Source organism: Pseudoxanthomonas sp. z9, from assembly GCF_006542425.1.
Classification (GTDB): Bacteria; Pseudomonadota; Gammaproteobacteria; order Xanthomonadales; family Xanthomonadaceae; genus Pseudoxanthomonas_A.
The window spans coordinates 56,972-114,642 of sequence record NZ_VFID01000004.1; the positions used below are offsets into that span (position 1 = coordinate 56,972).

The window sequence follows — 57,671 nt, forward strand, 5'->3', positions numbered from 1 at the left end:
GCCGGGGCGCTTCATCAGCTTGAGGATGCGCGGGCTGGCGTGCTGGAACGGAATGTCCAGATACGGCAGCAGCTTGCCCTCGGCCATCAGCGGGATGACGTCGTCGACATGCGGATACGGATAGACATAGTGCAGGCGCGCCCACGCGCCAAGTTCCGACAGTCCTTCGCACAGCGCCTTCATCCGGGTCGCATAGGTCTTGCCGCCCCATTCGCGCTCGACGTATTTCAGGTCGACGCCATAGGCGGAGGTGTCCTGCGATACCACCAGCAGTTCCTTCACTCCGCCGCGGACCAGGCGCTCGGCCTCGCGCAGCACCTCGTCGACCGGGCGCGAGACCAGATCGCCGCGCATCGACGGGATGATGCAGAAGCTGCAGCGGTGATTGCAGCCCTCTGAAATCTTCAGGTAGGCGTAATGGCGCGGGGTCAGCTTGAGGCCGTAATCCGGCACCAGATCCAGGAACGGATCGTGCTTGGGAGGCAACGCCGCATGTACCGCTTCCATCACGCTCTGGTAGTCCTGCGGACCGCTGATCGCCAGCACGTCCGGATGCGCTTCGCGGATCTGCTCCGGGCGCTTGCCCAGGCAGCCGGTGACGATGACCTTGCCGTTTTCCGCCAGCGCCTCGCCGATGGCATCCAGCGATTCGGTGACCGCCGCGTCGATGAAGCCGCAGGTGTTGACCACCACCACGTCGGCGTCGTCATAGGTGGGCACGATGTCGTAACCCTCCACGCGCAACTGGGTGAGGATGCGTTCGGAGTCGACCAGGGCTTTCGGGCAGCCGAGGCTGACGAAGCCCACCTTGGGGTTCTGCAGGGACATGGAGACGGAAACGGAGAAAACGGCGGCACGCCGACGGGGCGCGGATTATAGCGCCTCGCTCCGGCCGCCCCTTCCCGGCGCCTGAATCCGGCGATCCTCACCCGCCGGCCCGGACGGATGGGCGACAATGCGCGCCTCGCTGGCAACGCAGGACTCTCCCCATGGGCGAATGGATCACTCTCGAAACCGCACGCGGCCCGGTGGCGGCCTGGCAGGCCAAACCGGCGGGTGCGCCCCATGGCGGCCTGGTGATCATCCAGGAAATCTTCGGCGCCAACGCGCACATCCGCAGCGTCGCCGAGCGTTACGCCGAGGCCGGCTACGCGACCCTGGCGCCGGCATTCTTCGATCTGGTCGAGCCGGGTGTCGAACTGCCCTACGATCCGTCCGCCCATGATCGCGGCCGCGAGCTCATCGGCAAGCTGGGATTCGACGCCGCGCTCGACGTGGTATCCGCCGCCGCCGCCGCGCTGGCCTGGGCTGGAAAAGTCGGCACCGTCGGCTACTGCTGGGGCGGCACGGTCGCTTTCCTGTCCGCGCTTCGGCTGGGCCTGCCGGGCGTGAGCTATTACGGCTCCCGCAACCGCCTGTTCCTGGAGGAAATGCCATCCGGTTCGACGTTGCCTGCGCCGGTGATGTTCCATTTTGGTGAACAGGACGCGTCGATTCCACCGGAAGCCGTGCAACTTCATCGCGACCGCCTGCCCGGCCTGCCCGTCTTCACCTATCCGGCCGGCCATGCCTTCAATCGCGACGCCAGTCCCGACATCCACGACGCGCCAAGCGCGGACCTGGCACTTTCGCGCAGCCTGGCGTTCCTCGCGGAGCAGATCGGGTGAGCGGCTTCGAACTGGATTCCCGCCTGGCCCGCGACAGCGTGTTCGTCGCCGACGGCCCGCTGTCGCAGGTGCGACTGATGAACGACCGTCGCTATCCCTGGCTGGTGCTGGTGCCGCGGGTGGACAACGTGAGCGAATGGCTGGAGCTGGATGGCGGCCAGCAACGCCTGCTGCTGGCGGAGATCAATCAGGCAGGCGCGCTGATCCGCGCGTTGCCGGCGGTGCAGAAACTCAACATCGGCGCGCTCGGCAACATCGTGCGCCAGTTGCATATCCATCTGGTCGGTCGCCACGAGGGCGATGCGGCCTGGCCGGGTCCGGTATGGGGACGGGGCGCCGCTGAGCCTTATGCTGCCGACGCCCTGATCGAACAGACCGAGCACTGGCGCGTTCGGCTGCGCTGAACACCACCGCGGCTGCGGTCCGGAAATGCATGCCACGCGGAGGTGATCCGACCACGGCCAGGACATCCCGCCGGGAACTCGCGGCCTGCGCCGCTCCCGCCGGCTTACGTGCTCTCAGGTGCGCGGCAGCGTCACGCCGGTCTGGCCCTGGTACTTGCCGCCACGGTCCTTGTACGAGGTTTCGCAGACCTCGTCGGACTGGAAGAACAGCATCTGCGCCACGCCCTCGTTGGCGTAGATGCGCGCCGGCAGCGGCGTGGTGTTGCTGAACTCCAGGGTGACGTGCCCTTCCCACTCCGGTTCCAGCGGGGTCACGTTGACGATGATGCCGCAGCGCGCATACGTGCTCTTGCCCAGGCACACCACCAGGGTGTCGCGCGGGATGCGGAAGTACTCGACCGTGCGGGCCAGCGCGAACGAATTCGGCGGGATGATGCAGACGTCCGACTCGATGTCGACGAAGCTGCCGGGATCGAAGTGCTTCGGATCGACAATCGTCGAATTGATGTTGGTGAACACCTTGAACTCGCGCGAGCAGCGCACGTCGTAGCCGTAGCTGGAGGTGCCATAGCTGACGATGCGCTCGCCGTTGACCTGCTTCACCTGTCCCGGCTCGTACGGCTCGATCATGCCGTGCTGCTCGGACATGCGGCGGATCCAACGGTCACTCTTGATGCTCATGCAGGGTTCCTGTTGCGGGGATGGGGACGGACGGGGCGCCATTGTAAGGGCAGCCCGGCCCTTCCCCGGGTGGGCCGGAGGCCGGCCGGGATGGGGCCGGATCAGACCAGCGAGGACAGGATCGAAGGCTTGGCCCGCGGGCGGGTCTCCAACTGCGCCACCAGCGCGCGCGCCGCCTGCCGGTAGGCCCGGGCGGCGGCGGAATCCGGGGCCGCCACGACCACCGGCCGGCCGGCGTCGCCCTGCTCCCGGATGGCGATGTCCAGCGGCAGCGATCCCAGCAGCGGCACGCCGTACTGCGCCGCCATCCTCTGGCCGCCGCCTTCGCCGAACAGATGTTCGACGTGGCCACAGTTCGAACAGGTGTGTACCGCCATGTTCTCGACGATGCCCAGCACGGCCACTTCGACCTTCTCGAACATCTTCAGCGCCTTGCGCGCATCCAGGGTGGCGATGTCCTGCGGCGTGGTCACCACCACCGCGCCGGCCACCGGGATCTTCTGGGCCAGGGTCAACTGGATGTCGCCGGTGCCCGGCGGCAGATCGATCAACAGGTAGTCCAGGTCGCCCCACAGGGTATCCGTGAACAACTGCGTCAGCGCCGAAGTCGCCATCGGGCCGCGCCAGATCATCGGCGTGTCCTGGTCCACGAGCAGACCGATCGACATCGCTTCCACCCCGAACGCCCGCATCGGCTCGATCGACTTGTTGTCCGGGCTGTCGGGCCGCCCCGACAAACCGAGCATGGCCGGGATGCTGGGGCCGTAGACGTCGGCGTCGAGCAGTCCCACCCGGGCTCCGTCGGCGTGAAGCGCCAGCGCGAGGTTGACGGCGGTCGTGGACTTGCCCACCCCGCCCTTGCCGGAGCCGACGGCGATGACGTTCTTGACGCGGGGGGAAGGGCTCAGGGCGCCCTGGACGGCATGGGGGACGACGGTTTGGGGGGTCATGTTCTGCGTTGGATGAGCGATGCACGTCGCCCGGAAGGGCGTCTGGCGGCCTGAGCAGGGCGCCGGAGCAACTAAAGGAATGCGACACAGTTTAGGTGATCGGGGGGGCGGTCCGGCTACCGATCGGGCGCCGGCGGCAGTAGCCCTCGATCCACCGATATCAGTGTCGGCACGCGCCTCGGGACCTGGCCAAGATATTCTTGAAAATTTCAACAACTTATTGATTTAGAACATATTTTCTAAAATTCGCATGGTGCATCGCCTCAAAATAGCCCGAATATTTGTGACATACATCACAAAATCAAAAGAATTTTGATTTCACTGAGACGCAAATCACAAGGTTCGTTAATGTCATGTTAGTTTCGTAACACGGATTTCACATTGATGCGGCGGGCCAACGGAATGGCCATGGGGGCTGCATCTATTTCTCAAGGGGATTCACTACATGCCAGTTCGCAATACGCGCGCATTGAAGCGCAACCGCCTGTGCGCCGCCCTTTTCGCGGCCTTCGTGCTGCCGGCCACCGCCGCAGTCGCCCAGGAAACCCAGCAAGAACAGGAACAAACCTCGGCTCCCGCCAAGGCCCAGAATCTGGACAAGGTCGTCGTCACTGGCTCACGCATTTCCCGCGTGGACGTGGAAGGTCCTTCGCCGGTGACCGTGATCACTGCGGCCGACATCGAGAAGGAAGGTTTTTCGACCGTCTATGACGCACTCAACACGTTGAGCCAGTTCACCGGCTCCGTGCAGAACGAATTGAACCAGGACGGCTTCACCCCGAATGGCAGCTTCCTGAACCTGCGCGGCCTTGGCCCGGGCTATCAGCTGGTGCTGATCAACGGCCGACGCACGGCTGACTATCCGATGCCGTACAACAGCCAGTCGAATGCGGTGAATCTGGCCGCCATCCCGTCGGCGGCGATCGACCGTATCGAAGTTCTGTCGGGTGGTGCTTCCGCAATCTACGGTTCGGACGCGGTGGCCGGCGTGGTCAATGTGATTCTGAAGACGAATTACGAAGGCGACCTCGTGACCGTGCGCGCGGGCACCACGACTCGTGGTGGCGGCGACACCGGTCGTTTCCAGTGGGTCGGCGGCAAGACCGGCGACAAGTGGAGCCTGACCTACGCCACCGAGTATCTGGAGCGCGAAGCCATCTACGGCTTCCAGCGTGAATTCATGGATTCGTTCCGCGACGATCCCAGCCTCTCGGATCCGGCCAATGCGACGACCGCCTATGAAGGTGTGCGTTTCACTGTGCGTCGCGACGCCAATGGCAACCCGACCACCGGTCCGGGCAGCGCGGTGCGCGAGTACCCTGGCGGCGGCGCCCAGGCCGTCTGTGATCGCTTCAGCGAATTCGAAGCCTTCAAGTCCAATCCCGCCCTCGCCGCGCCCGACCGCTGCGGCTACTTCGGCTGGCCGGCCGGCCAGTCCATCCGCAACTCGGACAAGAACCTCTCCGCTTACCTCTATGGCACCTACGATTTCGACGGCAATACCCAGGCCTGGGCGCAGTTGAACATCGTCTCTTCGGAAGCGAAGGTAGCCAGTTCGTCCCGCTTCGTTCAGAGCGGCGGCGGGCTTGGCGTCGGCAACTTCTACGATCCGAACTACAACGCGGTGCTCGGCAACGTCCTGCGCTTCATCACTCCGAGCGAAATCGGTTCCGGCGGCGGCCAGCCCAGCACGTTCAAGGAAACCTCCATCGACATCGCGGCCGGTCTGCGCGGCACGCTGTTCGACAATAAGTTCGACTGGGATGCCACCATCTCGCACGCCCGCTACGACATGAAGGAGGAGTTCTCCTATCTCGTCGCCGGCAAAGTGCGCGACTATTTCTTCGGACCGAACCTGGGCACGCATGCCGCGACCGGCCTGCCGATCTATGCGCTCAACGTCGACCGCCTGATGAACCCGCTCAGCCCGGGCCAAGTCGCCGAGATGACCTCGCGCTACAAGAACGAAGCCGATTCGCAGGTCACGCAGGGCTCATTCGTGATCAGCGGCGACCTGTTCGAACTGCCCGCTGGCCCGCTGGCCATGGCCGCCGTAGTGGAAGGCGCTACCCAGAAGTACGACGTCAGCCCCGATGATCGCCTGCTGCTCAACTACACGGGCAACGACGCGCCCATGGGCCTGACCGCTACCGCCGGCGGCGGCAAGCGCGATCGTTACTCGTTCGGCTTGGAGTTCAGCATTCCGATCTTCGAGACGCTGAAGGCCAGCCTGGCCGGCCGCTATGACAAGTTCAACGACGCCAGCGACATCAACGGCGCGTTCACGTGGTCGACGGGCCTGGAATGGCGTCCGATCGACAGCCTGTTGCTGCGTGGCTCCTACGCGACCAGCTTCAAGGCCCCGGACATGCACTACATCTACGCCGGTGAGTCGGGCTTCTATCTGTACATCATGGACGAGTACGCCTGCCGCGAGGCCGGCCTGAACCCGACTGTGACCGCGGAATGCGGCGGTGGTACCGACTACAACTACCAGGTGTTTGGTACCCGCAAGGGCGACCCGCGCCTGGACGCGGAAGAAGGCAAGTCCTATACCGCGGGTGTGGTGTGGGATGTCCGCGACAACCTGTCGCTGTCGGTCGATTACTACAACATCGAGCTGGAAGGCGCGATCAACGATCTGACCGGCCTGTTGTTCCGCGAGGAAGCTGCCTGCCTCCTGGGCACCAATCGCGACGGCAGCGCGGTGGATCAGAACTCGCCGCGTTGCGCCGACTTCACCAGCCGCGTGGTCCGCGACCCGACAACCGGCGAAGTGCTCGAGTTCCATACCTATCCGCAGAACCAGGTGCTCACCAAGACCTCCGGTATCGATGCCCGCGCCACCTACAACTTCGATACTGATCGTTTCGGCGACTTCAATGCCGAGCTGTCCTGGACCCACGTGCTGAAGCTGGAAGCGCAGCAGTTCGCTGGCGAGCCGATGGAAGATCGTCGCGATCACCCGCAGTTCTTCAACTTCCGCAGCCGTCTCAACTGGCAGATGGGTTGGACCAAGAACGACTGGAATGCCACGGTGTACGGTTATCGCTGGGGTTCGCTGCCCAATTGGGCGGAAACCTCGCGCATCGCTCCCTACATCATGTGGAATGCCAGCCTGCGCAAGAAGATCACGGACAAGGCCACCGTCGGTGTCTACGTCAACAACGTGTTCAACAAGCTGCATCCACGTGACGACACGTTCAACTCCTACCCCTACTTCTGGCGTGCGTTCAGCCCGGTGGGTCGTGAGGTGTTCGTGCAGTTCGACTACAAGTTCAATTGATCGACTCGTATTCGCAGCTGAAAAAGCCCGGCTCACGCCGGGCTTTTTTTTTTGCCTTTCCTGCGGACACGGTTTGACCGTCCCGCTCACGGTTACTCTGAAATTGAAATTACTCTTTCAGAATCAATCGCTTGAGATCATAGAAATGTGAATTTCGTCGTGTTAACGTCGATTTAACGGACGAATCGGGGGTGCCACGGAATGGCCACTCGTCACGTTTCAACCAGATCTTGGGGGTAGTGCTATGCGTAGTGGCAATACACGCTCGTTCCAGCGCAGTCGGCTCGCGACCGCGATGTTCGCAGTCCTGATGACGCCCGTTCTGGCCTACGGCCAGGAGGCGCAACAACAGGAATCCTCCTCGCCGTCGGCGCAGGGCACGCAGACGCTGGACAAAGTCACGGTGACCGGTTCACGCATCAAGCGCGTGGATGTCGAAGGTCCCGCTCCTGTTGTCGTGGTGACCGCCGCGGACATCGAGAAGGAAGGTTTCTCCACTGTCTACGACGCCCTCAATACACTGACCCAGTTCACCGGCAGTGTGCAGAACGAACTGGTCCAGAACGGCTTCACGCCGAACGCCAGCTTCCTCAATCTGCGCGGCCTGGGGCCCGGCTACCAGCTGATCCTCATCAATGGCCGTCGCGCGGCCGACTATCCGCTGCCTTACAACAGCCAGTCCAATGCCGTGAACCTGGCCAACATCCCGGCAGCAGCTATCGAGCGAATTGAAATCCTGACGGGTGGCGCATCGGCGATCTACGGTTCCGACGCGGTCGCCGGCGTCGTCAACATCATCATGAAGACGAACTTCGAAGGTGATCAGCTCTCGGTGCGCGCCGGCGCCACCACCCGTGGCGGCGGCGATACCGGCCGGCTCCAATGGGTTGGCGGCAAGACCGGCGACAACTGGAGCCTCACCTACGCCTTCGAAGCACTCGAACGCGAGGAGATCTTCGCATCCCAGCGCAGCTTCATGGATTCCTTCTATGACGAGCCTGGCCGCTCGCGTGACGACATCAATCCCACCGAAGGCCTGCTGCTGTTCGACGGGTTCAACAGCTCGCGGATTTTCCCGGATGGCGCGCAGGCCACCTGCGACCGCTTCAAGGATTTCGAGGTCTACTTCTTCGAGACCTCGTCGGTCTACACGGGCCCGCGCTGCGGTTATCCCGGTTATCCGGCCACCCAGTCGATCCGGAACTCCGACAGCAATCAGTCCGCGTATCTGTACGGGACCTGGGACTTCGACGGCGGCATGCAGGGTTGGGCGCAGTTCAACTACACCCGGGCAAAGGCTCAATTCACCTCCGGCACCCAGTTCTGGACCACGCCGGACTACATCTTTGCGCCCAACGTCACCTCCGAGGAGATTCCCTTCGGCGCCTTCGTGCAGCCCCAGCGCATCTTCACGCCCTCGGAAACGGGCGGCAATCTCGTGACCACCAGCAAGGAGAAGTCGCTCGACTTCGCTGCCGGCCTGCGGGGCAGCTTCGCCAATGGCCGCTTCGACTGGGATGCCACGCTTTCGCGCTCCGAGTACAAGCTCGATACGTCCCAGCCGCGCTTCCTCGCCAACCCGCTGAACGACTACTTCCTGGGCGAGTCCCTGGGTCCGGATCCGTATTTTGGCGCCTACGATTCCTTCGAGCTCAACCTCGACCGCTTCTTCAACCCAATCGATCCGGCGACCTTCGCTTCACTCAACACCATGGTCAGGGACCGCGCGGAATCCAGCGTCACCCAGGCGAACTTCGTGCTTTCGGGCGATTTGTTCGAGCTGCCGGCCGGCGCGGTGGGCATGGCGGCGGTCCTGGAAGGCGCCAAGCAGAAGTACGAAGTCAAGCCCGATGCGCGCACCTCGCCTACCTATACCGGCCCGGAGCCCATCTACAACCTGACCAGTTCCGGTGGACATGGCGACCGCACGCGCTACGCGTTCGGCGTCGAGTTCAGCGTGCCCATCACCAGCAACTTCAAGGCCAACCTGGCGGGTCGCTACGACAAGTTCGACGACATCAGCGAGATCGACGGCGCCAGCACCTGGCAGGTCGGCCTCGAATGGCGGCCAGTGGAAAGCCTGCTGCTGCGTGCCAGCCATGCCACCAGCTTCCGTGCTCCGGACATGCACTACATCTTCGCCGAGGAGTCCGGGTTCTTCACCCAGATCTTCGATGAGTACAAGTGCCGTCGCGATGGTTTCGATCCACGCGTGAGTCCCAATCCCTGCGCAGGCGCGGACTACAACTACCAGGTGTTCGGCACCCGCCGTGGCGATCCGAACCTGGAGGCCGAAACCGGCAAATCGACCACCGTCGGCTTTGTCTGGGACATCACCGAGCAGATGTCGGTCTCCGTGGATTACTACAACATCGAGTTGAAGGATGCGGTGGGTGACATCTCCGGCCTGTTGTTCCGCAACGAAGCCGACTGCCTGCTGGGACAGACGCGCGACGGGCAGCCAGTGGATCCCAATTCCAGCACCTGCCAGTTCTACACCGCTCTGGTCGAACGTGCCGGTTCCGGTGGACTGGCTGACGAGCAGGTCGAGCAGTTCCGCTCGTTCCCCATCAACCAATCACTCAACAAGACCAGCGGCATCGATGCGGCGTGGCGCTACGATCTGGATACGGATCGCTGGGGCTCGTTCGGCTTCCAGCTGAACTGGACGCATGTGCTCAAGCTCGATTTCCAGGAGTTCGAAGGTGGCGACATGATCAATGTCCGCGACCATCCCCAGTACTTCAATTTCCGCAGCCGCATCAACGGCACGGTCAGCTGGGAGAAGAACGACTGGCGCGCCGCGGCGTACTACACCCGTTGGGGTTCGTTGCCGAACTGGGCCGAAACCGGACGCATCGCGCCTTACATCCTGTGGAACCTAAACGTGGCGAAGAAGATCACGGACAAGGCAACGGTGGGCGTCTACGTCAACAACGTGTTCGACAAGCTGCATCCGCGCGACGACACCTTCAACACCTATCCTTACTTCTGGCGCGCCTACAGCCCGATCGGTCGCGAAGTGTTCCTGCAGTTCGACTACAAGTTCAATTAGTCGAACCCGCGGTCCACGTACCATCGAAAGCCCGGCGCAAGCCGGGCTTTCTTTTTTCTGCGTGCTTAACCGAGCCTGTCCGCCCGCCTTCACAAAACGTAACAAACGTTACAGTCCCAGTTAAATGCGTGTTAAGTTCGCCGCCCCCCAGGAATGTCGGGGAACTCTGTGGTCTGGCTGAGGGAACAGCGCGAAGGGCCGCACCTTTTGCAATCTGTTCCAAGGAATAACAAGCAAATGCCAGTTCGCAACATCAAGCGGAGCCGCCTGACGGCGGCGATGGTCGCCGTCCTGTTGGCCCCGACCGCCGCTTTCGCTCAAGACGCCTCCCCCGCTCCCGCCGGCGACACCACCAACCTCGACAAGGTCACGGTCACCGGTTCGCTCATTCCCCAGACCCAACTGGAAAACTTCACCCCGGTCACCACGATTTCCGCCGAGGACATCAAGACCCGCGGTTTCACCAGCATCGCCGATGCCTTGCAGCAGTCCGCCTTCTCCACCGGCGGCGTCCAGGGTGGCCAGACCTCCGCCTCGTTCACCCAGGGCGCCGAGACGGTCAGCATGTTCGGCCTGGATCCGGGCTACACCAAATACCTGATCGACGGCCGCCCGATGGCCAACTATCCGGCGCTGTACAACGGCAGCGATACCTTCAACAACATCAGCGGCATTCCGATCGATCTGGTCGAGCGCATCGAAATCCTGCCGGGCGGCCAGTCGTCCCTGTACGGTTCGGATGCAATCGCCGGCGTGATCAACATCATCCTGAAGAAGAACATGGACGGCGGCGCGCTCAGCGTGCGCGGCGGCGCCTATGGCGACGGCGGTGGTGACAGCTTCCGCTTCAGCCTGGCCAAGGGCTTCACCGGTTACGACGGCCGCCTGAACGTGCTGGCCGGCATCCAGGCCGAGACCAAGGATCCGATCTGGGGCTACCAGCGCGATCTGACCAAGCAGTACAACGTCAACGGCTATACCGCGCCGCTGGCCAGCCGCGACTACCTGGTCGCCGGCTACCGCGACTACGCGGCCAGTGGCGGCATCCGCCCGGCCAACAATGGCTACCTGTTCCTGGATCCGAACAACTGCGCCAACGTGACTGGCCAGTTCGGCGGCACCGAGGGCCTGCAGAACCGTCCGGGCTTCGGCCAGTACTGCGGTTCGTTCAGCACGCCGGGCTACCGCACCATCACCAACGGCAAGGAATCGGCGCAGGCCTACGGCCACGCGACCTTCGACGTCAGCGACAGCCTGCAGCTGTACGGCGACCTGCTGTACAGCCATGAAGAAGTGAAGTACGCCACCGGTTCCGCCTACACCTGGTGGAGCACCAGCGCCAAGTACGGCTACTTCTACGATCCGGACCTCGATGCGCTGGTCAACCTGCAGCGCGCGTTCTCGCCCGAGGACATCGGCGGCGAAGGCTACCGCGACATCATGAACACCGATCGCAGCAGCTCGTACTCGGTGACCTTCGGCGCCAACGGCGTGCTCGGCAACTGGGATTGGGATTTGGGCCTGACCCGCACCGAGTACCGCCTGAAGCAGCGTCGCTTCGCCCGTTGGGCGGATCCGATCAACGACTACTTCGAGCAGAAGGTGCTGGGCCCGCAGCTGGGACTGGATCCGGTGCAGGGCCTGTACCCGGTGTTCCGTCCGGACTACGCGGCGTTCTATACCCCGATGTCGCCGGCCGACTTCGCCAGTTTCACCGGTTTCGCGACCTCGCGCAGCAAGACCTGGGACAACATGCTGCGCGCGCAGGTGACCAACAGCTCGCTGTTCTCGCTGCCGGGCGGCGACGCCGGCCTGGCCGTGGTCGTCGAGGGCGGCAACCAGGGTTGGGACTACACGCCCGACGCCCGCCTGATCGCCGATCCGGAAACCCTGGAATCGCAGGTGTGGGGCACCACCGCCGTCAGCGGCGCCGGTCACCGCACCCGCTACGCGGTCACCAGCGAACTGCGCCTGCCGGTGCTGGAACCGCTGACCGTGACCCTGTCGGGCCGCTATGACGCGTTCGACGCGTATGGCGAAACCGTCGACAAGCCGACCTACAGCATCGGCCTGGAGTACCGCCCGATCGAAAGCCTGCTGCTGCGCGGCAAGTACGGCACCGCGTTCCGCGCGCCGACCCTGTCCGACACCTTCCAGGGTGTCAGCGGCTACTACGACCAGGTGACCGACTACTACCGCTGCGCCCAGGAAGGCTACCTGCCAGGCAACACCGCCGACTGCGCCTACGACGACTCGCAGTTCTTCGGCCAGCAGGCGGGCAACCCGAAGCTGGAGCCGATCACCGCGGACGTGTGGAGCGCCGGCGTGGTCTGGGCGCCGAGCAGCAACCTGTCGATGTCGGTGGACTACTTCGCGTGGGACATCGAGAACGAAGTCGACCTGCAGAGCACCGATCAGCTGTCGCTGATGGAGTACTACTGCCGCACCGGCCAGATGGACACCGGTTCGCAGGGTTGCCAGAACGCGCTGGCCTGGATCTCGCGTGACGGCACCGGCGCCATCGAGACCGTGTTCACCCCGAAGGTCAACGTCGCCAAGCAGAAGCTGCGCGCGGTCAACGCCAGCGTCAACTACCTGCTGGACATCGGCCGCTTCGGCGCGCTGAAGTTCGCCGGCAACTACACCAACACGCTGAAGCACACGGTCACCCCGCTGCCGGGCGATCCCGCAATCGACCTGCTGCGTGATCCGTACTCGATGTGGGTGTACGACGCATACGCGAAGACCCGTGCCGACCTGTCGGTGGCCTGGAACAAGGACAAGTGGACCACCACGGTCTATGCGAACCGCATCGGCAAGACGCCGAACTGGGTCGCATACAACACCCGTGGCTTCACCGATCCGCGTGCCGGCTGGTGGGCGCCGTACATCACGTACAACATGAGCGTGAACTACGCGCCGATGGACAACCTGGAATTCTCGTTCATGGTCAACAACCTCCTGGACAAGACCCCGGAAGACCAGGCCCGCAGCTACCCCGGCAACGAGGCCACGCCGTACAACAACGCCCTGTACAACGTGTACGGCCGTTCGTTCTTCGTGGAAGCACGCTACAAGTTCGGCAAGTAATCGCCGGACACCAGCAGCACCCCAAGCCCCGCCGCAAGGCGGGGCTTTTCTTTTCGTGCCCGGCAGGCTTTCCGGGCCAGGCGTCGGGGCGACCGGCCACGGCCTGAACCGCCCGGCCCCGCCGCTTCCATACGCCAGCGGATGCGGTATAAAGGAGGCCATTCCGGCGGGTTCCGCCGGTTCGTCCAAGACTCCCTGGGAGGGGAACATGCGCAAGATCCTGACCGCCACCCTGCTGGCCCTGCCGCTGCTGGCGGCATCCCTGGCCGCTTCCGCCGCCGACGGCGCGGTGGGCCGCTGGAAGACCATCGACGACAAGACCGGCAAGGTGAAGTCGATCGTGGAGATCTACACCACCACCAATGGCTCGCTGGCCGGCAAGGTGGTCGACGTACTGCACTCGGATCGCGGCCCCAACCCGACCTGCGACAAGTGCACCGGCGATCGCAAGGACAAGCCGGTCAAGGGCATGGTGATCCTGTGGGGCCTGAAGGCCGATGGCGCCAACGAATGGAGCGGCGGCACCATCCTGGATCCGGCCAACGGCAAGACCTACAAGTCCAAGATGGAACTGCAGGCCGGCGGCCAGAAGCTGGACGTGTCCGGCTGCATCGCCTTCATCTGCCGTGCGCAGACCTGGCAGCGCGAATAGGCAAGGCGGGTCAACCGCTTGCACCAACCGCAGCCCGGCCCCGCCGGGCTGTCCTTTTTGGGCCATGCGATAATGGCCGACTCCCCGCAAGCCGTCCGCCATGAGCCGCACCGCCCTCGTCACTACCGCCCTGCCCTACGCCAATGGCCCGCTGCACCTGGGTCATCTGGTGGGCTACATCCAGGCCGACATCTGGGTCCGTGCCCGCCGCCTGGCCGGGAACACCACCCATTTCGTCTGCGCCGACGACACCCACGGCACGCCGATCATGCTGGCGGCGGAGAAGGCGGGCACGACGCCGGAAGCTTTCGTGGCGGACGTACAGGCTGGCCACGAGCGCGATTTCGCCGCCTTCGGCGTGGCGTTCGATCACTACGATTCCACCAACTCGGCGATCAACCGCGAGCTGACCGAAGCCTTCTACGCCAAGCTCGATGCCGGCGGCCACATCGCCCGTCGCAACGTCGCCCAGTTCTACGATCCGGCCAAGGGCATGTTCCTGCCGGATCGCTACATCAAGGGCATCTGCCCCAACTGCGGTTCGCCGGATCAGTACGGCGACAACTGCGAGGTCTGCGGCGCGACCTACGCGCCGACCGATCTGAAGGAACCGAAGTCGGTGCTGTCCGGGGCGACGCCGGAAATCCGCGACTCCGAACATTTCTTCTTCGAGGTCGGCCGTTTCGAAGGCTTCCTGCGCGAATGGCTGGCAGGAGACGTGGCGCTGCCGGGCGTGAAGGCCAAGCTGATGGAATGGCTGGATGCCGAAGGCGGCCTGCGCGCGTGGGACATCTCGCGCGACGCGCCCTACTTCGGCTTCGGTATTCCGGGCGCGCCGGGCAAGTACTTCTATGTCTGGCTGGATGCGCCGATCGGCTACCTGAGCAGCTTCAAGGTGCTGTGCGAACAGCAGGGCCTGGATTTCGACGCCCACCTGCGCGCCGGTACCGACGTCGAGCTCCACCACTTCATCGGCAAGGACATCGTCAATTTCCACGGCCTGTTCTGGCCGGCGGTACTGCACGGCACCGGCCATCGCGCGCCGACCCGCCTGCATGTGAACGGCTACCTGACCGTGGACGGCGCCAAGATGTCCAAATCGCGCGGCACCTTCGTGAAGGCGCGCACCTACCTGGATGTCGGCCTGGAAGCCGAGGCGCTGCGCTACTACTACGCCGCCAAATCCTCCGGCGGCGTCGACGATCTGGATCTGAACCTGGGCGACTTCACCGCGCGGGTGAATGCGGATCTGGTAGGCAAGTTCGTCAACCTGGCCAGCCGCTGCGCCGGCTTCATCGACAAGCGCTTCGGCGGCCGGCTGGCCGACACGCTGCCGGATGCCGCGATGTACGACCGCTTCGTGGCCGCGCTGGCACCGGTGCGTGAAGCCTACGAGCGCAACGATCCGGCGGCCGCGATCCGCGCCACCATGGCGCTGGCCGACGAAGCCAACCGCTACATCGACGACCGGAAGCCGTGGGTGATCGCCAAGCAGGAAGGCGCCGACGCCGAGTTGCAGGCGGTCTGCACCCAGGGCCTGAACCTGTTCCGCGTGCTGGCCGCCGCGCTCAAGCCGGTGCTGCCGCGCACCGCGGACCAGGCCGAAGCCTTCCTCGCCTCGCCCGTCACCGCCTGGCCGGATCTGGATGCGCCGCTCACCGGCCGGAGCATCCAGCCGTACACCGCACTGTTTACCCGCATTGACCCGAAACTGATCGACGCCATGACCGAAGCCTCCAAGGAAACCCTCGCCCCGACCGCGGCGCCGGCACCGGCCAAGGCCGCCGCGCCTGCCACGCCCGCCAAGGTGGAAATCGCCGGCGAGGCGCCCGCCACCATCGGCATCGACGATTTCGCCAAGCTCGATCTGCGCATCGGCAAGGTGCTGGCCTGCGAGTTCGTCGATGGTTCGGACAAGCTGCTGCGCTTCGAACTGGACGCGGGGGATCTGGGCAAGCGCCAGATCTTCTCGGGTATCCGCGCCAGCTACGGCGAGCCGGAGAAACTGGTTGGCCGCAACGTGGTGTTCATCGCCAACCTGGCGCCGCGCAAGATGCGCTTCGGCCTCAGCGAAGGCATGATCCTGTCGGCCGGCTTCGATGGCGGTGCGCTGGCGCTGCTGGACGCCGACAGCGGCGCGCAGCCGGGCATGCCGGTTCGCTGAGCCGGCTCCGCGATCAGACTGCCTCCGCAGGCCTCCTGCTTCGCCCCGCCCTCGCATGAACCACGCCACGCCCGCACTGGTCGAACGCCTGGACAGGCTGCTGCCTCAGACCCAGTGCGGCCAGTGCGGTTTCGACGGTTGCCGGCCTTATGCGGAGGCGATGGCGCGCGGCGAGGCCGACGTGGATCGCTGTCCGCCCGGCGGCGACGCCGGCGCGCATGCGCTGGCGCGGCTGCTCGACCGTCCCGCGCTTCCCTATGACCGCGCGCGTGGCGAACACAAGCCGCCGGCGGTCGCGGTCATCGTCGAGGCCGACTGCATCGGCTGCACCAAGTGCATCCAGGCCTGCCCGGTCGATGCCATCATCGGCGGCGCCAAGCACATGCACGTGGTCATCGATCCGCTGTGCACCGGCTGCGAACTCTGCGTGCCGGCCTGTCCGGTCGACTGCATCGTGATGACGCCGGCCGCTTAGCCGGCGTTTTCATCGTGCGCGGATATCCGCGCGTATCCAGATTACTTCTACCGTTACTTCTGCGGCGCCTTGCACGCCGAGCAGATGCGCTCGACCTGGTAGCCGCGCGCACGCAACTTCTCGACCACGCCGTCGCTGCCCAGCAGGTGCAGCGCTCCCACGATCACCAGCGTGTCATCGCTGGAGGACTCGGTGAGCCGCTTTTCGATCTTCGGCACCCAGTTGTCGTTGCGATCGACGTTGATGCGCTGGTACAGACGCGGATACTCGCGCTTCATTTCGGCGGCCATCTCCTCCCACAGCATCGCGGCGTCGCCGCGCCGCCAGGCCGCATGCAGTTTCTCGGTCTGGCCGGGCCCCTTCTCCGCCTGGTCCAGGACCTCCTTGAGGAATTGCCGCTGCTCCACCGCGTCCATGCCGTCCAGCAGGGTGATCTGATCCAGGGCCTGCTCCAGACCGCTGGCCGGCTTGCCGGCGGATTTGGCCTGTTCCATGAAGTGCGCGTCCAGGCCGATCTTGGGATCCAGCCCCTGCCGCATCATCTCGGTCACGCTGATGGTCAAGCCGACGAACCAGGGCTTGAACGCGGCGAGATTGGCCACCGGCATCCCGTTCTTGGCGGCATAGGCCTCCAGCTTCGTCCAGGTGGCCTCGTCCAGATCATCACGCAGGCTCTTGCCGTCGCTGCGCAGCGCAGCCTGCATCATCCGGGTGGACAGCGCCGGTCCCATTTCGTCCGGGGACAATTCGAACATCACCGACTCGGCGTCCGCGAAAGCGCCGTCCACGTCCCGCGCCAGCGGATAGTCCGCGGGTTTGAGCATGTGGAAGGAACCGAGCAGATACACGGCGTTGTCGCTGTCGGACACCTTCCACAGCAGGGGCACCGGCGCTTCGGCCTGCGATTTTGGCGCATCGGCGAATGCCGGGAATGCAACCGCCGCGAGCGCGGCCAGGCCAATGGCGCGCAGCCGGCGCATCTTCTTTCCGCGAGGTGTCTGATTCATTGCGTGGCCTTCTGTGAGGGGCGCGCGGTCGCCGCGGGCGCCAGCTTGTAGGTCTGTTCACCGGCGCTGATCGCCAGATCCAGGCGGTTTTCCGGAGGCGGCAGCGGACATGTCGCGAATGGCGTGAATGCGCAGGGCGGGTTGTAGGCCTGGTTGAAATCCAGCCAGACCTTGCCGTCGACGACCGGCGGCGCGTCCAGGAAGCGGCCGGCCGGATAGCTGCCATGGCCGCTGGTGCGGTCGGCCAGCACGAAGAACAGTTCCCCGCCGGGCTCGCCCAGCGCTTCGAGCCTATAACGGCGCCCATCCCGTTCGAACTCCACCGCACCGGGGTTCGGCGACGGCGTGGTGGTGCCGGTGATGTCGACGATCGGGATCGTCTTGCCCGGCGGATGCGGCACGAAGCGGGCCTGGATTTTCCAGTCCGCGGCCGCCGGCCAGTACTTCAGGCCCGCGAACCGCACCCGACTTTCCGCGTCGGCGTGCTTCACCCGCAGCGCGTGGCGGCCACCGCGTTCGATCACCGTCAACCATCCTTTGCCGTCGTCGAAGCCGATGACACCGGGCGACTCGTCGTGATCGCTCGGGACTTCCACCTTGGCGCTGATTGGCTGGCCGTTGAACGTCACCGCCACGCCCGGCTCGGGGGTGAAATGGATGCGCCCTTCCTCGTCGGACAGCATGCCCAACCTGGCCGGGCCGACCGCCAGGCGGATGCCGCTGTCCGGGCCGTTGCCAATGTAGTGCGCCTTCAGCTGGATCCAGTGCAGGCCGACCAGGCTGGTCCAGCCGTCAGGCTTCAGCAGTTCCTCGCGCCGCTGCGCGCGCCACTGATCCTCGGCTGCCATGAAAGCGGGATCCTGCACCTTAAGCGGCGCATTGCTCCCATTTTCATCCGTCGCATCGCGCTGGCATGCGGCCAGCAACAGCAGCCCAGCCACGCAGGCAAATTGTCGCCAAGTTCCCATCACGTCCCCCGACTGAATCCACGTTCGATTTCGGCAAGCCCGAACCGACGCCAGAGCGCACCCGCCTCGCCGTCGCCGGCGTCGATGCGTTCGACCTCGCGCAGCAGGGCATTCATTTCCGCCAGCGTCATGCCGCGCGGCGCGGGCACGCCGTGGCCGGCCATCACCGCGAGCAAGCGCTCCACGCGCGCGTCTTCCGATTCCCGTGCACCATCGCCGCCAACCGCCGCCAGCACATCGCGCAGCAGCGCTTCCGGGTCGGCGTCCACCAGCAGCGCCGGAACCGCGCGCAGGCGCAGGCCTGTCTCGCCCGCCGGTTCGACGGACAGGCCCAGCGAGGCCAGCCATGCCGCATGCCGCGCACCCCATCGCGCCGCTTCCGGATCGACCTCCAGTTCCAGCGGCAACAACAACGGCTGTGCGTGCAATCCGATGCCCGCGCGCGCCGCGTGCAGGCGTGCCAGCATCAACCGGCGGTGGGTGGCCGGCAGGTCGAGCAGGACCATGCCCTGCGCGTCCTGGGCCAGCAGATAACGACCGTGCAGCACCGCGACCGCGAATCCCAGCGGCGGCACCTCGCCGTCCAGTGTCGGTGAAAGTGGCGGCATCGCCGGTTGCGACGGCAACGCGCCATGCTCGCCGTACAGGGCTTCGTAGAACGCGCGTGCCTCGCGCACCTGCGCCACCGCCGGCAACGCATGCACGCCATCGGCGCCCTGCGGCATCGCCAGCGCCCGTGCCATCGTCGCGCGGGTTTCGGCCAATGCCTCGTGCAGCGTGCGCAGGACAAAGTCGTAGATCAGCCGTGCGTCGCGGAAACGCACTTCATGCTTGGCCGGATGCACGTTGACGTCGACGCGGGTCGGATCCAGTTCCAGGAACAGCACGTAGGCCGGCTGGCGTCCATGGAACAGCACGTCCTTGTACGCGCTCTTGGCCGCATGGCCGATGTTGCGATCGCGCACGGCGCGGCCATTCACGTACAGATATTGCTGATCCCCAGTCGCGCGCGAATACTGCGGCTGCGCGATCCAGCCATGCAGGCGCAGGCCGGCGGCGGCATGCTCGATGCGCAGCGCCTGCTCCACGAAGGTGTCGCCGAGGGTCTCGCGCACCCGTGCCAGCGGATCGGTGCCATCCGGCCGGTAGCGGCGCGCCGGCTTGCCGTCCACCCCGACCCGCAGTTCGATTTCCGGCCGCGCCAGCGCGAGCGAACGCAGCCACTCCTCGATGTGCCCCAGTTCGGTGCGCCCGGCGCGCAGGAACTTGCGGCGCGCGGGCACGTTGTAGAACAGATCCCGCACTTCCACGGTCGTGCCGGGCGGATGTGGCGCCGGCGCCACTTCACCCAGTTGGCCGCCATCCGCGCGCAATGCCGCACCATGCGCGTCATCGATGCGTCGCGACGTCAGCAGGAAACGGCTCACCGACGCGATCGAAGGCAATGCCTCGCCGCGAAACCCCAGGGTAGCGACGGCTTCCAGATCATCCAGCGACGCGATCTTGCTGGTGGCATGTCGCGAGATCGCCAGCGGCAGTTCCGCGGCCGGAATGCCGCCGCCATCGTCGCGAATCCGGATCAGGCGGATGCCGCCTTCTTCCAGATCGATGTCCACGCGCCGCGCCCCCGCGTCCAGCGCGTTTTCCACCAGTTCCTTGACCACCGACGCCGGGCGCTCCACCACCTCGCCCGCGGCGATCTGGTTGATGAGGGTGTCGGGCAGTTGGCGGATCGGCACGTCGGGGCGGCGTGTTCGCCGTCGCGGGAAGTCAGTGCGGATGATAGCCGAGCGATGGCCCGACGCGGTGCTCGCTCAGGGCGCGCCGGCGGCTCCGCCCGCAGCGGCACTGCGTGCCTCGGCTTCGGCCTGCGCGCGCGCGGCGAACAGCGTGCCCGGCGGCGGCTGGCGGGTGAAGTAGGTGTTGACGCCATCCAGCACGGCCGCGGCCACCTTGCGCTGGTAGGCCGGATCCTTCAGCCGCTTTTCCTCGTCCGGATTGGAGATGAAGGCGGTTTCCACCAGCATCGACGGCATGTCGGAGGTGCGCAGCACCGCGAAGTTGGCGCGTTCGATGTTCGGCTTGTGGTTGTTGCCGACCCGTTTCAGGCCGTCGAGCACATGGTTGGCGGCATCTTCCGAAGCGCGCATGTGGCCGCTCTGGGCCAGGTCCAGCAGCACCGAACCCAGCGTGTTGTCGACCTTCTGCAGGGCGACGCCGCCGATCAGGTCGGAGGCGTTTTCCTTGTCCGCCAGCCAGCGTGCGCGTTGCGAGGACGCGCCCTTGAGGGACAGCACGTACACGGAGGAACCCCGCGCCGAACGGTTTTCCGCGGCGTCCGCATGGATCGACACGAAGATGTCGGCGCCCGCCGCGCGGGCCTTGCGGGCGCGCATGTTGAGCGGGATGAAGACATCGCTGTCGCGGGTCATGTACGCCTTCATGCCCGGCGTGGCGTTGATCTGGCGCGCCAGTTCGCGCCCGATCGCCAACACGACGTTCTTCTCGTAGGTGCCGCCCTGGCCGACGGCACCCGAATCCTGGCCACCGTGGCCGGGGTCGATGGCCACGATCAGCGGACGCATGCCGGCGCGCATGCCGACCCGCGGCACGGGTTCCTGCGGCGCGGGCGCGACCGTCGAAGCCACGTCCTCCGGCGCCGGCGTGGCCGGCTTGCCGGTGGCGATGGTGTACGGAACGCCGCCGGGCGTCATGCCTGCGGCATTCGGCTGGGCCGGTGCAACCTGCGCGGTCGCCTGCCCGTTGAGGATGGCCTGCGGCGATGGCGAAGGCGTCGATACCGACGGCGCGCGCTCGGCCGGACGTGTCGTCGCCGTGGTGGCCGGTGCATTGGCCTGCTGCGCGACCTGTGCCGCCAATGCGGCGGTGGCTTGGCCGGCCGAAGGCGTCGACGCGGTCGGCGGCGGTATCGCCGTCGCCGGGTTCGTCGCATTGTTCGGTGCGGATGCAGGGGTGCCCGCGGCGGGCGTCTTGGCGACGGCGGGGCCATCGCCCGGCCACTCGATGACCAGGCGCGCACCGCCTTCAGCGGCCTCCACGCGTGGCTTGAGCGCGGTGACGGGGCCGGCCAGATCGAACACGACCCGCAATGTGCCCGGATTGGGCTGGCCGGTGCGCACCGCCGTGACGATGCCCTGTCCGGCCGGCAGCTTCAGGCCACGCGTGGCGTTGGAGGCCGGCAGGTCGACCACCAGGCGCTCCGGCCCATGCAGCGCCAGGGTCTTGAACTCGCCCTTGCCCTGCAGGTGGATTTCAGCCCGGGTGCCGGTCGCGCCGTTGCTCAGCTGGACCGCGCTGACCTCGCCGGCGGAGGCCGTTCCGGCGCACGCCGAAGCCATCACCAACCCGAGAGCGGCGATGCGGAGGCGTCGAAATGGAGGTTTCCCCGGGGACATGCGGCGGATTCAAGCACCAACCGCCGAGGAATGCAAGAAGTTTTCCCTTAATAATCCGTGACCTGCCGGATCTTCCTACACCGTCGGGACAGGTGATCGAGGCAACTGGGCACTTTTTTCCAGGCGCGCCAGCCACGCTTGCCCGGCGTCGTCCGTGGCTTCCAGCGTGACCGCGCGACCATCCCCCTCAACCGCCAGCCGCACCCGCAGGTCGCAGGCGGGCAGGCCGGCGCCGCCACGCTCGGGCCATTCGACCAGCCAGAGCGTCGCCGTGCCTTCGTCCAGGCCGAGAAAATCCAGTTCCCCCGCGTCGCCGATGCGGTACAGGTCCAGGTGCCAGGCTTCGCCGTCGGCGATCGGGTAACGCTCCACCAGGGTATAGGTCGGGCTGCGGATCGCGCCCTGCACGCCCAAGGCCCGCAGCAATGCGCGCGCCAGGGTGGACTTGCCCGCGCCCAGATCGCCTTGCAGGTGGACCACGGCGCTGGCCGGCCGGGTGGCCGCGAGCGCGCGTCCGAGCGCGTCGGTCGCTTCGCTGTCGGAAAGGAACAGGGACAAGGATTCCATACCGCGATTCTAGCCTTCGCCGCGCCTGCTCAGGGATTGGCAAGCCGCCGCACGATCGGCATCAGATCCGAAGGCAGCAGGCCGCGTTCGCCTTCTTCAGCGGCAACATCGCCCGCCAGCGAATGCAGCAGCGCGCCCGCGCGCGCCGCGTCGAACGCGGGCAATCCCTGCGCGCGCAGCGCGGCGATGATGCCGGTCAGCACATCGCCCATGCCCCCCACGGCCATGCCCGGATTGCCCGCATCAACAACACAGGATATTTCGCCGTGCGCGGCAACGATCGTGCCGGCGCCCTTCAGCACGATCACCGCGCGATGACGCTCGGCCAGCGCGTGCGCGGCGGCGAAGCGATCCTGTTGCACCTCGCGCGTGTCCACGCCCAGCAGGCGCGCCGCTTCACCGGGATGCGGCGTCAGGATCGCGTCGCGCAGTTCGTGCGGATGCGCGGCCAGCAGGTTCAGGGCATCGGCGTCCAGCACGCAGGGTGGTTGCGCCCGCAGCACTAGTTCGAACAGCCCGCGTCCCCAGTCGTCCTGCCCCAGTCCGGGGCCAAGCGCGACGACATCGGCCTGCGTCAGCAGCGGTGCCAGTTCCTCGCCGGATTCGACTGCGCGCACCATCGCTTCCGGCCGACGTGCCAGCAGGGGCGCGACGTGGCGTTCGCGGGTGGCGACGCGGAGCAGGCCGGCGCCGGCACGCAGCGCCGCTTCCGCGCACAACGCGATCGCGCCACCGCTGCCGTGATCCCCGCCGATGCACAGCACCCGGCCGGATTCGCCCTTGTGGGTATTGCGCCGGCGCGGCAACAGCCAGCGCGCGAGCGCTTCCGCGCCCAGCCCGCTGGCGGCGGCGGCGACACCGGCGAAGGTTTCGTCCTCGACTTCGAGTTCGTCCAGCGCGCACGCGCCGGTGTATTCCAGCGCCTGGCCGGTGCGCAGTCCCACGTGCTCGGCAATGAACTGCAACGTGCGCGAGGCCACCACCGCCACGCCGGGCACGTGTCCGCGATCGGCATCCACGCCGCTGGGAACATCGAGCGCGAACACCGGCGCGCCCTGCGCGTTGATCGCCTCGATCAGGCGCGCGGAACCCGCATCCGGCGCACGCGACAGGCCGATGCCGAACAAGGCGTCGACCACCACGTCGGCGGGCGGCAGCGGTCCACCGCCATGCAGTTCGATGCGTCCGCCCGCGGCGATGTAGTCGGTACAGGCGCGCTGGCTGGACGGCGTGCGCGGCACGTGCTCGTCCAGGTGCACCACCGTGACCACGTGCCCGGAGCGCTGCGCCAGTTGCGCCAGCACGTAGCCGTCTCCGCCGTTGTTGCCGGGTCCGCACACCACCACCAGGCGCTGGGCCCGCGGCCAGTGATCCAGCAGGTGCCGCCAGGCCGCCTGTCCCGCCCGCAGCATCAGGGCATGCGAATCGCCGCCGAGCCGGGCGGTGGCGCGCGCGTCCAGTTCGCGCGCGGCGGTGGTGTCGTACAGGGGAAAGCTGCCGGACATGCGGGCGATTCTATACTTGTCGCATGCCTGCCACCGCACCCACCACGCTTCCGGATCCCGCCGCGCTCGCCGCCCGGGTGCGCGAGTTGGCGCGGGGGTTCGGTTTCCAGCGCTGCGGCATCGCCGGCGTCGAACTGGGGCCGGACGAGGACCATCTGCGCGACTGGCTGGCGCAGGGCCTGTACGGGTCGATGGACTGGATGGCGCGCCACGGCGACAAGCGCAGCCGGCCGCAGGAACTCCTGCCCGGCACCCTGCGGGTGATTTCGGTGGGACTGGATTACGGCCGTAACGACAGCGACGACGCCTGGCGGACGCTTGCCGACGGCGAACGCGCTTATGTGGCGCGCTACGCGCTGGGACGCGACTACCACAAGCTGATGCGCAACCGCCTGCAGCGGCTGGCCGAACGCCTGCAGCAGGAAGTCGGCGCGTTCGGCCACCGGGTGTTCGTGGATTCGGCGCCGGTGCTGGAACGCGCGCTCGCACGCAACGCCGGGCTCGGCTGGATCGGCAAGCACACCTGCCTCATCGACAAGGACGGCGGCTCCTGGTTCTTTCTCGGCGAAATCTACGTCGACCTGCCGCTGCCCATCGACGCGCCCGCCAGCGCGCACTGCGGCACCTGCACGCGCTGCATCGAGGTCTGCCCGACCCAGGCGATCACCGCGCCCTATCGGCTGGATGCGCGTCGCTGCATCTCCTACCTGACCATCGAGCACGACGGCGCGATTCCCGAGGATCTGCGCGTGCCGATGGGCAACCGAATCTTCGGTTGCGACGACTGCCAGCTGGTCTGTCCCTGGAACAAGTTCGCCAAGCGCCATGACGAACCGGATTTCCGCGCCCGCAACGATCTGGATACCGCGACGCTGCCGCAGCTGTTCGCCTGGGACGAAGCCGAATTCCTGCGGCGCACGGAAGGTTCGGCGATCCGCCGCAGCGGCCATGAGCGCTGGCTGCGCAACATCGCCGTCGCGCTGGGCAACGCGCCGGCCACGCCGGACGTGCTGGCGGCATTGGCCTCGCGCCGCGAGGATCCCTCGCCGCTGGTGCGCGAGCACGTGGCGTGGGCGCTGCGGCGGCATGGGGTGCAATGAGCCGGCGTGCCCTGTGGGAGCGACGTCAGTCGCGAATCGGACATCCAGAATTTCGCGACTGACGTCGCTCCCACAAGACAGAAGGTCGCCGCGGAGAAATCAACCGCGCTTGCGCAACTCGTCCAGCAGCACCCGGGTGACCGGGTCGTTGGCCTGCGCTTCGCCCTTCAGTGCGGGCAGCAGGCCGTTGGCCAGTTGCTTGCCCAGTTCGACGCCGAACTGATCGAAGGCGTTGATGCCCCACAGGACCGACTGCGCATACACGCTGTGCTCGTACATGGCGATCAGGCCACCCAGCGTCTGCGGGGTCAAGGCATCGAGCAGGATCAGCGTGCTCGGACGGCTGCCCGGATAGGCGCGGTGCGGATCCTCGCTGCCCTGCCCGTTCGCCAGCGCCTCGGTCTGCGCCAGCAGGTTGGACATCAGCGCCAGGTGGTTCTCGGCATAGGGATCGTCGTTGCGGACGGTGCCGACGAAATCCAGCGGCACGATGCCGGTGCCCTGGTGCAACGCCTGGAAGAAGCTGTGCTGCACGTCGGTGCCGGCACCGCCCCACCACACCGGCACGGTTTCCACGCCGACCGGGCTGCCGTCGAGTTTCACCGACTTGCCCAGGCTCTCCATCACCAGTTGCTGCAGGTAGGCTGGCAGCAGCGCCAGGCGCTGGTCGTAGGTCATCACGCCGTGCGCGGCGTGGCCGAGCGCATTGCGGTTCCAGATCGCGGTCAGCGCGTGGCGTACCGCGATGTTGTCGGCGGGCGCGGTGTTCAGTACATGCGCGTCGAAATCCGATGCGCCGGCCAGCAGCGCCTCGAAGCGCTCGAAGCCGATGGCCAGCGCGATCGGCAAGCCCACCGCCGACCACAGCGAGTAGCGGCCACCGACCCAGTCCCACATCGGCAGCACCCGTGCCGCGTCGATCGCGAACGCGGCGGCGGCACGCTCCGGATTGGCGCTGACCGCGTACAGGCGTTCGCTGCTGCCCAGCCAGTCGCGCAGGATGCCGCCGTTGAGCAGGGTCTCCTGGGTGCCGAAGGTCTTGGAAATCAGGATCGCCGCGGTCCTGCGCGGATCCAGCGGCGCCAGCACGCGCTGGGCGGCCGCACCGTCGACATTGGAAAGGAAATGTACCCGGAAACGGCCCGGCAACGGGCCGCGCAGCGCATCGGCGACCAGGCGCGGGCCCAGATCGGAACCACCGATGCCCACGCTGACGATGTCGGTGACATCGCTGGCTTCCAGATCCGCGATCAGCGCGGCCATGCGCTCGCGCACCGCGCTGGCGGTGGCGAAGGCTTCGCGCGCGACGGCGGCACCGGAGTGATTGCCGCGCAGCGCGGTATGCAATGCGGCGCGGCCTTCGGTGACGTTGACCTTCTCGCCGTCGAACAGGCGCCGGAACGCGCCTTGCAGATCCCGCGATTCGCCGAGTGCGACCAGCGCCGACAGCGCCTCGCGGTCATAGCCCTGGCGGGCGAAGTTGAAGTACAGCGGACCATGACGCAGCGCGAAGTCGTTGGCACGCGCCGGATCCTGCGCCAGCAGCGCCGGCAGGGATTGCCCGCGCAGACGCGCGGCGTGGGACTGCAATGCGTCGAAACCCGGTGTCTGGCTCATGCGGCCTGCTTGGGAATGCTGTGGTTGGTGTGGGTGATCCTGTTGCTGCCGTCCACATAGATCAGCTTGGGCTGGAAGCGTTCGGCTTCCTCTTCGCTCATGCCGGCGAACGCGGCGATGATGATCAGGTCGCCGATCTGCACGTGCCGCGCGGCGCCGCCGTTGAGCGAGATGATCCCGCTGCCTTCGTCGGCGCGGATGGCATAGGTGGAGAAACGCGCACCGTTGGTGACATCCCAGATGTGCACCTGCTCGAACTCGCGGATGCCGCTGGCGTCCAGCAACAGGCCGTCGATGGCGATCGAGCCTTCATAGTTCAGTTCGGCGTGGGTAACGGTGGCGCGGTGGATCTTGGTCTTGAGCAGGCTGAGTTGCATGGCGGGGGAACGGACCACGGAGGAAGCGGAAGTTTAGCAGCGGCCGCGGGCGGCGGACGTGCATGCGGCGGGAGGCGCCGCGCGGGAGGCAAAGCGGGCGGCGGGCGCCGCGTTCACCATTCCAGGTTGTCGATCAGCCGGGTCCGGCCCAGGCGCGCGGCGATCAGCGCGACCCGGGGACCGGGTTCGCCGTCGACCGGCTCGCTCAGGTCGGGCCGGCGCACCGTGGTGTAGTCCACCGCGAAACCGGTGTCCACCAGTTGGCGGGCGGCGGCGGCCTCGACCTCCGTGCGCGGGCGGCCGGCGACGACGCCATCGCGCATCTCGGTCAGTACCCGGCGGATCTCTGCGGCGCGCGGGCGCTCGTCGGCCGACAGGTACTGGTTGCGCGAACTCATCGCCAGCCCGTCGCTCTCGCGCACGATGCTGCCGGCCAGCAGTTCGATCGGAAACGCAAGGTCCGCCACCATCTGCCGGATCACCGCCAGTTGCTGGTAGTCCTTCTTGCCGAATGCGGCCAGGTCCGGCTGCACCTGGTTGAACAGGCGGGTCACCACCGTGCATACGCCATCGAAATGGCCGGGGCGATGCGCGCCTTCCAGCAGGCTGCTGACACCGGGCACGTGCACCTTGGCCGCCAGTTCCACGCCGAACGGATACATCGATTCCACCGTGGGCAGCCACAGGACATCGCAGCCCGCGCCTTCCAGACCGCTCATGTCCGCTTCCGGCGTGCGCGGGTAGCGAGTGAAGTCCTCGTTGGGACCGAACTGGGTCGGATTGACGAACACGCTGGACACCACCCGGTCGGCGTACTGCCGCGCCAGCATGACCAGCGAGTAATGACCGGCATGCAAGTTGCCCATCGTCGGCACCAGCGCGACTTTCAGGCCCTCGCGTTTCCATTGCCTGACGCGGGCGCGCAGATCGTGCAGTTCGGTGATGGTTTCTAGCATGAAGGTGTCCGCAGAAGTCCGCTGGATCGCCGCGCGGTGCGCGGCTCAGTAGGAGTGGCTGGCGTCGGGAAAACTGCCGTCGCGCACCGCATCGGCATAGGCGCGCACGGCACCGGCGATCGAGCCGCCTTCGGCCAGGAAGTCCTTGACGAACTTGGGTCGGCGATGACCGGTATCCAGGCCGAGGAAATCATGCAGCACCAGCACCTGGCCATCGCAGCCTGGGCCAGCGCCAATGCCGATGGTCGGGATGGCGATGTCCGCGGTGATGGACGCGGCCAGCGCCGACGGCACGCATTCCAGCACCAGCAGCGCCGCGCCGGCTTCGGCCACCGCGCGCGCATCGGCACGCAGGCGGGCAGCAGCGGCTTCGTCGCGACCCTGCACCTTGTAGCCGCCGAACTTGAGCACCGACTGCGGGGTCAGCCCCAGGTGCGCGCAGACCGGAATATCGCGCTCGGTCAGGAAGCGGATCACGTCCAGCTTGTGGCCCGCGCCTTCCAGCTTGACCATCTCCGCGCCGGCCTGCAGCAGCGTGATCGATGCGTGCAGTGCGCGTTCGGGCGTGGCATCGGACTGGAACGGCAGATCGCTGATCAGCAGCGCGCGGTTCAGCCCGCGTGCGACCGCGGCGGTGTGATAGGCGATATCGGCGGTGGTCACCGGCAGGGTCGAGTCGTGCCCCTGCACCACCATGCCCAGCGAATCGCCGACCAGGATCAGGTCCGCGCCGTTGGCGTCGAAGACCCGGGCGAAACCGGCGTCGTAGGCGGTCAGCATGACCAGCTTGCGTCCGTCCCGCTTGGCCTCGGCCAGGGCGGGAACGGTCCAGGGCTTGCTATCGGCGTGGGTGCTCATGGGGATGCATTATCCGCTCATAACGGCTGGATATTCGAGCTTTCCAGGCCGGACACTGCATCCCGTGCGTAACCGACGCCCGGAATCAGGATGTCCGGCGCCAGTTCCAGCAACGGCACCAGCGCGAAGGCGCGCTCGTGCAGGCGCGGATGCGGCAGTTGCAGGCCGGGCACGTCCAGCATTCGATCCCCGAACAGCAGCAGGTCCAGATCCAGGCGCCGCGGTCCCCAGCGCTGTTCGCGGGCGCGATCCCTGCCGAACTCGCGTTCGACGGCCAGCAGGTGTTCCAGCAGCGCCAGCGGCTCAAGCGAAGTGCGCAGCATCGCCACCGCATTGATGAAATCCGGCTGCGCTTCCAGGCCCCAGGCCGGCGTGCGGTAGAGCCGCGACACCGCCACGCATTCGGTTTCCGGCAGCCGCGCCAGGCGCGCGGCGGCGGCCAGCAGGCTGGCCCGGGCGTCGCCCAGGTTCGCACCCAGGCCGACAAACGCCTCGCTCGGTGGGATCATCTCGACCGGTTCATTCCGGCGAGGCGGTGCTGCTGCGACGACGGCGGCGACGGCGGCGGCGACCCTGCGGACCACCCTCCTCGTCCGGGCTGCCGGCGGCGGACACCAGCGCGCTGGCGAGCGCCTCGGGCGACTGCGCCTGCGCTTCGCGCCAGAACGCCACGTCCTCGGCGTGTTCGCTGGACGCGGACAGGCGCAGCACCAGGAAATCGAACGCGGCGCGGAAGCGCGGATGGCTCAGCAGGCGCATGACCCGCTTGCGCTGGCGGTTGCCGAAGCGGGTCTGCAGCAGCCAGATCTCCTGCATCGGCAACGAGAACCTGCGCGGCAGCGCGACCGTGTTGAGCTGGTGCAGGGTGACCCGATCGGCGGCGCGGCGCTGCGCCTCCTCCGCGTGCACGCCCTGCGCCTGCAACGCCATCAGGGCGCGGCAGTAGGCCGGCCACAGCAGCAGCGCGAACAGGAACGCCGGCGACACCGGCTCGTCGTTGGCCACCCGCCGGTCGGTGCCGGCCAGCCCCTCGATCAGCATGCGCCGCAGCGCGCCGCTGCGGTTGGACGCCAGCGCCGCCGCGGTTTCAGGCAACAACACGCCAAGCAGGCCAAACCGCTCCAGGCCTTCGAAACTGGCCACCGCGTGGCCGGACAGGAACAGCTTGAGGATTTCCTCGAACAGCCGCGCCGGCGCGGCGTCCGACAACAGCGGCGCCAGTCGCGCGATCGGTTCGGCGGTGGCCGCCTCGATCGAGAAATCCAGCTTGGCCGCCAGCCGCACCGCGCGCAGCATGCGCACCGGATCCTCGCGATAGCGCTGTTCGGGATCACCGATCAGCCGCAGCGTGCGCGCCTGCACGTCCTCAAACCCGCCCACGTAATCGCGCACCGAGAAATCCTCGATGGCGTAGTACAGCGCGTTGGCGGTGAAGTCGCGGCGCACCGCGTCGTCCTCGACCGTGCCGTAGACGTTGTCGCGCACCAGCCGGCCGTTTTCCATTTCGCGATCGCCGCTGCCGTCGTCGCTGTTGGCGCGGAAGGTGGCGACCTCGATGATCTCGCTGCCGAACACCACATGCGCCAGCCGGAACCGGCGGCCGATCAGGCGGCAATTGCGGAACAGTTGCTTGACCTGCTCCGGGGTGGCGTTGGTGGCGACGTCGAAATCCTTGGGATGGCCGCCGACCAGCAGGTCGCGCACGGCGCCGCCGACCAGGTAGCCGGCGAAGCCGGCATCGCGCAGCCGGTACAGCACGCGCAGGGCATTGGGACTGATGTCCTTGCGCGAGATCGGGTGCTGGTCGCGGGGAATGATGCGCAGGGCGGTGTTCGGGGTAATGGTGGCGGTTCCGTCAGGTGGTCTCGTGCCCCGGGACGGGCGATTGCCGAAGGCCGGGGTAGCCGCATATACTAATGCGCTTCGCCGGCATCACCCAAACGCTCCCTTCGTCTAGTGGTTAGGACGTGGCCCTCTCAAGGCTAAAACAGGGGTTCGAGTCCCCTAGGGAGCGCCATTCCGGCTTGAAGTCACCTCGCGGGCCCGCTCCCGCGGTACCGGCGGCGACTTTTCGGTCCGCACGTCCGCCGGCCCTTCCCCTCGCCTAGCCCATGCCGCTGTGCCGCAGCAGCGCGTCGATGCGTGGCTCGCGCCCGCGGAACGCGCGGAAGTTCTCGGCCGCCCCGCGGCTGCCGCCCCGCGCCAGCACTTCCAGGCGGAAACGCGTGCCGGTGTCGGCCAGTTGCCCCGGGGTTTCCTCGAACGCGGCGTAGGCGTCGGCGCTCAGCACCTCGGCCCATTTGTAGCTGTAGTAACCGGCGGCATAGCCACCGGCGAAGATGTGGCTGAACTGGTGCGGGAAGCGGTTCCAGCTCGGCGGCCGGTTCACCGCGATCTCGTCGCGCACGCGCTCCAGCAGCGCCAGCACGCTGTCGCCGGCCGGATCCATGCCGCCGGCATGCAGCAGCATGTCGAACAGGCCGAACTCCAGCTGGCGCACGGTCGCCATGCCGCTCTGGAAGTTCTTCGCCGCCAGCATCCGGTCGAACAGATCGCGCGGCAGCGGTGCGCCGGTATCCACGTGCGCGGTCATCGTCCGCACGCGCTCCCATTCCCAGCAGAAGTTCTCCATGAACTGGCTGGGCAGTTCCACCGCGTCCCATTCCACGCCGTTGATGCCGGCCACCGCCAGCTCGCCTATTGCCGTCAGCAATTGATGCAGTCCATGGCCCATTTCATGGAACAAGGTGGTGACCTCGTTATGACTGAAGGTGGCCGGCTTGCCCTCGGCGCCCCGGCCGAAGTTGCAGACCAGATACACCAGCGGCGTCTGCGCGCGCTGCCCCGCGCCGCGCTCGCGGCGGTTGCGGCCATCGTCCATCCAGGCCCCGCCGCGCTTGCCTTCGCGGGCGTAGAGATCGAGATAGAACTGGCCGACCAGTTGGCCATCGCCGCCGACCAGCCGGTAGAAGCGCACGTCCGGATGCCAGGTCGGCGCCTGGTCCGGTTCGACCCGCAGGCCGTACAGCGCATGGATGAGATCGAACAGGCCGGCCAGCACCTTCGGCTCGGTGAAGTATTGCTTCACTTCCTGCCCGGAATAGCTGTAGCGCGCCTGCTTGAGCTTCTCGCTGGCCCAGGCCAGATCCCAGGCCTGCAGATCATCCAGCCCGAGCTCGTCCTTCGCGAACACCTCCAGTTCCGCGCGATCACGCCGCGCGTGCGGCAGCGCGCGTGCGCCGAGATCGCGCAGGAACGCCAGCACCGCCTGCGGACTGTCGGCCATCTTGGTGGCGACCGAATAGTCCGCGTAGCTGGCGAACCCGAGCAACGCCGCCAGTTCGGTGCGCAGCGCCAGGATGCGATCAATCAGCGCGCTGTTGTCGAGCCCGGCGTCGTCGCCCAGTTCGGAGGCGCGCACGGCGCTGGCGCGGTAGAGCTGTTCGCGCAGGCCACGATCCTCGGCATAGGTCTGCACCGGCAGGTAGCACGGCATCTGCAGGGTCAACTTCCAGCCGGCGCGCCCGTCCTTTTCCGCCTGCGCACGGGCGGCCGCCAGCACGTCGGCCGGCAGGCCCGCCAGCCGCGATTCGTCTTCGACGTAGAGCGCCCACGCATCGGTCGCGTCCAGCACGTTGTTGGAGAACTTCGCCGCCAACGCCGACAGTTCCTCGCGAATGGCGGTGAAGCGGGCCTTGCCGGCTTCGTCCAGTTCGGCGCCGCCGAGGCGGAAATCGCGCAGCGCGTTTTCCAGCACCTTGCGCCGCGCGGCGTCGTAATCCTTCGCTTCGGGCGACTGCGCCAGTGCCTTGTATTGCGCGTACAGCGCCAGGTTCTGCCCCAGCGCGCTGCCGAATCGGGTGACCTTGGGCAGGTTGGCGTTGTAGGCCTCGCGCAGTTCCGGGGTGTTGACCACGGCCTGCAGGTGGGTGACCTGGCCCCAGGCCCGGTACAGGCGCTCGGTGGCGTCGTCCAGCGGCACGACGAAATTGTCCCACTCCACCGGCGCCACCGTTTCGGCCCGCTTCACCGCCGCGTCCGCCTCGGCCAGCAATTGATCGATGGCGGGCGTGATCTGATCGGGTTTGATCGCGTCGAAGCGCGGCAGGCCGGAAAAATCGAGCAGCGGAAGGGTCACGTCGGGACTCCGGGAATCAGGCGTTGGAAGGCAGGTTCCCTTCCAGAGTGGAGGCGACCGGCGCGGATGCAAGCGGGCGCCGGTGAGCCGGGTCAGGCCAAGGCCTGCGCCGTCCAGGGCAAATCCGGCAGGCGTTCGCCGGCGGTGGCGGCGGCGATCACCGCGTCGCTGCCGCTGACGTCGATGCCGTTGCCCGCGTACCACTCCGGGGCATAGTAGCTATGCGCATAGCGTTCGCCGGCATCGCACAGGATGGTCACGATCGAACCCGCCTGCCCGGCCTGCTTCATTCGCTGCGCCGCCCACAGCACGCCCACGAAGTTGGTGCCGGTGGAACCGCCGACCCGGCGTCCCAGCCGCGCACTGACCTCGCGCATCGCCGCCAGCGACAGCGCGTCCGGCACCTTGACCATCGCGTCCACGCAACTGGGCAGGAAGCTGGCTTCCACCCGTGGCCGGCCGATGCCCTCGATACGCGAACCGCCGGTGCTGGACAACTCGCGCCAGGGCCGACCGGCCAGTGCTTCCCGGTAGCCGTCGTAGAACATCGAGACTTCCGGATCCGCGCACAGGATGTCGGTGGCGTGCTGGCGGTAGCGCACATAGCGGCCGAGGGTGGCGGCGGTGCCGCCGGTGCCGGGGCTGCAGACGATCCAGGCCGGCACCGGGTGCGGTTCGGCCGCCATCTGCTTGAAAATCGATTCGGCGATGTTGTTGTTGGCGCGCCAGTCGGTGGCGCGCTCGGCGTAGGTGAACTGATCCATGAAATGCCCGCCGGTCTCGCGCGCGAGCTGGCGCGAGGCTTCGTCGAGATCGCAGGCGCGTTCGATCAGGTGGCAGCGACCGCCCTGGAATTCGATCGCGGCGATTTTCTCCGGCGAGGTGCTGGCTGGAATCACCGCGATGAACGGCAGGCCGAGCAAGCGCGCGAAGTAGGCCTCCGATACCGCAGTGGATCCGCTGGACGCCTCGATGACCGGCGCCGCCTCGCGCAACCAGCCGTTGGCCAGCGCGTACAGGAACAGCGATCGCGCCAGCCGGTGCTTGAGGCTGCCGGTGGGATGACTGGATTCGTCCTTGAAATAGAAATCGATGTCCGGATAGCCCGGCAGCGACAGCGGAATCAGGTGGGTATCGGCCGAGCGGTTGAAATCGGCTTCGATCCTGCGGATGGACGCGGCCACCCAGTGACGATGCGACATGGAGCGGGAATGTCCGAGTGAAAGGCGGAAGTGGAAGCAGGGTGGGAACGGTCGCCCGGCATTATCCCACTTCCGCCCGCGGGCCGTGGATGGCGCGATGCTGCCCGCAGTCCGGCCCGGCCCTCTTGATCAGATCCTCGGCAGATCGAACACCAGCACTTCCGCGCTGCGACCACCGGCAACGCTGACCAGCGGTTCGCCGTCGTACAGCAGGGCATCGCCAGCCGCCAGCGCATGCCCGTTGACCGTCAACTCGCCGCGGGCGACGTGCACGTAACCTAGGCGGCCTTCGGCCAGGCGCAGTTCCGCCTTCTCGTCGCCGTCGAACAGGCCGGCGTAGACGCGGGCATCCTGATGGATGCCCACCGAGCCGTCCGCGCCGTCCGGGCTGGCGATCAGGCGCAGGTGGCCCTGCTTTTCCTGGGCGGAGAACGCCTTCTGCTCATACGAAGGCGGCACGCCCTGGCGATCCGGGATGATCCAGATCTGCAGGAAGTGGGTGGCGCCGGATTCGCTGTAGTTGAACTCCGAATGCTGCACGCCGGTGCCGGCGCTCATCCGCTGGACGTCGCCCGGCACGATGCTGGACGCGTTGCCCATCGAATCCTTGTGGCCCAGCGCGCCTTCCAGCACGTAGCTGATGATTTCCATGTCGCGGTGGCCGTGCTGGCCGAAGCCGCGCCCGGCTTCCACGCGATCCTCGTTGATGACCCGCAGCGGGCCCCAGTGCACGTGGTTGTCGTCGTAGTAGCCGGCGAACGAGAAGCTGTGCCAGGAATCCAGCCAGCCATGGTTGGCGTGACCGCGCTCGGCGGCCGGACGCAGGGTGATCATCGGGGAACCTCCACGGGAAACGTTGGCGAAAGGATGTGGTTCCGCACGCGCAGGATAAACGGCCCGCCGGCCAATGAGCTGTTCCAATTTTGAGACAATTAGACTTTCAGACCGCATCGAATCGCAAGAAACGGAACGAATCGGCCTCTCGCTGACCTGTTGACACCCGTATCCGCCGTCCGCTTCCTGCGCTTGCCCGGCACCACTCCAGGCCGGGCCGGGAGTCCGGCGACGCTTCAAGGACGCGAAACGCAATCAATGTCATCCGGATGAGTGCGTTGCATTAAACTTGTGGGGTTTTCCGTTTTGATGTTCTGCCAATGCCCTTCGTCGTCACCGAGAACTGCATCAAATGCAAGTACACCGATTGCGTGGAAGTCTGCCCGGTGGATTGTTTCCACGAGGGTCCGAACTTCCTGGTGATCGATCCCGATGAGTGCATCGACTGCACGCTGTGCGAGCCGGAATGTCCGATCAATGCGATCTATCCGGAGGACGACGTCCCCGCCGGGCAGGAAAACTACGTGCAGTTGAACGCGGAGCTGTCGCGGGCCTGGCCGGTGATCACCACCCGCAAGGAACCGCTGCCCGACGCCAAGGAATGGGAAGGCAAGCCCGGCAAGCTGCCGCTGCTGGAACGTTGATCGTCGCGCGCCGGCAAATCGGCGAATCGCCCCGCGCCCCTCGCGGTGGACATGAAAAAGGCGCCTTGCGGCGCCTTTTTCGTTTCCGGTAGACGCCCGGGCTCAGTTGCCGAGCTTGGCCTTGAGCGCGGCAATCAGCTTGGTGGCCGCCTCGCCCTGTGCGGGCAGGCCGCGCGGATCCACCGCCGACACGTAGGCGCCGGCCTGGACGCCGACCACGCGCACCAGGAAGTTGCTGCCTTCGTAGTTCACGTCGTAGGTGCCCAGCAGCTGCGCGCGGCTGGCGATGGTCACGCCCTCGATGCCGCCGAGCGCATCACCGACCTTGGTGAACACCTCGTCGCGGCTGCCCGTGGCGTTGAAGCCGGTGTTGGAAGCGGCGGCCGGCGCGCTGCCCTGGCCCTGCGACTGCACCTGCGAAGCGGTGGCCGGCAGGTTCATCGCGCCGGCGGTGCTGGGCGGGTTGAGATCCGGCGGGACTTCCAGCGGACGCATTTCCGGGCTCAGCGCATAGTCGCCCTTGGCGCCCTTCTTGCTGAACCACTTGCAGCCCGACAGGCCGCCGGCCACGGAAACGGCCAGCAGCGCGAGGGCGAGCGGACGCATGAGCGAAGGCGAAAAACGCATGGTGTTCTCCTGGGTTCAGGCCGCGATCGTTTCGCGGCTGGATTGTTCTTCGAGCCGGCTCGCGTGTTCGGCGAGACGGTTCGCGGTGTCGTGGTGGGCCTCGGACAGCGGCAGCAGCGGCAGGCGCAGCCCGCTGCCGATGTCCTGGCGCTGCAGCAGCGCCTTGACCGGGATGGGATTGGATTCCACCCCGAGGAAGCCATAGATGTCGCCGAGGTCGGCGTCGAGCGCGGCGACCGCCGCGGCATCGCCGGCGCGGGCGCGATCGCACAGCCGGCGGAAGGTGCGCGGCAGCGCGTTGGAGCCGACCGAGATCAGTCCGTCGGCACCGGCCAGCATGGCGCGGCCGGCGGTGGGATCGTCGCCGCTGAGGATCACGAAACCGTCGTTGCGCAGCGCCAGCAGCGCGGTCATGCGCTCGGGCTCGGAACGGGCTTCCTTGATGCCGATGATGTGCGGGTGCGGCGCGAGCTGGGCCACCGTCTCCGGCAACAGATCGCAACCGGTGCGGCCCGGCACGTTGTACAGGACCACTGGCAGGCCGCCCTGCTCGGCCACCGCGCGGTAATGCGCGACCAGGCCGGCCTGGGTGGGACGCACGTAAGGCGGGGTGACCACCAGCGCGTAGTCGGCGCCGGCGACCTGCGCGCGGCGGGTCTGGGCGATGGTCTTGGCGGTGTTCATCTGCCCGGTGCCGGCCAGCACGGGAATGCGGCCGCCAAGGATTTCCACCGCCACGCGCAGCAGCCGCTCGTATTCCTCGTCCGACAGCGCGGCCGCCTCGCCGGTCGAACCGGCGACGACCACGCCCTGCGTGCCGCCGTCGATCTGCCGTTTGAGCAGTCGGCGCCAGGCGTCGAGGTCGAGTTCGCCAGCGTCCGTGAACGGCGTGGCCAGTGCGGTAATGCTGCCGGAAAGGGACAAGCGTTTGCCTTCTTGAACGTCTTCGTTGAACAGGGGCGGCGCGGAATCCGCGCACCCTGCGATGTTACTTGCGGCGTGAAAGCGCGGGCAAGTATGCTGGATCCCGTGCCGGGCGCCCGCCCGGGGTGCCATTCAGACTCGCCGCCCTGCCGGAAGCCGCTTTGACCGATCCCACGCCCCGGCCTTCGCCGAACGAAAACCACCTCCTGATCAACGCCTATACGACGCATCCGGAGTCCCCGCTGTTGGCGGTGACACGCCGGATCGCGGACAGCGGTTGCAACCTGGTCGATGCCCGCCTGTCCACGGTCGGCCGGGACGTGTCGGTGACCGCGCTGGCGACCGGTTCCTGGGATTCGGTGGCCAAGCTGGAGGCGATGATGACCCGGCTGGAGCGCGAGGAAGGCCTGAAGCTGGTCTGGTACCGCACCGGCCCCAAGGTCGTGCAGTCCAACCTGCTGCCGTACATCGTGGAAGTGGTGGCCGCCGACAAGCCGGGCATCCTGTTCCAGCTGGCCGACTTCTTCGACCGCCAGGGCATCACCATCGAGAACCTGCAGAGCACTCGCTACCGCGCCATGCAGACCGGCGCGGAGATGTTCTCGGCGCAGGTGACCATCGGAGTGCCGGCCAACATGCACATCGCCGCGCTACGCGACGATTTCCTCGAATTCTGCGACCATCTGAACCTGGACGCGATCATGGATCCGATGAAGTTCTGATGGCGATTGACATTCCGGCCCTCGAAGCGATGTTCTGTGATATCCGCGAGAAGACGGATTGGAATATCGATGGCCCGATGCTGTGGGGTTATTTCTTCACGGATTCCTCACCGGTCAAGCTTGGGAATCTGAGGAAAGTGCTGGAACGGGAAGGTTACTCGTTCGTCGATTTGTTTGTGCCAGAGCTCGACGAAGGGCAGGATGAGTACTACTTTCTACATATGGAACGCATCGAGTCGCACTCGGTCCTCTCACTCCACGAGCGTAACCAACACTTCTACGCGCTGGCTGCGGACCACGGCATCGGCACCTACGATGGCATGGATGTCGGTCCTACCCCCGCCCTGGACGCCTGAACACGATGGTTACCGTCGGCAAATCCCTGCCCAAATCTACCCTTAAGCTGCCGCTGGCGCTGTCCGGCGGCGAAACCGCCACCCTCGCCGACCATGCCGGCCAGTGGCTGGTGCTGTATTTCTATCCGAAGGACAGCACGCCCGGCTGCACCACCGAGGGCCTGGATTTCAACGCGCTGCTGCCGAAGTTCAAGAAATTGAATGCCGGCGTGCTCGGCGTGTCGCGCGATTCGGTCAAGTCGCACGACAATTTCTGCACCAAGCAGGGCTTCAGGTTCCCGCTGGTCAGCGATGCCGACGAGAAGCTGTGCCAGGCCTTCGACGTGATCCACGAGAAGAACATGTATGGCCGCAAGGTGCTCGGCGTGGTCCGCAGCACCTTCCTGATTTCGCCCGGCGGCCGCCTCGCCCAGGAGTGGCGCGGCGTCAAGGTTCCCGGCCATGCCCAGGCCGTGCTGGACGCATTGAAGGCGCTCCAGGCCCAGTGATCGAACCGTGCTCCCTTTCCTCCACCATCCCGAGTCGCGGCGGGCGTGGTGGTTCGCTGCTGTGCGCTCTCCGCGGCGCGTGTTCACACATATCATCCTCCATGAGGCTGCCTGAATGACCCGAAGCAAGCGCATCTATGTGCTGGACACCAACGTGCTGATGCACGACCCCACGGCGCTGTTCAAGTTCGAAGAACACGACGTGTTCCTGCCGATGCAGGTAATCGAGGAACTGGACAACGCCAAGAAGGGCACCTCCGAAGTCAGCCGCAACGCCCGCCAGGTCAGCCGTTTCCTCAACGAACTGATCGTGGGCGCCGGCGCCGACCACATCCAGGCCGGCATCACCCTGACCCATCCGCAGGGCCTGCAGCTGAAGGCGCGCGGACAGATCGGCAAGCTGTATTTCCAGGTCAAGCCGGTGGACCCGGGCCGCACCTTCGGCACCGTCGCGCCGGACAACAAGATCCTGGCGGCGGTGCTGGAACTGCGCGAGGAACATCCGGAAGTCCCGGTCATCCTGGTGTCGAAGGACATCAACCTGCGCATCAAGGCCTCGATCAGCGGACTGGCCGCCGAGGACTACGAGAACGATCGCGCGCTCGACGATTTCAGCCTCCTGTACACCGGCGCCACCGAGCTGGGCGAGGATTTCTGGCACAAGCACAACGCCGATCTGCGCAGTTGGAGCGACAAGGGCCGCACCAGCTACGAGATCACCCTGGCCGACGACGAGGACTGGCATCCGAACCAGTACCTGTACCTGCCCGGCGACGACGAGGTCGAGCTGCGGGTGGTCAAGGTCGGCGCGGATCGCAAGGCCACGCTCACCATCGTCGATGATTTCCGCAACGGCCAGCATGCGGTGTGGGGCATCACCGCGCGCAACCGCGAGCAGAACTTCGCGCTCAACGCGCTGATGGATCCGGAAATCGATTTCGTCACCCTGCTCGGCACCGCCGGCACCGGCAAGACCCTGCTGGCGCTCGCGGCCGGCCTGGCGCAGACGATGGACCAGCAGCGCTATCGCGAGATCATCATGACCCGCGCCACCGTCAGCGTCGGCGAGGACATCGGCTTCCTGCCCGGCACGGAGGAGGAAAAGATGACCCCATGGATGGGCGCGCTGACCGACAACCTGGAAGTGCTCACCCACAACCAGGAAGGCGGTGCCTGGGGCCGTGCGGCGACCAACGATCTGCTTGCCAGCCGGATCAAGATCCGTTCGATGAACTTCATGCGCGGCCGCACCTTCCTGAGCCGATACCTGATCCTCGACGAGGCGCAGAACCTGACCCCCAAGCAGATGAAGACGCTGATCACCCGCGCCGGCCCCGGGACCAAGATCGTCTGCCTGGGCAACGTCGAGCAGATCGACACGCCCTACCTGACCGAGACCACTTCCGGCCTCACCTACGCGGTGGATCGGTTCAAGGGCTGGGCGCACAGCGCGCACATCACCCTGCGCCGCGGCGAACGTTCGCGACTGGCGGACTACGCTTCGGAAGTGCTGTAAGAAGCACGCCGGTGGCGATGCCGGTTCGCGCCGGCATCGCCGCCGCGCACCCGCGGCAAGGCGGATACGGGGCTGATCGCATAGACTCGTCCGCTGGTTCGGCGAATCCATCCTGCACATGGGCATGCAACTTCCGCGCTGGGTCTGGATCGGCGCGATTGCGCTGGCTTGCGTGGCCGGCATGGTCAACGTCATCGGCTTCCTGGGCTTCGAACACCAGGCAATCAGCCATCTCACCGGCACCACCAGCCTGCTCGGCGCGGCGTTGGCGGCCGGCGACGGCCGTTCCATCGCCCACCTGTGGGGCGTGCTGATCGCCTTCTGCCTCGGCGCGACCCTGAGCGGGCTGATCATCCAGGACCAGACCCTGCAGCTCGGGCGCCGCTACGGCGTGGTGCTGACGGTGGAAGCGCTGCTGCTGGCGGCATCGGTGCCGCTGTTCCAGCAGGAACAGATCTGGGGCGGGCTGCTGGCCGCCACCGCGTGCGGCCTGCAGAATGCGATGGTCACCACCTACAGCGGCGCGCTGGTGCGCACCACCCATCTCAGCGGCATGTTCACCGACCTGGGCATCGGCCTGGGCCACCTGATCCGCGGACGTCCGCTGCCGATGCGCCGGCTCACCCTGAGCGGGCTGATCATCAGCGGTTTCCTGGCCGGCGGCGTGATCGGCGCCTGGCTGTTCCGGCGCTGGAGCTATGAAGCGTTGTTCGCGCCGGCCCTGCTGACCGGCATGACCGGACTGGGCTACGTGATCTACCGGCACTGGCGCGTGCACCGGTCCGCGCGCGGATAGCCCGGGTCGCCGCGGCGCGGACGGATGGCACAATGTCGGCCATGACGCATCCTTCCGTGGTTTCCGCCCTCACCATCGCCGGCTCCGACTCCGGTGGTGGCGCCGGCATCCAGGCTGATCTCAAGACCTTCGCCGCGCATGGGGTGCATGGCCTGTCGGCCATCGCCGCGCTGACCGCCCAGCACACCCGCGGCGTGATCGCGGTGAACGTGCCGCCGATGGATTTCCTGCGCGCGCAGCTGGACGCCTGCTTCGAGGATTTCGACGTGCGCGTGGCCAAGCTGGGCATGCTCGCCACTGCCGACGTCATCGGCACGGTCGCCGGGGTCCTGCGCGCGCGCGCGCCGGCATTCGTGGTGGTGGATCCGGTGATGGTCGCCACCAGCGGCGCCAAGCTGCTGGAGGACAGCGCCCTGCAGGCATTGCGCGGACACCTGCTGCCGCTGGCCAGCGTGGTCACGCCGAACCTGCCGGAAGCCGAGCTGCTGCTCGGTGGCCGCGGGATCACCAGCCTGGACGACATGCATGCCGCCGCGCTCGCCCTACGCGAGCTGGGCGCGAAGGCGGTGTTCCTGAAAGGCGGACACCTGCCGGGCGCGGACGACGTCACCGATCTGTTCGCCGACGCCTCCGGCGTGCGCGGCATTTCCCATCCGCGCCTGGTGCTGGAAGCGCACGGCACCGGCTGCACCCTGGCCTCGGCGATCGCCGCCAACCTGTGCCGCGGCATGGCGCTGGCCGACGCCTGCTTCGCCGCCTCCGACTACGTGCATGCCGCACTGAAGCAGGGCTATCACCCCGGCCGCAGCGCGGTCGTCGTCCTGGACCATTTCGGAGCCTCGCCTTGCCGATGAACATCGACGCCCGCGAACTGCCGGCGGCCAGCGCCGATGGCCATGCCTGGACACTGGCCGCGCGCGTGCCGGAACAACCTCGCGTGCATCTGCTCTGGCTGCCGGCGCTCGGCGTCGCCGCCCGTCACTATCTGCCGTTCGCCGAGGCGCTGGCCGCGCGCGGCGTCGCGGTGTACCTGCACGAATGGCGCGGCAACGGCGGCAGCAACCTGCGCCCGGATCGCCGGCACGACTGGGGCTATCGCGAACTGCTCACCGAGGATCTGCCGGCCAGCCACGCGCTGGTGCGGGCACAGGCCGCCGGCTCCGCCAGCTTCATCGGCGGGCACAGCCTGGGCGGGCAACTGGCCGCCTGCTACCTGGGCCTGCATCCGCAGGCGTTCGAGCGGCTGTGGCTGGTCGCCAGCGGCACTCCGTACTGGAAAACCTTCGCCCCGCCACGCGGCTGGCTGCTGCCGTGGTTCTACCAGTTCGCGATCTGGCTGGCGCGCCGACGCGGCACCTTTCCCGGCCGGCGGCTGGGCTTCGGCGGCGAGGAGGCGCGCGGCCTGATCGGCGACTGGGCCACGGTGGGCCTGAGCGGCCACTATGCCGCCGTCGGGCTGGACGCGGATCTGGACGCGGCCATGGCCGGGGCGGCTCCTGCGATCCGCGGCGTGCTGTTCAACCGCGACTGGCTGGCGCCGCCGGCCTCGCTGGCCGGGCTGCTGGTGAAATTCCCGCGCGCGCGCAAGCACGTGTTGCGGCTGGACGCCCGCGCGCTGGGCACCCACGCCGATCATTTCGCCTGGATGAAGCAACCCGACGGTGTCGCCACCGCGCTGTGCGGAACGGACGACGCGGACTGAGGCTCAGCCGACCACGATGCAGTCGCGGCCCTTGCGCTTGGCCTGGTAGAGGCCGCGGTCGGCGGCGTCGATCCAGTCGCTCACGGTCGCCATCGACGGACTGATCTCGGCCAGGCCGATGCTGACCGTGCAGCGCAGGCCGTCGCGGGTGAATGCGTAGGCCGCCACCTGCCGGCGCAGGCGCTCGGCCGCGACGATCGCGTCCTCCCATTGTGTCTCCGGCATGACGATGCCGAATTCGTCGCCGCCATAGCGCCCGCCGGTGTCCGCATCGCGCAGGCAGGCCTTCATCAGGCGCGCGAATTCCTCCACCACGCCGTCGCCGATGGTGTGCCCGCGGGTGTCGTTGATCTGCTTGAAATGGTCGATGTCGATCAGCACCAGCACCGCCGGCCGGCGCGCGCGCTGGTAGCGGTTGAGTTCCACCGACACCGCGTACAGCCACTGCTGCCGGTTCATCAGGCCGGTGGCGGCATCGAAGCGTGCCATCTTCTCCAGCAGATCCTTGTGCTGCTGGGCCTTGCGCGAGATGGCGTGGGTGGCGAAGCCGATCGCCATCGGATAGATCGCCAGGAACGGCAGGCAGGCCAGTACCACCGGGTAGCTGGTCCGTGGTTCGAAGGCGAATCCCCAGGCCGCGCTCGCCGCCAGGCAGGTCAGCGCCATCGCCCCGAGCGTGCGGGCGCCGAAGCGCGGGCCGCCGATGATGACCTTGTCCATGGTCAACATCACCGCCAGCAGCGCGCTGGGCAGGGCATCGAAGCGCATCGCGGCGACCCAGAAGCCGCCCATCGCGGCGTCGAAGGTCAGGTTGCGGTATTCGTCGTTGATCGGATCCGCGCTGCGACGGACGCGCCAGTAGGCCAGGTGCGGCCATACCAGGCCGTTGAACAGCAGCAACAGCCACAGGCCGGGACCGTCGCCGTGTTCGTGCAGGACCGCGCCGACGCAGATCGTGCCCAGCCCCAGTCCCAGCACCCGCATCCGATAGGTACGGAAGCCGAAGCGGCTGCGGGTCTGCTCGTCGATGCGGTTTGCGCGTTCCAGTGGCAAGACAAGCGGTCGGTGGCTCCGTCCGGCGGATTCTCCGCGAACGGGCCGGCAGCGTCCAGCGGCGAACGCATGCGCAGGCGCCGTGCGCCCGCGTACGTCGGGTCAGGCCGCCTCGTACCCGCGTGGATTCATCGACTGCCAGCGCCAGGCGTCTTCGCACATGGCGTCGACATCCAGGCCCGCGCGCCAGCCCAGCAATGCCTGCGCACGCGAGGGATCCGCGTAGACCTCGGCCACGTCGCCGGTGCGGCGCCCAACGATCTCGTAGGGGATCTCCCGTCCCGAGGCCCGCGCGAAGGCCCGCACCAGTTCCAGCACGCTGACGCCCTGCCCGGTGCCCAGGTTGACGGTCAGGTTGCCGCCCGCATGCGCCGGTGCGGCCAGCGCGTCGGCATGCGCGCGCGCCAGATCGGTCACATGGATGTAGTCGCGCACGCCGGTGCCGTCGCGGGTCGGGTAATCCCCGCCGAAGATGTGCAGGCGTTCGCGCCGGCCCACCGCCACCTGGCAGATATAGGGCATCAGGTTGTTGGGGATGCCGGCGGGATCCTCGCCGATCAATCCGGACACGTGCGCGCCCACCGGGTTGAAGTAGCGCAGGTTGACGACATGGAAGTCCGGATCCGCACGGCACAGGTCGCCGATCAACTCTTCCATCACCAGCTTGGTGCGTCCATAGGGATTGGTGACCCGCAGCGGCGCTTCTTCATGGATGGGGACCTGTTCCGGATCGCCGTACACCGTGGCCGAGGAGCTGAACACCAGGCGGCGCACGCCGGACGCGCGCATGGCCTGCAGCAGGTGGATGGTGCCGCCGATGTTGTTCTCGAAGTAATCCAGGGGACGTTCGCAGGATTCGCCGACCGATTTCAGCGCGGCGAAATGGACCACGGCATCGTAGGGGTGGGCATCGAACAGCGCATGGATGGCGGCCCGGTCGCGCAGATCCAGGGTGTGGCAGACCGGCGCCTGGCCGGTGATCCTTTCCAGCCGGCCCAGCACCCGTGGTGAGCTGTTGGAGAAGTTGTCGGCGATGTGCACGTGGTGGCCGCGCGCGGCCAGTTCCACATAAGTGTGCGCGCCGATGTAGCCGGCACCGCCACAGAGCAGGATACGCATTCCCCGTTCCCGTCGATTCGTCCCATGGCCCGGCCCGGGATGGGCCGTGCTCCATCCCGTGATACGCGAGGACCGCGCCGGACAGGCCAACCCCGTGTCCGGGGCCCCGGCTGTCCTCTTCGCGATGGTTTGCGCGTTTCCCGGCGTACACACCCGCTAGACTTCAGCGGTCGCATGTCCACCACAGGGGAACGACGTTTGATGAATGCCTCACTGCCCGCGCTCGACCAGGTCAAGATCGCCGTCATCGGCCTTGGCTACGTCGGCCTTCCGCTCGCCACGGCCTTCGGGCGCCGCTTCCCCACGCTGGGGTTCGACATCAATGGCAAGCGCGTGCAGGAGCTGCGCCGCCACCACGACCACACCCTGGAAGTCTCGGAAGCCGAGCTCAAGGAAGCCGCCCAACTCGATTTCAGCGACGATCCCGAGGCGCTGAAGGGCTGCAACGTCTTCATCGTCACCGTCCCCACGCCCATCGACGAGTACAAGCGCCCGGATCTGCGCCCGCTGGAATCGGCCAGCCGCACGGTCGGCCGCGCGATCGGTCCCGGTGGCGTGGCGATCTACGAGTCCACCGTCTACCCCGGCGCGACCGAGGAAGTCTGCGTGCCGATCATCGCGCGCGAGTCCGGGCTGGTGTTCAACGATGACTTCTACGCCGGCTACAGCCCCGAGCGGATCAATCCGGGTGACAAGCAGCACCGGCTGGAAACCATCACCAAGGTGACTTCCGGTTCCACTCCCGAGGTGGCCGACTTCGTCGATGCGCTGTACGGGGCGATCGTCACCGCGGGCACCCACAAGGCCTCCAGCATCCGTGTCGCCGAGGCGGCCAAGGTCATCGAGAACACCCAGCGCGACGTCAACATCGCCCTGATCAACGAACTGGCGCTGATCTTCCATCGCCTGGGCATCGACACCCACGAGGTGCTGGAAGCCGCCGGCACCAAATGGAACTTCCTGCCGTTCCGCCCCGGCCTGGTCGGCGGCCACTGCATCGGCGTGGATCCCTATTACCTGACCCACAAGGCCCAGCAGATCGGCTACCACCCGGACGTGATCCTGGCCGGCCGCCGGATCAACGACGGCATGGGCGGGCACGTGGCCCAGCGCGTGGCCAAGTTGATGGGCCAGCGCGGTCTGCAGACCACCCGGTCCAACGTGCTGATCCTGGGCCTGGCGTTCAAGGAGAACTGCCCGGACCTGCGCAACACCCGGGTGGTGGACATCGTCGCCGAACTGCGCAGCTACAACGCCAACGTGCATATCCACGACCCGTGGGTGAGCGCGACCGAGGCGCGCGAGGAATACGGGCTGGAACTGGTTAGCGAGCCGCAGCCGGGCACGTACGACGCGGTGATCCTGGCGGTCTCGCACCGCGAGTTCATCGCCCTGGGCGTGGACGGCATCCGCGGCTTCGGCAAGCCCGGCGCGGTATTATTCGACGTCAAGCGCGCCCTGCCGCGCGCGGCGGTCGACGACAGCCTCTAGACACGGCTCCGCCTACCGTCGGACTCCCCATCCGAACCGTCCAAGGGCTTTCATGCGCGTACTGGTCACCGGCGCCGCCGGCTTCATCGGCTATCACCTGAGCGAGCGCCTGCTGGCGCGCGGCGACGAGGTGCTCGGCTATGACAACCTCAACCCGTATTACGACCCGCGGCTGAAGCAGGCGCGCCTGGATCGCCTGCTGCCGCAGCCGGGCTTCCGGTTCGTGAACGCCGCGCTGGAGGACCGCACCGCGCTGGAGCAGGCCTTCGACGGTTTCCGCCCGCAGCGGGTGGTCAACCTGGCCGCGCAGGCCGGCGTGCGCTATTCGCTGGAGAACCCGCACGCCTACATCGACAGCAACATCGTCGGTTTCACCAACATCCTGGAAGCCTGCCGGCATCGCCGGGTCGAGCACCTGGTGTACGCGTCCTCCAGTTCGGTCTACGGCGCCAATCGCAAGCTGCCGTTCGCGGTCGAGGACAGCGTCGACCACCCGGTCAGCCTGTACGCGGCCAGCAAGAAGGCCAACGAGCTGATGGCGCACACCTACAGCCACCTGTTCGACCTGCCCACGACCGGCCTGCGCTTCTTCACCGTCTACGGTCCCTGGGGCCGGCCGGACATGGCGCTGTTCCTGTTCACCCGCAAGATCCTCGCCGGCGAACCGATCGACGTGTTCAACCACGGCCGCCACACCCGCGACTTCACCTTCATCGACGACATCGTCGAAGGCGTGATCCGGACCCTGGACCGGGTGCCCGGGCCGGATCCGGACTACGACCCGCTGGCGCCCAGCCCGGCCACCTCCAGCGCGCCGTACCGCGTGTACAACATCGGCAACCACCAGCCGGTCGAGCTGCTGCGCTACATCGAGGTACTGGAGGATTGCCTGGGCCGCAAGGCCGAGCGCAACCTGCTGCCGCTGCAGCCGGGCGACGTGCCGGATACCTACGCCGACGTCAGCGCGCTGAGCCGGGACACCGGCTACGCGCCGTCCACGCCGATCGAGACCGGCGTGCGCCGTTTCGTCGACTGGTACCAGGATTTCTACCGGGTCTGAGCCCTTCCGCTTGGCCGGTTTCGGTCGTCCGCCGCGTTTTCCCGGGTAATCCACACCACAGGGGAAACTTCCGATGAGACGCGCCCTTGCCGGCCTTGCTGCCGCAGGTCTTTCGCTACTGCTCGCCGCGTGCGCCACCACCTCGGGCAGCGACGCGCCGCCGCCGGTCGCCACCACCACGATGGCCACCGACGCCTACCACATCGGCGTGGACGACATCGTCCAGGTGTCGGTATGGCGCAATCCGGAACTCGGCATCACCGTGCCGGTCCGCCCGGACGGCATGATCTCCGTGCCGCTGGTGGGCGACGTTTCCGCCGGTGGCCGCACCCCGCAGGAAGTCGCCAAGGACATCCAGGACAAGCTGGCCGCCTTCGTGCGCGATCCGCAGGTGGCGGTGATCCTCACCGATCTGCGCAGCCACGAATACCTCTCGCGCGTGCGCGTGACCGGCGCCGTGCGCCAGCCGGTGTCGCTGCCCTACCGCCCCGGCATGACCGTGCTGGACGCCGTGCTGGCCGCCGGCGGCATCACCGAGTTCGCCGCGCCGGACCGTTCCGATCTGCACCGCAAGAGCGCGGAGGAAACCCGCACCTACGCCGTGCGGCTGGACCGCATCCTCAACCGGGGTGACCTGAGCACCAACTACCCGGTTTCCCCCGGCGACGTGATCACCGTGCCCGAGCGGACGTTCTGATGAGCAACAATCCCCTTCCCGTCGCCCGCCGCGCGATCACCGCGCCGCAGGCCGCCGCGACCACGCTGACCCCGAACGAACTGGTCCCGATCCTGCTGGAGGAGGCCAAGCGCAACCGCCTGGCGATGGCCGCGATCTTCGCCGCCATCGCCCTGCTGACGCTGGTCATCGGCCTGCTGGTGCTGCCCAAGAACTACACTGCCTCCACCACCATCCTGGCCCAGGAAAGCGACATCATCCAGCCGCTGCTGGAAGGTCGCGCAGTGGCCACCGAAGTGGTGGACCGGGCAGGCATCGCGCGCCAGGTCATCTACAGCCGCAAGGTGCTCGAGGAAGGCCTGAAGGCCGGCGGCTGGCTGGACAGCAAGCCCACGCCGGTGGAGCAGGACCGCTTGATGGAGCAGATCAAGGGCCGCATCGCCATCACCAGCCCGCGTCCGAACCTGGTCCAGATCACCTACCGCGACACCGACGCCAAGCGCACCTATGACGTCACCGAGCGGCTGGGTGCGCTGTTCATCCAGGAAAGCCTGGCCGCCAAGGAACGCGAGAGCCGCGAGGCCTACGAGTTCATCGATAGCCAGGTCACCGACTATCACGCCAAGCTGATGGAAGCGGAGAACAAGCTGCGCGATTACCGCTCGGCCAACGCAGACGCCCAGCCGGGCAGCGCCACCGACGCCAACACCCGCATCAGCGCCCTGCGCACCCAGGTCGAACAGACCCGGATGTCGCTGCTGGAGCAGCGTTCGCGCGAAGGAGCGATCGCCTCCCAGTTGTCGGGCGAATCGGCGGTGACCGCGGTCGCCACCCGCGAAAGCCTGTACCGCGCGCAGTTGCTGGAACTGCAGGGCCAGCTGGATCGGCTGCTGCTCAACTACACCGAACAGCACCCGGACGTGGTCCGCATCCGCCACCAGATGGCGGATCTCCAGCAGGCCATGACCAACGAACAGCAGCGCCGCGCGCAGGCGCCGCAGGGCAACAGCCCGTTCGACGACACCCAGATGAACCCGCTGTACCAGGAACTGCGCAGCCAGCAGGCACAGACCCGGCGCGAAGTGGCGGCCACCCAGTCGCGGATGTCGATCGCCGAATCGATGCTCAACGATGAACTCAACCGCAGCCGTCGCATCGCCGAATCGGAAAGCGCGCTGGCCGAGCTGACTCGCGACTACGAAGTCAACCGCGACATCTACCAGGATCTGCTGCGCCGGCGCGAGAACGCCCGCGTGTCGATGGAGCTGGATCGCGAGAAGCGTGGCCTGACCCTGCGCGTGCAGGATCCGGCGACGATGCCGCTGCGCCCGACCGGCCTGCGCTTCCTGCACTTCGCCATCGCCGGCCTGCTGGTGGCGGTCGCGCTGCCGATCGGCCTGCTGTTCCTGCGCGCCCGCTTCGACCCGCGCATCCGCTCGGCCCGCCAGCTGCAGAAGGCCACCGGCCTGGTGCTGCTGACTTCGGTGCCGGCCTACGCGTCGCCGCACGATCGCCGCCTGCAGCTCAAGCGCAACGCGCTGAGCATCGGCATGCTCGTCGTCGTCGTCCTCGCCTATGCCTTGGCCTTCGGGCTGAAGCAGATGGCCGCAGCCTGAGGACGATGCCATGCAACAAGCCACTCTGGAACCGCTCGTGACCCCGGACAACGAACGTTCGCAAGGCGTGCCCAACCGCGCCGACACCGCCCGCTCCCTGGCCCTCATGGATGAACCCAAGGCGCTGACGCCGCGCGAGCTGGAGGAGCGCCGGGTCATCCACCGCAATGATTCGGTACGCGAGCAGGCCGACGCCTTCCGCGAGCTGCGCACGCGCCTGCTGGCGCTGGGCGGCGAGCGCAACTTCGTCACCCTGGTCGCGCCGGTCACCCACGGCTGCGGCGGCAGTTTCGTCGCCCGCAACCTGGCGGCCGCGTTCGCCTTCGACGACAGCAAATCGGCGCTGCTGGTCGATTGCGACGCGCTGCATCCCACCCAGCACACCGCGCTGCGCATCGACGCCGGCCACGGTGGGCTGATGGACTACCTGGAGGACAGCGAGGGCGACCTGGCGCGGATCATCTACCGCACCGGCGTGCCACGCCTGCGCCTGATTCCCAGCGGTCCGCAGCGCGAGACCAGCGGCGAGGCCTACAGCTCGTTCAAGATGCGGGCGATGGTCGATTCGCTGCGCAGCCGTTATCCCGACCGCTACCTGATCCTCGACAGCCCCTCGGTGCTGGGTTCGCCGGACGCGCGCATCCTCTCCGAACTGGCGGATCTGGTCGTGCTGGTCGCCGGCTACGGCAAGGCGACTCCGGAAAACATCGAGAAGGCCGTCGCCAGCTTCCCGCATGAGAAGGTCGCCGGCGTGGTCTTCAACCAGATTCCCTGATAAGCAAGGAGCAGGCGCATGCCGATGAAGTATGTGGGAGCCTCGGTCATCACCGCCGCCACGCTCGCCGGGATCTCGGCCGACGCCTGGGCCGCCCGGGTCGACTACACCGTCGACCTGGGCGTGGAGGACAACGACAATGTCACCCTCGCGCCCTTCGATCCGATCCAGCAGCGCTACCTGCGCGCGGGCCTGGGATTCACGGTCACCGAAAACCTGTCGGCGCTGCAGCTCAGCCTGGGCGGACGGGTGGAGTATCGGGACTACGAGGACGACGTGTTCGACGATACCGTCGACGGCACCCTCAGTGGGCGGATGAACTGGATCGCCATTCCCGAGCGCCTGTTCTTCACCGTCGAGGACAACCTGTCGGTGCAGCCGGTCAATGCGCTGGCGCCGGATGCGCCCGGCAACCGCCAGCAGGTCAACGTGTTCTCGCTCGGCCCGACCCTGCTGTTCAACTGGAGCTCCGCGCTGCGCGGCCAGGCCGAGCTGCGCTACGTCAACAGCGACGCCGAGATCACCGACGAATTCAACTCGCAGCGCATCGCCGCCGCCCTGCGCGCGATCAAGGAATTCTCGGCGACCAGCCGGATGTCGGCGAACTTCCAGGCGCAGCGGGTGGATTTCGACAATGATATCGTCGCCCGCGATTACAACCGCTACGATCTTTTCGCCCGCTACTCGCGCACGCTGGCGCATTTCGAGCTGGGCGCCGACCTGGGCTATTCGCGCATCGACTACCGGCAGGGCGAGAGCCGTTCGGATCCATTGATTCGCCTGGACGCGGAGTGGAACCCCACCTCTCGCAGCCAGTTCACCGCCGCCGTCGCCAGCCAGTTCTCCGATACCGCGACCGATGCGCTGCGCGGCATCGAAGCCGACGCGCCGGCCACCGTACCCGAGCACGTGCTGACTGGCGACGCCATCGTCAACGCGTCGCCGTACGAGGTGCGCAGCCTGGACCTGGGTTACCAGTTCACCAGCACCCGCACCAACTTCTCGATTTCACCGTACGTGCAGAAGCGCAACTACGTGGATTCGGACGAGTTCGACCAGAAGAACCGCGGCGCGCGCTTCGACCTGCACTGGCTGGTGCGGCAGTCGTTGACCCTGGGCACCTACGCGACCCACGAGAAGCTCGAATACACCGTGCTCAATCGCGAGGACAAGACCACCCGCCTGGGCGCGACCCTGCGCTACGAATGGTCGCGGCACTGGAGCCTGGGCCTGCTGTGGGAGCGCTACAAGCGCGAAAGCACCGATCTGGGCCAGGACGTCTCGCAGAACATCGTCTATCTGAGCGTGTCCTACACCAACCGCTGAGGCCGCCATCATGCGCACGCGCCCCTCGCCTTCCCCGTCGCCCGCTTCGCGCATGAAGAGTCATGGCTGGCCCAGCGTGTTCCTGCTGGCGCTGGCCCTGCTGGCCGCGGCGATGGGCCAGTGCAGCGAAACCGGCGCCGGCCTGCCGGAACAGCAGGCCGCCACGCCGCCGCCTCCACCGGCCGAGGCACCATCGCCGGCGGCGCCCGCGACGGCGGCGGCGACCGGCAAGGATGCGCTGAACCTCGAACTTTCGCGGGTGGACCGGCGTTCGTCGGCGTACTCGCGCTTCCGCGGCTGGGTCGACAGCGCGGTGGCTGGCAGCCCCGGCTACGCGTTCGCCGCCGGCGACGCGGCGCTGATGTTCCTGCTCAGCGATGGCGCCAAGTACTGCGATCTGGCCGTGCGCATGGTCGAGCAGCAGGTGTCCGAAGCCGAAGCGACGATCGCCTCCGGCGGCCGTCCGGCAATCTCCGGTGACTCCTACCTGGAAGTCGGCCCGCATCTGGCCGATCTGGCGATGACCCTGCACAGCTGCCCCGCGGACATCGATACCGCCCGGCGCAAGCGCTGGTCCGACTACGCCGAGCAGGCAGTCTGGAATGTCTGGCATCCGGCGCAGGCGCAATGGGGCGGAAAGGCGCATCCGTGGAGCGGCTGGTCGATCGACAATCCCGGCAACAACTACTACTACAGCTTCCTGGAAGCGACCATGTACTGGGCGCTGGTCAGCGGCAATCCGACCTGGATGAAGGAACTGCGCGAGCGCCGCCTGCCTCCGCTGCAGGCCTACTTTGCCGGACTGCCCGGCGGCGGCAGCCGCGAAGGCACCGGCTACGGCGCGGCGCAGATGCGCCTGTTCGGGCTGTACCGGCTGTGGCGCGACAGCACCGGCGAGGATCTGGCCAACGCCAATCCGCACGCCCACGACAGCATCGCTTATTGGGTGCATGCCACCGTGCCGACGATGGACCGCTTCGCGCCGATCGGCGACCAGGCGCGCAACTCGATTCCGGAACTGTTCGACTACCACCGCCGGCTGGTGCTGGAAGCACGCCAGCTGACCCAGGAACCGGCCGCGCTGGCGATGTCGTCCTGGTGGCTGGGCCACATCTCGGTGCCGCGGATGAGCCAGGGTTTCAACAGTCGCTACGATCTGCTGCCCGCCGGTGAAGGCGGCGCGGCGCCGACCGATCTGATCTACCTGGCCGAGGGCGCGGGCCACCTGTTCGCCCGCACCGGCTGGGACAAGGACGCGATGTGGCTATCGTTCGTCGCCGGTCCCTACAACGAGAGCCATGCGCACCAGGACCAGGGTTCGTTCACCCTGTTCGCACGCGACTGGCTGGCGGTGAGCGAGAACATCTGGAGCCACAGCGGCATCCAGCAGGGCACGCCGGTCCACAACGTGGTCCGCTTCGAACGCAGCAACCCCGACGCCCAGCAATGCGCCGCGCCACGCGGCGACGTGGTCGTGCACCAGTGCGAATCACCGCAGTCGCGATCCAAACTCAGCCTGACCCGCAATCCGGATGGCGGACTGACCGCGACCGCCGACCTGACCCCGGTCTACCGCGGCAATCCCGCCCTGGACAGCTGGCAGCGACGCATCGATTTCGGCGGGCGCAAGCTGCTGGTGCGCGACACCTTCAAGCTCGGCGCGGGCACGCGCGCGATCTTCCAGGTCAACGTGCCGGAGAAGCCACGCATCCAGGGCAACGAGGCGCAGGCCGGGCGGCTGAAGATCCGGGTGCTGGAACCGGCCGGTGCCACCCTGCGCGCGCACGACTGGAGCAGCGTGGATGCGCAGGAGTTCCGCAGCGGCTGGCGGCTGGACGTGGAAGGCGGCCAGAATGGCTATCTGGTCGAACTCAGCGAGCAATAATGCGGTCCGTCACAGTTTCAGGCGGGCCACGCGGTTGAGCCGGCGCTGGCATCGTCACGCCTTCACGACCAAGCCATCTCGAAGCTGAACGAACCCGTCCGGCAGAGGCCGGCATGGACGGCCGAGTCCGTTATGCGGCTATGATGCGCTCGCCGTTGCGCGGGTCGATGTGGCTAGGGGGAGCCGCAGCGGGCGATCTTCATGGTCGTGCTTTTCCTTTTTCGCGCGCGGTTTCCTTGCCAGGAGATCCCCTTGTCGCGCATTCCGTTTTCCGGTGTCCCCCGCCCGCCGCGGTCCGTCCGCTGGCGTCGTGTCCTTGTTCCCCTCTTCATCGCCGTTCCGCTGCTGGGCGGATTCGGTGCGGCCAGCGCCGCCGGCCTGTTCGGCCAGCGCGCCCAATGGACCACGATCCGCGTCTGGCACGATGTGCGTGCGACCGCCGCGCAGATCGGCACTTTCGCCCGCGCCCCGTTCGCCCGCCTCACCGCGCGCGCGCCTGCGGGTAGTGGCGGCGGAACCGGAACGCCCATCGTTCCTCCCTCCACGCAGGTGCCGGTCACCGGCGGCGGCGGACTCGCCCAGAATTCTTCGCAGCCCCGCCTGGTCGCCCTGCCCTCGGCGCGGCTGTATACCGATCGCAGTTCGGCCGCCTATACCCGCTTCAAGAACTGGGTCGACGCCGCGGTCGGCAATGGCGGTACCGGCTACGGATTCACCGCCAGCGAGGCGGTGATGATGTACCAGCTGTCACCGGAAACCCGGTATTGCACGCTGGCCATCAACATCACCGAACGCCAGGTGTCGGCGGCCGAGACGGCCATCGCCGGTGGCGGCCGCCCCGCGGTCTCCGGGGATTCCTATCTGGAAGTCGGCACCATGATCGCCGACGTCGCGACCACCCTGGACACTTGCGGCAACTTCCTCACCGCCAGCCAGCGCAGCCGTTGGTCCGCCTACGCCGAACAGGCCGTCTGGAACATCTGGAACTACAACAGCGCGCAATGGGGCGGGCGTTCGTTCCCGTGGTCGGGCTGGTCCACCAGCAACCCGGGCAACAATTACTACTACAGCTTCCTGGAAGCGACCATGTACTGGGCGCTGGCCAGCAGGAGCAGCACCTGGATGAACTTCCTGCGGACCAACAAGCTGCCCGCGCTGCGCGAGTATTTCGCCCGCCTTCCCGGCGGCGGCAGCAGTGAAGGCACTGGCTACGGCACCTCGCACATGCGGCTGTTCTGGCTGTACGAGGTATGGCGTGATGCCACCGGCACGGATCTGGCCCTGGCCAGCCCGCATGCCACCGACAGCATTTACTACTGGGTAAACGCCACGGTGCCGACAATGGATCGCTTCGCGCCTATCGGCGATCAGGCGCGCAACTCCGTGCCCGAGCTGTACGACTACCATCGTCGGCTGATGCTGGAAGCACGCGATCTCGCCGTCAGCAACGACGCGCGCAACATCGCCACCTGGTGGCTGCGCAACATTTCCGTGTCGCAGATGACCTCCGGCTTCAACTACCGCTACGATCTGCTGCCGGCGGGCACAACGCCGGTGCAGCCCACCGAGCTGATCTACCACGCCAAGGGCGTGGGCCATCTGTTCGCCCGCACGGGTTGGGACCGTAATGCGATGTGGGTGGCGATCGTGGCCGGTCCGTACAACGAGAGCCATGCGCATCAGGACCAGGGTTCGTTCACCCTGTTCGCCCGTGACTGGCTGGCGGTCACCGCCAACATCTGGAGCGGCAGCGGCATCAACCAGGGTACCGACGTGCACAACCTGGTGCGGTTCGCCCGCAACGGCACGGTGGCGCGGCAGTGCGAGTCGACGAGCCGTGCATCCACCCTCAGCGTCAGTCCGGGCGCCGGCGGTTCGTTCACCGCCAATGCCAACCTGACCCCGTCCTTCTGCGACAACACCGCGGTGACGTCCTGGCAGCGCCAGTTCACCTTCGCCAACCGGCGCCTGACCGTGCGTGACCAGTTCGCTGTCACCAGCGGCACCACTGCGACCTTCCAGGTCAACGTACCGGTGGCGCCCACCCTGGTGAACAGCCGCGAAGCGGTCGCCGGACGCCTGCGGGTGCGGGTGCTGGAGCCGGCCAACGCGACCATCAACAGCAACTTCAGCTCGGGCAAGTACGTCGAGGATGGCGCGCGCTATCGCATCGACGTGACCGGCGGCACCACCGGTTACGTGGTGGAACTGAGCGAGATCTGATCCGGCCCGACCCGCCTGCGTGACGCTCAGCCGTTGCGCAGGCGGCGACGCAGGTCCAGCAGCGGGGTCGGCACGAAAGTGGCCGACCACAGGCCCAGCCCGCGCAGCGATACCCGGCTCGCCAACGCCTGCGACAACATCCTGCGCGCGCTGCGGATGTTGCGCGCGTGCAGCAGGTGCTGGCCGAAGTCGGTACGGATCGCCCGCACCTTGGCGTCCACCCGTGCCTGCGGTACACCCAGTGTCCGGCCCAGGGTCACGGCATTGTGCAATTCCGCGCGCGCGCAGCGTTCGATGCGGCTGGTGATGCTGCCGGCGGCGGGCGTGTAGCGCCCGATCAGCTCCCCGCACGCCAGCACCCGCCAGCCGGCGTGGGCAATGCGCAGCCACAGGTGGTAGTCCTCGGCGCCCACGAGTTCCGGTGATTCGTCGAAACCACCCAGCGCCTCGAACGCCTGCCGGCGCACCACGGTCATCGAGGTGCAGATCCGGTTGCATTCCCAGAGGGCGTCGAAACCCATTTCGCGCGGCAACGCCGGCGCACGCGCACGACCATGCAGCAGCCCCGCGCGCGGATCCCGCCCGAGTTCCAGTTGCCGCTCCAGCTTGTGCGGCAACCAGCTGTCGTCGGCGTCGAGGAACGCGATCCACTCGCCCTCGCAGGCGCGCGCGCCGGCGTTGCGGGCGGCAGCGGGACCCGCGTTGGCCTGGCGCAGCAGGCGCACCTTTCCGCCGTAGCCGGCCAGCACCTCGGCCAGCCGTTCGCCATCGGCCGAGCCGTCGTCCACCACGATCACCTGGCAGGGGGGCACGGTCTGGGCGAACACGCTGTCCAGCGCCACCGCGATGGTCGCGGCGGCGTTGTAGGCGGGAATCACGACGGCGTAGGAATTGGTTGCTTCGGGCGAGTGGGTCATCGTCGAATCAGGTGGTCAACGGCTTCCGCTTCCACAGCGCATGCCGGATGTACTGGAGCATGTACCAGGCCGCGCGTGGCGCGCTCAATCCTTCGACCTGGCGATAGATGCGCCACTGCCAGCCGGCAGCGCGCAGTTTGTTGGCCGACACCGAACCGTTGCGCACCAGGTAGTACGCGAGAGGCGCATCGCCGGGCACCCGCACCGCACTGCCGGCGCGACGCACCCGATCCAGCCAGAACACGTAGTCCTCGTGCCCCATCTTCTGGAACGAAGCCTCGCCCAGGCGGCGGTCGTAGATGCCGGTGAGATTGCCGATGTGGTTGCTGCCCAGCATGCGGCGGTAGTCGACTTCCAGCGGCGGCGACACTTTCGACAGCAGCCGGCCGTCCTCGGCCACCCGCTGGTAGCTCGCATAGCAGACCATCGCGCCGGTCTCGCGCATCCGCGCGAGCTGCAGTTCGAGTTTTCGCGGTTCCCACCAGTCATCGCTGTCGAGAAAGGCGATGTGGGTGCCACGCGCGGCGCGCAGTCCGGCGTTGCGCGCCGCCGCCACTCCGCCGTTGGGCTGGCGCACGGCGACAACCCGGTCATCGCCACGCGCCAGTTCCTCGACGATGGCCGCGGAACCATCGCGCGAGCCATCGTCGATCAGGATCAGTTCCAGTTGCCCGAAGCTCTGCGCCAGCACTGATTCGGCCGAACGCCGCAGGGTCTGCTCGGCGTTATAGACCGGCATGATCACGCTCACCAGCGTGTCGGCGTCCTGCGCGGGCAAGCGGGCGG

At 67.1% G+C, this 57,671-nt stretch carries 48 protein-coding genes, 1 tRNA gene and 1 pseudogene (2 of these 50 running past the window's edge); 26 read left to right on the forward strand and 24 right to left on the reverse strand.

The annotated features are described in order from the left end of the window. Positions 1-828 carry the 5' portion of a 30S ribosomal protein S12 methylthiotransferase RimO gene (gene rimO, locus FG323_RS04845; RefSeq protein ID WP_141453327.1) on the reverse strand. The gene continues 534 nt to the left of window position 1, outside the view, so the window shows 828 of its 1,362 coding nt (coding positions 1-828); the start codon lies at positions 826-828; the stop codon falls past the left edge of the window. 161 nt (positions 829-989) lie between these two features. Between rimO and FG323_RS04850 the strand changes: the two genes are divergently transcribed. Both FG323_RS04850 and FG323_RS04855 read left to right on the forward strand, forming a co-directional pair. After that, positions 990-1,667 carry a dienelactone hydrolase family protein gene (locus FG323_RS04850; protein ID WP_141453328.1) on the forward strand — a complete coding sequence of 226 codons (678 nt, stop codon included), beginning with the start codon at positions 990-992 and terminating at the stop codon, positions 1,665-1,667. Further along, positions 1,664-2,071 (forward strand): HIT family protein, encoded by a 408-nt coding sequence (locus FG323_RS04855; RefSeq protein ID WP_141453329.1) that lies wholly within the window; start codon positions 1,664-1,666, stop codon positions 2,069-2,071. The genes FG323_RS04850 and FG323_RS04855 overlap by 4 nt, the downstream gene beginning before the upstream one ends. A 114-nt stretch (positions 2,072-2,185) precedes the next feature. Here the strand turns inward: FG323_RS04855 and dcd are convergent, their stop codons facing one another. Together dcd and apbC are read right to left on the reverse strand one after the other, a co-directional pair. Beyond that, positions 2,186-2,752, reverse strand: a complete 567-nt coding sequence (gene dcd, locus FG323_RS04860; RefSeq protein ID WP_141453330.1) for a dCTP deaminase — start codon at positions 2,750-2,752, stop codon at positions 2,186-2,188. 101 nt (positions 2,753-2,853) lie between these two features. Beyond that, a complete protein-coding gene (apbC, locus tag FG323_RS04865; protein ID WP_141453331.1) occupies positions 2,854-3,702 on the reverse strand; it encodes an iron-sulfur cluster carrier protein ApbC in 849 nt (282 codons plus the stop codon). A 445-nt stretch (positions 3,703-4,147) separates the two neighbouring features. On the opposite strand from apbC, the gene FG323_RS04870 reads away from it, so the two are divergent. The 6 genes from FG323_RS04870 to rnfB all read left to right on the forward strand — a co-directional run bounded on the left by FG323_RS04870 (position 4,148) and on the right by rnfB (position 16,424). Then, on the forward strand, positions 4,148-6,988 hold the full coding sequence (locus FG323_RS04870) for a TonB-dependent receptor (RefSeq protein WP_141453332.1): 2,841 nt from the start codon (positions 4,148-4,150) through the stop codon (positions 6,986-6,988). A gap of 310 nt (positions 6,989-7,298) precedes the next feature. After that, positions 7,299-10,043, forward strand: a complete 2,745-nt coding sequence (locus FG323_RS04875) for a TonB-dependent receptor (RefSeq protein ID WP_141453333.1) — start codon at positions 7,299-7,301, stop codon at positions 10,041-10,043. A 237-nt stretch (positions 10,044-10,280) separates the two neighbouring features. Continuing rightward, a complete protein-coding gene (locus FG323_RS04880; protein ID WP_141453334.1) occupies positions 10,281-13,133 on the forward strand; it encodes a TonB-dependent receptor in 2,853 nt (950 codons plus the stop codon). A 208-nt stretch (positions 13,134-13,341) separates the two neighbouring features. Beyond that, on the forward strand, positions 13,342-13,785 hold the full coding sequence (locus FG323_RS04885) for a DUF2147 domain-containing protein (RefSeq protein ID WP_141453335.1): 444 nt from the start codon (positions 13,342-13,344) through the stop codon (positions 13,783-13,785). Positions 13,786-13,885: 100 nt separating this feature from the next. Further along, a complete protein-coding gene (gene metG, locus FG323_RS04890) occupies positions 13,886-15,949 on the forward strand; it encodes a methionine--tRNA ligase (protein WP_141453336.1) in 2,064 nt (687 codons plus the stop codon). 55 nt (positions 15,950-16,004) lie between these two features. Further along, complete coding sequence (gene rnfB / locus FG323_RS04895) at positions 16,005-16,424, forward strand: Rnf electron transport complex subunit RnfB (protein ID WP_141453337.1); 420 nt, start codon at positions 16,005-16,007, stop codon at positions 16,422-16,424. A 53-nt stretch (positions 16,425-16,477) separates the two neighbouring features. Here the strand turns inward: rnfB and FG323_RS04900 are convergent, their stop codons facing one another. The 6 genes from FG323_RS04900 to FG323_RS04925 all read right to left on the reverse strand — a co-directional run bounded on the left by FG323_RS04900 (position 16,478) and on the right by FG323_RS04925 (position 23,887). After that, complete coding sequence (locus FG323_RS04900) at positions 16,478-17,431, reverse strand: TraB/GumN family protein (RefSeq protein WP_141453338.1); 954 nt, start codon at positions 17,429-17,431, stop codon at positions 16,478-16,480. After that, complete coding sequence (locus FG323_RS04905) at positions 17,428-18,399, reverse strand: DUF1684 domain-containing protein (RefSeq protein WP_141453339.1); 972 nt, start codon at positions 18,397-18,399, stop codon at positions 17,428-17,430. Before FG323_RS04905 ends, FG323_RS04900 begins: the two co-directional genes overlap by 4 nt. Then, positions 18,399-20,138, reverse strand: coding sequence for a DNA mismatch repair endonuclease MutL (mutL, locus tag FG323_RS04910; protein ID WP_141453340.1), 1,740 nt, complete (start codon positions 20,136-20,138; stop codon positions 18,399-18,401). The genes FG323_RS04905 and mutL overlap by 1 nt, the downstream gene beginning before the upstream one ends. A 75-nt stretch (positions 20,139-20,213) precedes the next feature. Next, entirely contained in the window at positions 20,214-21,815 is a 1,602-nt protein-coding gene (locus FG323_RS04915; protein ID WP_141453341.1) for an N-acetylmuramoyl-L-alanine amidase, read from the reverse strand. A 75-nt stretch (positions 21,816-21,890) separates the two neighbouring features. Next, on the reverse strand, positions 21,891-22,382 hold the full coding sequence (gene tsaE / locus FG323_RS04920; RefSeq protein ID WP_141453342.1) for a tRNA (adenosine(37)-N6)-threonylcarbamoyltransferase complex ATPase subunit type 1 TsaE: 492 nt from the start codon (positions 22,380-22,382) through the stop codon (positions 21,891-21,893). A 29-nt stretch (positions 22,383-22,411) separates the two neighbouring features. Then, positions 22,412-23,887, reverse strand: coding sequence for an NAD(P)H-hydrate dehydratase (locus FG323_RS04925; RefSeq protein WP_141453343.1), 1,476 nt, complete (start codon positions 23,885-23,887; stop codon positions 22,412-22,414). 23 nt (positions 23,888-23,910) lie between these two features. Between FG323_RS04925 and queG the strand changes: the two genes are divergently transcribed. Beyond that, positions 23,911-24,987, forward strand: a complete 1,077-nt coding sequence (gene queG, locus FG323_RS04930; RefSeq protein WP_141453344.1) for a tRNA epoxyqueuosine(34) reductase QueG — start codon at positions 23,911-23,913, stop codon at positions 24,985-24,987. 99 nt (positions 24,988-25,086) lie between these two features. Here queG and pgi read toward each other — a convergent pair whose 3' ends face one another. From pgi to pcnB, 6 genes and pseudogenes are all read right to left on the reverse strand, one after another. Then, on the reverse strand, positions 25,087-26,604 hold the full coding sequence (pgi, locus tag FG323_RS04935; RefSeq protein ID WP_141453345.1) for a glucose-6-phosphate isomerase: 1,518 nt from the start codon (positions 26,602-26,604) through the stop codon (positions 25,087-25,089). Continuing rightward, a complete protein-coding gene (panD, locus tag FG323_RS04940; protein WP_141453346.1) occupies positions 26,601-26,981 on the reverse strand; it encodes an aspartate 1-decarboxylase in 381 nt (126 codons plus the stop codon). Before panD ends, pgi begins: the two co-directional genes overlap by 4 nt. Positions 26,982-27,094: 113 nt before the next feature. Beyond that, positions 27,095-27,937 (reverse strand): pantoate--beta-alanine ligase, encoded by an 843-nt coding sequence (panC, locus tag FG323_RS04945; RefSeq protein WP_141453347.1) that lies wholly within the window; start codon positions 27,935-27,937, stop codon positions 27,095-27,097. Positions 27,938-27,982: 45 nt separating this feature from the next. Continuing rightward, positions 27,983-28,795 carry a 3-methyl-2-oxobutanoate hydroxymethyltransferase gene (gene panB / locus FG323_RS04950; RefSeq protein ID WP_141453348.1) on the reverse strand — a complete coding sequence of 271 codons (813 nt, stop codon included), beginning with the start codon at positions 28,793-28,795 and terminating at the stop codon, positions 27,983-27,985. Positions 28,796-28,812: 17 nt separating this feature from the next. Further along, a complete protein-coding gene (gene folK / locus FG323_RS04955) occupies positions 28,813-29,304 on the reverse strand; it encodes a 2-amino-4-hydroxy-6-hydroxymethyldihydropteridine diphosphokinase (protein WP_141453349.1) in 492 nt (163 codons plus the stop codon). 10 nt (positions 29,305-29,314) lie between these two features. After that, positions 29,315-30,619, reverse strand: a pseudogene (pcnB, locus tag FG323_RS04960) (polynucleotide adenylyltransferase PcnB); the annotation flags it as partial. Between the two features lie 118 nt (positions 30,620-30,737). Between pcnB and FG323_RS04965 the strand changes: the two are divergent. Further along, a tRNA-Glu gene (locus tag FG323_RS04965) sits at positions 30,738-30,812 on the forward strand. Between the two features lie 87 nt (positions 30,813-30,899). On the opposite strand, the gene FG323_RS04970 is transcribed toward FG323_RS04965, so the two are convergent. The 3 genes from FG323_RS04970 to FG323_RS04980 form a co-directional block, all read right to left on the reverse strand. Beyond that, the gene (locus tag FG323_RS04970; RefSeq protein ID WP_141453351.1) at positions 30,900-32,933 is read right to left on the reverse strand and encodes a M3 family metallopeptidase; all 2,034 of its coding nucleotides are present in this window, start codon (positions 32,931-32,933) and stop codon (positions 30,900-30,902) included. A 92-nt stretch (positions 32,934-33,025) separates the two neighbouring features. Continuing rightward, complete coding sequence (locus tag FG323_RS04975; protein WP_141453353.1) at positions 33,026-34,135, reverse strand: PLP-dependent cysteine synthase family protein; 1,110 nt, start codon at positions 34,133-34,135, stop codon at positions 33,026-33,028. A gap of 129 nt (positions 34,136-34,264) precedes the next feature. Further along, positions 34,265-34,969 (reverse strand): pirin family protein, encoded by a 705-nt coding sequence (locus tag FG323_RS04980; RefSeq protein ID WP_141453354.1) that lies wholly within the window; start codon positions 34,967-34,969, stop codon positions 34,265-34,267. 320 nt (positions 34,970-35,289) lie between these two features. Here FG323_RS04980 and fdxA point away from each other — a divergent pair, with 320 nt between their 5' ends. Next, the gene (fdxA, locus tag FG323_RS04985; RefSeq protein WP_141453356.1) at positions 35,290-35,613 is read left to right on the forward strand and encodes a ferredoxin FdxA; all 324 of its coding nucleotides are present in this window, start codon (positions 35,290-35,292) and stop codon (positions 35,611-35,613) included. Between the two features lie 102 nt (positions 35,614-35,715). Here fdxA and FG323_RS04990 read toward each other — a convergent pair whose 3' ends face one another. After that, a complete protein-coding gene (locus tag FG323_RS04990) occupies positions 35,716-36,240 on the reverse strand; it encodes a hypothetical protein (protein WP_141453358.1) in 525 nt (174 codons plus the stop codon). A 15-nt stretch (positions 36,241-36,255) separates the two neighbouring features. Next, on the reverse strand, positions 36,256-37,164 hold the full coding sequence (gene dapA, locus FG323_RS04995) for a 4-hydroxy-tetrahydrodipicolinate synthase (RefSeq protein ID WP_141453360.1): 909 nt from the start codon (positions 37,162-37,164) through the stop codon (positions 36,256-36,258). A 161-nt stretch (positions 37,165-37,325) separates the two neighbouring features. Between dapA and FG323_RS05000 the strand changes: the two genes are divergently transcribed. The 7 genes from FG323_RS05000 (at position 37,326) to FG323_RS05030 (ending at position 42,744) form a co-directional block, all read left to right on the forward strand. Continuing rightward, positions 37,326-37,886, forward strand: a complete 561-nt coding sequence (locus tag FG323_RS05000; protein ID WP_141453362.1) for a glycine cleavage system protein R — start codon at positions 37,326-37,328, stop codon at positions 37,884-37,886. Continuing rightward, positions 37,886-38,242, forward strand: coding sequence for a ribonuclease E inhibitor RraB (locus tag FG323_RS05005; RefSeq protein ID WP_141453364.1), 357 nt, complete (start codon positions 37,886-37,888; stop codon positions 38,240-38,242). The genes FG323_RS05000 and FG323_RS05005 overlap by 1 nt, the downstream gene beginning before the upstream one ends. A 5-nt stretch (positions 38,243-38,247) precedes the next feature. After that, positions 38,248-38,730, forward strand: a complete 483-nt coding sequence (locus FG323_RS05010; protein WP_141453366.1) for a peroxiredoxin — start codon at positions 38,248-38,250, stop codon at positions 38,728-38,730. A 115-nt stretch (positions 38,731-38,845) separates the two neighbouring features. Continuing rightward, complete coding sequence (locus FG323_RS05015) at positions 38,846-40,246, forward strand: PhoH family protein (RefSeq protein ID WP_141453368.1); 1,401 nt, start codon at positions 38,846-38,848, stop codon at positions 40,244-40,246. Positions 40,247-40,364: 118 nt separating this feature from the next. Beyond that, complete coding sequence (locus FG323_RS05020; protein WP_141453369.1) at positions 40,365-41,042, forward strand: YoaK family protein; 678 nt, start codon at positions 40,365-40,367, stop codon at positions 41,040-41,042. 41 nt (positions 41,043-41,083) lie between these two features. Beyond that, positions 41,084-41,896 (forward strand): bifunctional hydroxymethylpyrimidine kinase/phosphomethylpyrimidine kinase, encoded by an 813-nt coding sequence (gene thiD / locus FG323_RS05025; RefSeq protein ID WP_141453371.1) that lies wholly within the window; start codon positions 41,084-41,086, stop codon positions 41,894-41,896. Then, entirely contained in the window at positions 41,893-42,744 is an 852-nt protein-coding gene (locus tag FG323_RS05030; protein WP_141453373.1) for an alpha/beta fold hydrolase, read from the forward strand. The genes thiD and FG323_RS05030 overlap by 4 nt, the downstream gene beginning before the upstream one ends. Positions 42,745-42,747: 3 nt before the next feature. Here the strand turns inward: FG323_RS05030 and FG323_RS05035 are convergent, their stop codons facing one another. Together FG323_RS05035 and galE are read right to left on the reverse strand one after the other, a co-directional pair. After that, a complete protein-coding gene (locus tag FG323_RS05035; RefSeq protein WP_141453375.1) occupies positions 42,748-43,797 on the reverse strand; it encodes a diguanylate cyclase in 1,050 nt (349 codons plus the stop codon). 102 nt (positions 43,798-43,899) lie between these two features. Next, complete coding sequence (gene galE / locus FG323_RS05040) at positions 43,900-44,916, reverse strand: UDP-glucose 4-epimerase GalE (RefSeq protein ID WP_141453377.1); 1,017 nt, start codon at positions 44,914-44,916, stop codon at positions 43,900-43,902. Between the two features lie 201 nt (positions 44,917-45,117). Between galE and tviB the strand changes: the two genes are divergently transcribed. The 8 genes from tviB to FG323_RS05080 all read left to right on the forward strand — a co-directional run bounded on the left by tviB (position 45,118) and on the right by FG323_RS05080 (position 55,968). After that, positions 45,118-46,407 carry a Vi polysaccharide biosynthesis UDP-N-acetylglucosamine C-6 dehydrogenase TviB gene (gene tviB / locus FG323_RS05045; RefSeq protein ID WP_141453379.1) on the forward strand — a complete coding sequence of 430 codons (1,290 nt, stop codon included), beginning with the start codon at positions 45,118-45,120 and terminating at the stop codon, positions 46,405-46,407. Between the two features lie 52 nt (positions 46,408-46,459). Beyond that, positions 46,460-47,467: an NAD-dependent epimerase gene (locus FG323_RS05050; RefSeq protein WP_141453381.1), complete on the forward strand. Its 1,008-nt coding sequence runs from the start codon at positions 46,460-46,462 to the stop codon at positions 47,465-47,467. Positions 47,468-47,540: 73 nt separating this feature from the next. Beyond that, entirely contained in the window at positions 47,541-48,164 is a 624-nt protein-coding gene (locus FG323_RS05055) for an XrtA/PEP-CTERM system exopolysaccharide export protein (protein WP_141453383.1), read from the forward strand. Next, positions 48,164-49,759, forward strand: a complete 1,596-nt coding sequence (locus FG323_RS05060; RefSeq protein WP_141453384.1) for an XrtA system polysaccharide chain length determinant — start codon at positions 48,164-48,166, stop codon at positions 49,757-49,759. The genes FG323_RS05055 and FG323_RS05060 overlap by 1 nt, the downstream gene beginning before the upstream one ends. 10 nt (positions 49,760-49,769) lie before the next feature. Next, complete coding sequence (locus FG323_RS05065; protein WP_141453386.1) at positions 49,770-50,534, forward strand: polysaccharide biosynthesis protein; 765 nt, start codon at positions 49,770-49,772, stop codon at positions 50,532-50,534. 18 nt (positions 50,535-50,552) lie between these two features. Continuing rightward, the gene (locus FG323_RS05070) at positions 50,553-51,860 is read left to right on the forward strand and encodes a hypothetical protein (protein WP_141453388.1); all 1,308 of its coding nucleotides are present in this window, start codon (positions 50,553-50,555) and stop codon (positions 51,858-51,860) included. Between the two features lie 10 nt (positions 51,861-51,870). Then, entirely contained in the window at positions 51,871-53,745 is a 1,875-nt protein-coding gene (locus FG323_RS05075; protein WP_141453390.1) for a heparinase II/III family protein, read from the forward strand. A gap of 252 nt (positions 53,746-53,997) precedes the next feature. Beyond that, positions 53,998-55,968 carry a heparinase II/III family protein gene (locus tag FG323_RS05080; protein ID WP_141453392.1) on the forward strand — a complete coding sequence of 657 codons (1,971 nt, stop codon included), beginning with the start codon at positions 53,998-54,000 and terminating at the stop codon, positions 55,966-55,968. Positions 55,969-55,994: 26 nt separating this feature from the next. Here FG323_RS05080 and FG323_RS05085 read toward each other — a convergent pair whose 3' ends face one another. Together FG323_RS05085 and FG323_RS05090 are read right to left on the reverse strand one after the other, a co-directional pair. After that, complete coding sequence (locus FG323_RS05085) at positions 55,995-56,885, reverse strand: glycosyltransferase family A protein (RefSeq protein ID WP_141453394.1); 891 nt, start codon at positions 56,883-56,885, stop codon at positions 55,995-55,997. 7 nt (positions 56,886-56,892) lie between these two features. After that, a protein-coding gene (locus tag FG323_RS05090; protein ID WP_141453396.1) for a glycosyltransferase family 2 protein crosses the window boundary here: on the reverse strand, positions 56,893-57,671 show its 3' portion. 13 nt of this gene lie beyond the right edge of the window; only the last 779 of its 792 coding nucleotides appear in the window; its start codon lies beyond the right edge, outside the window — the gene reads right to left on this strand; the stop codon is at positions 56,893-56,895.

Excerpts from the sequence above, each read along its gene's own strand:
- tsaE (WP_141453342.1), bottom strand. The coding sequence starts at position 22,382 with ATGGAATCCTTGTCCCTGTTCCTTTCCGACAGCGAAGCGACCGACGCG.
- FG323_RS05015 (WP_141453368.1), top strand. The coding sequence starts at position 38,846 with ATGACCCGAAGCAAGCGCATCTATGTGCTGGACACCAACGTGCTGATG.
- FG323_RS04885 (WP_141453335.1), top strand. The coding sequence starts at position 13,342 with ATGCGCAAGATCCTGACCGCCACCCTGCTGGCCCTGCCGCTGCTGGCG.
- FG323_RS04915 (WP_141453341.1), bottom strand. The coding sequence starts at position 21,815 with ATGTCCCCGGGGAAACCTCCATTTCGACGCCTCCGCATCGCCGCTCTC.
- FG323_RS04875 (WP_141453333.1), top strand. The coding sequence starts at position 7,299 with ATGACGCCCGTTCTGGCCTACGGCCAGGAGGCGCAACAACAGGAATCC.
- fdxA (WP_141453356.1), top strand. The coding sequence starts at position 35,290 with ATGCCCTTCGTCGTCACCGAGAACTGCATCAAATGCAAGTACACCGAT.
- thiD (WP_141453371.1), top strand. The coding sequence starts at position 41,084 with ATGACGCATCCTTCCGTGGTTTCCGCCCTCACCATCGCCGGCTCCGAC.
- FG323_RS04980 (WP_141453354.1), bottom strand. The coding sequence starts at position 34,969 with ATGATCACCCTGCGTCCGGCCGCCGAGCGCGGTCACGCCAACCATGGC.
- FG323_RS04870 (WP_141453332.1), top strand. The coding sequence starts at position 4,148 with ATGCCAGTTCGCAATACGCGCGCATTGAAGCGCAACCGCCTGTGCGCC.
- FG323_RS05070 (WP_141453388.1), top strand. The coding sequence starts at position 50,553 with ATGCCGATGAAGTATGTGGGAGCCTCGGTCATCACCGCCGCCACGCTC.
- panC (WP_141453347.1), bottom strand. The coding sequence starts at position 27,937 with ATGCTAGAAACCATCACCGAACTGCACGATCTGCGCGCCCGCGTCAGG.
- FG323_RS05005 (WP_141453364.1), top strand. The coding sequence starts at position 37,886 with ATGGCGATTGACATTCCGGCCCTCGAAGCGATGTTCTGTGATATCCGC.
- FG323_RS04905 (WP_141453339.1), bottom strand. The coding sequence starts at position 18,399 with ATGGGAACTTGGCGACAATTTGCCTGCGTGGCTGGGCTGCTGTTGCTG.
- FG323_RS04925 (WP_141453343.1), bottom strand. The coding sequence starts at position 23,887 with ATGTCCGGCAGCTTTCCCCTGTACGACACCACCGCCGCGCGCGAACTG.
- FG323_RS04975 (WP_141453353.1), bottom strand. The coding sequence starts at position 34,135 with ATGTCGCATCGTCACTGGGTGGCCGCGTCCATCCGCAGGATCGAAGCC.
- folK (WP_141453349.1), bottom strand. The coding sequence starts at position 29,304 with ATGATCCCACCGAGCGAGGCGTTTGTCGGCCTGGGTGCGAACCTGGGC.
- FG323_RS05020 (WP_141453369.1), top strand. The coding sequence starts at position 40,365 with ATGGGCATGCAACTTCCGCGCTGGGTCTGGATCGGCGCGATTGCGCTG.
- FG323_RS05075 (WP_141453390.1), top strand. The coding sequence starts at position 51,871 with ATGCGCACGCGCCCCTCGCCTTCCCCGTCGCCCGCTTCGCGCATGAAG.
- FG323_RS05050 (WP_141453381.1), top strand. The coding sequence starts at position 46,460 with ATGCGCGTACTGGTCACCGGCGCCGCCGGCTTCATCGGCTATCACCTG.
- FG323_RS05030 (WP_141453373.1), top strand. The coding sequence starts at position 41,893 with ATGAACATCGACGCCCGCGAACTGCCGGCGGCCAGCGCCGATGGCCAT.
- FG323_RS05010 (WP_141453366.1), top strand. The coding sequence starts at position 38,248 with ATGGTTACCGTCGGCAAATCCCTGCCCAAATCTACCCTTAAGCTGCCG.
- FG323_RS04880 (WP_141453334.1), top strand. The coding sequence starts at position 10,281 with ATGCCAGTTCGCAACATCAAGCGGAGCCGCCTGACGGCGGCGATGGTC.
- pgi (WP_141453345.1), bottom strand. The coding sequence starts at position 26,604 with ATGAGCCAGACACCGGGTTTCGACGCATTGCAGTCCCACGCCGCGCGT.
- FG323_RS04990 (WP_141453358.1), bottom strand. The coding sequence starts at position 36,240 with ATGCGTTTTTCGCCTTCGCTCATGCGTCCGCTCGCCCTCGCGCTGCTG.
- tviB (WP_141453379.1), top strand. The coding sequence starts at position 45,118 with ATGAATGCCTCACTGCCCGCGCTCGACCAGGTCAAGATCGCCGTCATC.
- FG323_RS05065 (WP_141453386.1), top strand. The coding sequence starts at position 49,770 with ATGCAACAAGCCACTCTGGAACCGCTCGTGACCCCGGACAACGAACGT.
- apbC (WP_141453331.1), bottom strand. The coding sequence starts at position 3,702 with ATGACCCCCCAAACCGTCGTCCCCCATGCCGTCCAGGGCGCCCTGAGC.
- panD (WP_141453346.1), bottom strand. The coding sequence starts at position 26,981 with ATGCAACTCAGCCTGCTCAAGACCAAGATCCACCGCGCCACCGTTACC.
- rnfB (WP_141453337.1), top strand. The coding sequence starts at position 16,005 with ATGAACCACGCCACGCCCGCACTGGTCGAACGCCTGGACAGGCTGCTG.
- FG323_RS04850 (WP_141453328.1), top strand. The coding sequence starts at position 990 with ATGGGCGAATGGATCACTCTCGAAACCGCACGCGGCCCGGTGGCGGCC.
- galE (WP_141453377.1), bottom strand. The coding sequence starts at position 44,916 with ATGCGTATCCTGCTCTGTGGCGGTGCCGGCTACATCGGCGCGCACACT.
- panB (WP_141453348.1), bottom strand. The coding sequence starts at position 28,795 with ATGAGCACCCACGCCGATAGCAAGCCCTGGACCGTTCCCGCCCTGGCC.
- metG (WP_141453336.1), top strand. The coding sequence starts at position 13,886 with ATGAGCCGCACCGCCCTCGTCACTACCGCCCTGCCCTACGCCAATGGC.
- FG323_RS05060 (WP_141453384.1), top strand. The coding sequence starts at position 48,164 with ATGAGCAACAATCCCCTTCCCGTCGCCCGCCGCGCGATCACCGCGCCG.
- queG (WP_141453344.1), top strand. The coding sequence starts at position 23,911 with ATGCCTGCCACCGCACCCACCACGCTTCCGGATCCCGCCGCGCTCGCC.
- FG323_RS05085 (WP_141453394.1), bottom strand. The coding sequence starts at position 56,885 with ATGACCCACTCGCCCGAAGCAACCAATTCCTACGCCGTCGTGATTCCC.
- FG323_RS05055 (WP_141453383.1), top strand. The coding sequence starts at position 47,541 with ATGAGACGCGCCCTTGCCGGCCTTGCTGCCGCAGGTCTTTCGCTACTG.
- FG323_RS04900 (WP_141453338.1), bottom strand. The coding sequence starts at position 17,431 with ATGAATCAGACACCTCGCGGAAAGAAGATGCGCCGGCTGCGCGCCATT.
- dcd (WP_141453330.1), bottom strand. The coding sequence starts at position 2,752 with ATGAGCATCAAGAGTGACCGTTGGATCCGCCGCATGTCCGAGCAGCAC.